Genomic DNA, 57,671 nt, shown 5'->3' on the forward strand with positions numbered 1-57,671 from the left:
TTAATCATATAGTATGATTATATAACTTAGTTTTAAAATATAAGCTTAAATGAAGAAATAATTTATATTTTATTTGCTTGAATTTTGCCGAGCAAGTAAGATACTCGCGGTATTAAAAATCGTTATTTAAAACAAGCTTTGATTTGAGATAATGTTTATGGCTGTATATATTTTGGAATTTACTAAGTAGTCGATTAAATTTAAAAGAAAGGACCCCGAGCAAAGGTCGCTCGGGGAATGGGGATAAAAACTATATCAACCGCCGAACTGAACGTCGTTGATAGTGATAGTTCCCTTTTCAGGATCTACGGTGTATTTTAGAGAGTCTAAGTTTACGCCCGCAAGTCTAACTATGGTGTCCTCTTGCCCTATAGAGTTTGCGACGCCTGCAGCAGTAGCCTTTTTATCATAGACTAGATACGTGTCGCCTCTCCATGAGAAAGCATACAGCCTATCATTGTGAGCGTCGTAATGTCCGTTATCGCCGCCGCCTCCGTTGATGTGTCTTACGTAGCCGCTTATCGTTTGGCCCCAAGTAGTAGCACCGTTTTGATCGCTATAGTACGTGGCACTAAATCTAAGACCGTCATCCGTAACCTGAGTGGTATCGTTCCATAGTCTATTGTGAGCTATGGCGTGATTTACTGCTTGGACTAGAGTATCTAGGCCGGCAACCGTACTTAGATCAGTAAGTTTTGAGTTTACGGTTAGTTTTACGATATTGTGCGCATCATATATAGACTTATCGCTACTGCTGATATTGTTTATATACTTATCGCTCGTGGTAGACGTCTCTATAACTACGGCTTTTCTTAGGTTTGTAACGGTAGGCGTCGTTGCGTTAGGTCCTATTTGTCCTGCTATGCCTGAGTTTTGTATTATCGCGCCGCTGCCGTGAGGATTTGCGATAGGAGTACCGGCCTTAATACCGACTGCGCCTGCAGCACCGTGGACGTCGTTGTATTCGTTAGAATATAGCACGTTGTTCACGATAGTGTGTTGGTTTTGTGCTGTGCCAGTCTCATAGAATTTACCGTCGGTATTTAAACGCCAGTTGCCGGTACCTTGCGTAGGAGCTGCCGCATGAGTACTTGAAGGAGCATAATACTCTATGGTACTACCGTCAACTTTTGTTGCGATCCAAGTTACCCATGTAACGCCCGGAGTAGGGTGAGGAGTTGTAGGGGTTGTTCCTTGAGTCCATCCAGCAGTAGATACCGTTACGCCAGTGCTCTTAGTAGTAGACAAGTCAGCCGTAATAGGAGCGGAGCCAGTCTCTACAAACGGTTTTGTATTGCCGTTTAAGAATGTTTCACTGATATACTGACCGTTAGCATCTTTACCACCCACGGAGATATTTTGGCTAGCGCCCGCTACGATAGTTTTGTTATTTGTAGCGGCACCTGTCTGCCATGCGAGGTCGCCGTATTTAGCAGTATATTCATATCTGTCACCGCCGGCGTGACCGTCTGTACCGGATTGAGCGACTACGCCTTTTTCTACGCCAGGAAGTATGGTAGGTTTAGTGTTTGTAGAGTAGTCATAACCGGTTACTTTACTGCTTGGAGGGGTTGTAGACGTATCGCGTTGTCCGTTTACGGTACTACCGGTGATATCTACAGGTTTGTTGTATACAGGAGTTACATTATGCACATCTGTAGCTAGTTTGTCATTAGCAACCTCGGTATGGAAATATCTACCGTTTGTAGCCGGGTTATTGTCGCCCGTAGTTCCAGGGTGGTTATTGTCGTAGAATTTTACCTTGATATCAGTGGCGTTTCTACTATGGAACTGCGAATTTGTATAAACCGCATCTTTGTTGTCGCCGGTAGGGTCTTTAGGATTATATCCGTGCGCAAACCAGTCGGCTAGCTTGATCTTATCGCCCGCTTCGATATTTTTGATAGTTACTATCTTGTTTACGGCAGCGTTAGTTTTAGCTCTACTTACGTCAAATAGATCCGCGCCTCTACCGCCGTCGATAACGATCTCGGTATTATTTGCTAGCGTACCTACGTGTATGACGTCGTCGCCGTCGCCTAGGTCTACGTTTAGGCGTTTGATGCCGTCAGGGTTTGCCGCTACGCCGGTGGCCATATCGTTAGCTAGCAATACGACGTCGTTACCCTGCGTGCCTTTGATATAGGATAGCTTAGTGTGTTGGTTAGCGCCTAGGTCGCTCTTTTCTCTTACTAGTTCGGTAGATGGTCTCGTTAGGCTCGTAGAGGTACCGTCGACATTTGTATGGCTCCATTTGGTGCCGCTAAATGTAGGTACGTCGTTACCGGTAACACCCGTCCTAGCACCAAAATCAGGCAGAGTTGAAGTAGCCTTAAAGTCATTCGCATGCGCAGTACCATAGTTATCTGAAAGAGGGTTTTTTAGATTTGAGTTGCCTGCATTACCGAAACCTTGATTTGCAGTACTATTGTGCCAGCTGCTATATCCTTGATTAGTAGATCCGCTATGGCTCGTCGTATCCGTAGAGAATGCAACATCAGATAAATTCAAGAAAGACGTAGAGCCTGTTTTTACGTCGCTTAGATCTATGGTTTCAAGCTTAGAGGTCGTACCCGTATTAAATTTACCGTTTACGACTAAATTTACATTTTCGCCGGTTGCCTTAAAGGTTTTTAGGTCATTAGGAGATGCAGTACCATCGTCAAATTTAACATAGACGTTAGTGTTGCCGTCGGAATTTGACTGAACGCCTTTCGCCTCTAAAGAGATAATGTCTTGGTTTGCTCTAGTGCCGCCGAAATTTGCTTTTATGGTATTCGTCGTAGCGTATGAGTTGTAGTTATTTTTGTCGCTCTTTAGACCGGTATCTATCTCTTCACTATAGTACGTAGGAGAGTTAAATACGGCTGCTTTAAATTTGATATTTTGACCAAAAAGCTCGCCTACATTATAGCTACCTGCTACCTGAGATAGGTCAATAGTATTGTTGATCGTCTTGTCGTTACCTATCTTACCTACCCCGTTAGCATGCGGGTTGGAGACAGTCGTATATTGCCCGCCGCTACTAGCTAGGCTGACGTTGCCCCTAGCATTGCCTGCGCTGATCTCTATATCTCTTGCGATGATATTGCCTATTAGGAGGTTGGTAATATTGTTCGCATTTACCCTAAACGTCCCCTCGGTAACTACGGATGCTTCCGTAGTGCTCGCGCCATATTGGAAGTTGTGCGTAACGTTGCTCCAGTTGTCAAAATGCGCTTGCATCGTATCGGTGCTAGTGGTGTTTATACCGTTAGCTATCTCCGCTTGACCTTGCATGTCGTTTAGGTTAACGTTTATGTTACCTTTTGTGAAGATACCTTTATTGGCCTTAAATGAATTTAAATGCTCAGCTTTGATACCAATAGACTGAGCGGTGTCGGTAGTGCCTGCACCCGCGCCGCTACCTTTGCCGATGACGTTATCGGTAAAGAAGACTTTGCCGGTTTTGATATTATTTGAAGCAAGACCGCTAGCGTTAATCTGCTGAATGTCATTAAACTCTCTAGTTCCGATAGCCTCGAAATTGGTATCGGTGTTGATATTAAACACTTTTAGCTTTTCAAGGAAAGTGGCGTCGACATTGCTTAGGATGTTTGACTTTGAGTTTATGGTTAGTTTATCAAAGGACGTTTGCGCCTGAGAAGGAGCTGCCGCTAGGTCATGCAACGGGATGTTTGTAAGGCTTATGCCGGTAGTGTTGGGTTGGGTGTTGCCTAGAGTGCCGGGAGAGTTGAAATTTACCGTTAGGTCTTTAGCTCTAGGAGCGATGATGCCTATGCCTTCAGCTGCATGCATTTTGTTAGTGTCTACCCAGTTACCCGCTATTTTTTGTGCATATACGTTTTTACCGATATTTACAGTTACTTTTTCGCTCTCGTCGGCGGATACGTATGCGGTTACCTTGCTTCTTAGGCCTGGAATGGTAGGGTTTATGATAGCTTCGCCCACAGGATTTCTAGGATCTATGGTGTTTTCTACATTGATGTTTTCTAGATAGCCGTTTGTAAACTGCGTAGTGCCGTAAGGACCGCTAGAAATAACAGGGTTGCCGCTCTCGTCAAGAGCCGGTTTATCCACGGTAACGCTTTTTATAGACGAATTTACTACTTTTAGATTGTCTTTAAATTTGCTTGTATATAGATGAGTGACGTCTGAGCCGGTAAAATCTGCTGTAGCGGTGCTGTTGGCTACGCCGGTATCCACTTTCTCGATGCCGACTTTTTCTACGTTTTTGATGTTAAATCTATTCTCGTTGGCTTTTAGGTGTTTTACGATCACTTCGTCGTTACCCGCTCCGCCGTCTATCTCGAAGTACGGTCTAGCATTTGCAGCGCTAACGTCCTTAAAGTCTAAATTTATGACGTCTTTGCTGCTACCGCCTTTGATGATGCTAGTAGCGCCGGAAGGAGTAGTAGCTAAAGCCTTGTAAGTATAATCAAGAGTGGCCGTAAAGGCTGATGCGTCGAATTTTTCTATGCGGTCGCTTTCGGCTTTTACCGTTAGGTCGGTGTTGCCTTTTACGGTTATATTTTTATAGTGATTTCCAGTACCTGCGCCGGATTTTATAGTTACGTTACTCTTCTCGCCCTTGGTAGAGATGTTTAGATTTTCGATATTAGGGATATTGATACCCGCATCATCGCTTCCTGTTACGCCAGTGATAGCGTATTTGTGTAAATTTACTTTATCTAGGGTTAAATTTTGAGTATCGTTAACGCCAGCGATAGTGCTTGAGTTGTAGTCTAGCTTAAAGCCGTCAGCGGCGTTGCTAGTTACGTTTTGAAGGCTGATATCCACGATATTTTGCGGATTTAGCAAATTTAAACCGTTTTGGCTATCTAGGGTCACTTTTTTAAGACCCTCTATGCCTCGCGCGTTAAAGGTCTTAGCCGTAGGCGCCGTAGAGGTTAAATTTAGGTTATCGATATGCTTGATATAGCCGGTAGTCATGCCGTTAAAGCTATCGTTTACTCTAACGTTTAGGGTATTTTCTCCGCCGCCGCCATCTATCTTATCGGTAGGTTTTAGAGTAGCGTTACTTACGACGCTGTCGGCTACGGCGTTAAATATATCCTGACCCACACTTCCTAGTATTTCGTTTGAATCCGTACTTAGGTTATGTACGGTAGAGGCTGCTAACGCGTCTATCCTAGCTTTTTGCTCATCTAGGTTGGTAGCCGTAGTGGTTTTTATAATCTCCTGAAACTCTCTGTAATCATAGTCTCCGGAGAGGTCTTGCCTGATATCGGCGATCTTTTGCGCCATATAAGCGGCTACCTCTGTTTTGTTGGCAAATACCGCCGCCGCTACCGGGTCTGCGGCTCTAGCCTCTGCAGAAGTGGCTACCTCAAATAGTTTAACTAGAGTATCTCCTCTGCTGTGACCTGCGTCTAGGTGTCTAACCCATGCATTGATACCGTCCGGGTCTCTTACATAGTCTTTACCTAGGATGTTTTTGTAGATAAGCTCTACATAGCCTCTGTTTGTGCTTATGTCTATACCTAGACTAGCATAATAAGGCGCCGTAGCCGGAGATGCCAGCATCTCGTTGGCTATCTGAGCCTGCGTTTTAGTCGCGCCTGCGGCTACCCACGCTCTAAAGCCGTCGCCTTCCGGGGCTCTGTTAAATAACGCAACGTAAAGCTGCGCTACTTGGGCTTGTGTTACTGCCATTAAGGACTCCTTTATAAAATTACTTGATGTTTTTAGTGTTCTATTTACAGAATACTGTCGCCAATTATACCATAATTTTTATAAAATGAAGGGAAGCGTTTTTTAATTTAGTTAAGCGATCGCTACAAAAAACAATAATGTTCAAGGTGTATAAATAAAATTTTTGTTTCATGTTGCGGCCGTAGCAGCGTTAAATTTACCAATAATTTTTTGGCAATGCTTAGCCTGATTTTTAGAAACTTGATGTATAGATTTGCCGCATTTAAATATTTTACGGAGCTTTTTAGCGGCTAATAAACAAAGATGTTGCTAGGCTGCCAGCTTGCTAAATTTACCATTTAAGCCGTATAAGCGCGGCAGTAAGCAAAATGCGCACCTATAGCTATCTTATGGATTTTTTAACCTATCTTGAGCCTAAAATTTAAGCCGTATATAATAAAAGACTAGAATTTTACCGTATTTGTCAGTTTTTAAAGAGCGTATCGGTTCTTAGGCCGATTTTGTTTAACATGGTTTATTTAAAAGCGAATAGTTTGGTCACGCTAGAAATCATACTAAGAAATTCTAAAATTTAGCCCTATTTAGTAGTATCAATAGCTCGCTTTTCCTTTTAAGCTAACCATAAATGAAATTACTACATAAATATGTTGTATACGTATTTTGAGGGCTTAAGGAAAGTCCATAAATTGGGGGTATATTTTAGGTGGAATGGTGTCCCCAGCGAGATTCGAACTCACGGCCTCAGAATTAGGAATTCTGCGCTCTATCCAGCTGAGCTATGAGGACATACAGGTAATAAATCAACTAAATTTAACAGCTTGTCAAATTTTATTATATAAGACACGACTCGCCCGGACTACGAGAAGTTGCTGGCAGTCGTTTAACTAAATTTAAGGCGAGGACTCGCATCCCCGCCAAATTCGGCTTAGCCGTTTCTTTTCTTGATAATCTCTTCGCTGACGTTCTTTGGAACTTCCTCATAGTGGTCAAATTCCATAGAATAAGTAGCGCGACCTTGCGTCATAGAGCGAAGGTCAGTAGAGTAACCAAACATCTGAGCTAGCGGGCAGAAAGCCGTGATGATCTTGCTTCCGTTTCGCTCATCCATAGAGTTTACTTGACCGCGACGTTTGTTTAAGTCGCCGATAACGTCACCCATATAGTCCTCAGGCGTCTCAACCTCAACCTTCATCATAGGCTCAAGGATAACCGCACCCGCTTTTCTAGCGCCCTCTTTGAAACCCATAGAAGCAGCTAGTTTAAACGCCATTTCAGACGAGTCGACTTCGTGGTAGCTACCGTCAAATAGGGTAACCTTAACGTCCTCGACCGGATAGCCGGCAAGCACGCCGCTTTGAAGCGCCTCTTTGCAGCCTTTTTCAACCGCTGGGATATACTCTTTAGGGACCACGCCACCTTTAATGTCGTTAACGAACTCAAATCCGCTAGCCGCAGGTAGCGGTTCAAGGCGTAAGAATACGTGTCCGTACTGACCGCGACCGCCTGATTGTTTAGCGTATTTATACTCTTGCTCGACTGTTTTGCGGATGGTCTCGCGGTATGCGACTTGCGGTTGACCTACTTCGGCATCGACTTTAAATTCGCGTAGCATTCTATCTACGATGATCTCAAGATGAAGCTCGCCCATACCGCTGATGATGGTTTGACCGCTCTCTTCGTCGGTACCCACTCTAAAGCTTGGGTCTTCTTGAGCTAGTTTTTGAAGCGCGATAGCCATTTTTTCTTGGTCGGCTTTAGTTTTTGGCTCGACGGCAACGCTGATAACCGGCTCAGGGAAGTCCATCTTCTCAAGGATAACCTTGTCTTTTTCGCTCGCGAGCGTATCGCCGGTTAGGGTATTTTTTAGACCTACGACCGCGCCGATCTCGCCCGCGTGAAGAACCGAAATTTCCTCGCGTTTGTTTGAGTGCATTTTTAGCAAACGACCGATTCTTTCTTTATTATCCTGAACAGTATTGTAAGCATAGCTACCACTCTCAAGGCTACCGCGATAAACACGGATAAATGTAAGCTGTCCGACAAACGGGTCGGTCATAATCTTAAACGCAAGAGCTGCAAATTCGCCGTTATCGGTGCTTTCTACCGTTACTTCGCTACCGTCTTCATAAACGCCCTTAATCGCCTCGATCTCATCCGGTGCAGGCAAATATGCTACGACCGCGTCAAGTAGGGGCTGGATGCCTTTATTTTTAAATGCCGTTCCGCAAAGCATAGGAGTTATCGTCATTCTTAAGCAACCCGCTTTGATACCTTTTTTGATCTCTTCTTCGCTTAGCTCCTCGCCTGAGAAAAATTTCTCCATCAAGCTATCATCGGTTTCAGAAACCGCTTCGATTAACTTAGTGCGGTACTCTTCTGCCTTTTCTTTTACTTCCGCCGGAATCTCTATCTCTTTATAGTCAGTCGGCTTTTTGTCGTCTTCCCAAACGTAAGCTTTCATTTTAACCAAATCGACTACGCCTCTAAAGTTATCCTCTGCGCCGATAGGAATTTGAATAGGCACCGGATTTGCTTTTAGGCGGTTTCTGATTTGAGACTCGACGTTGTAAAAATTTGCGCCGATTCTGTCCATTTTATTTACGAAAACGATTCTTGGAACGTGATATTTATTTGCTTGTCTCCAAACGGTCTCAGACTGAGGCTGTACGCCGCCGACTGAGCAGAACACCGAAACAGCACCGTCAAGAACGCGCATAGAACGCTCAACTTCGATAGTAAAGTCAACGTGGCCCGGAGTGTCGATCAAATTTATCTGGTGATCTTTCCAAAAGCAAGTGGTCGCCGCAGACGTAATCGTGATGCCGCGCTCTTTTTCTTGCTCCATCCAGTCCATAGTAGCAGCGCCATCGTGAACCTCGCCTATCTTGTGGCTCATACCCGTAAAGAACAAAATTCTTTCGCTGGTCGTAGTTTTACCGGCATCGATGTGAGCAGCGATACCGATGTTTCTAACCATATGTAAAGGGGTTTTTCTATCTGCCATACCAGCCTCCTCTTACCAGCGGTAGTGAGCAAACGCTTTGTTAGCTTCTGCCATTTTGTAGGTGTCTTCCTTCTTCTTGAAAGACGCGCCTTTTGAATTTGCAGCATCAAGTAGCTCGTTAGCTAGCTTGTCTATCATCGTTCTTTCGCTTCTTTTTCTAGCAAAACCGATGATCCAGCGGATAGCAAGGGCTTGTTGGCGAGCCGGGCGAACCTCTACCGGTACTTGGTAGGTAGCGCCGCCGACGCGACGAGATTTAACCTCCATAAGAGGCTTAATGTTTTCGATAGCATCGTTAAATACGTCTATACCTTTTGCGTCGCCGCTTTTTTTCTCGATAGCTTTGATAGCGCCGTACATGATCTCGGTAGCGACGCTTTTTTTGCCGTCGTACATAAGAGAGTTAATAAATTTAGTGATTACCTTATTGCCGTAAATTGGATCCGGCATTACTTCCCTGACGGGAGCTTTTCTTCTTCTCATTTGATTATTCCTTCAAATTTTATAAATTTTACTCAAACCTATGCCGCTAATGGCATGGTCTGTGAACCTAAATTTTTATTTCTTTTTACCTGCTGCGGCTGCCGCTTGACCAGGTTTTGGACGTTTAGCGCCGTATTTTGAGCGAGAAACCGTTCTTTTCGCAACGCCGGCTGTATCAAGAGCACCGCGTACGATATGGTATTTAACGCCCGGTAAGTCCTTAACACGACCGCCGCGCACTAGCACGATGCTGTGTTCTTGTAGGTTGTGGCCTTCACCACCGATATAGCTGATCACTTCAAATCCGCTAGTAAGCCTAACTTTGGCAACTTTTCTCAAAGCCGAGTTTGGTTTTTTAGGAGTCGTAGTATAGACCCTAGTGCAAACTCCTCTTCTTTGAGGACACTCTTTTAGCGCTGGAGATTTTGACTTAAAAGTCACTTTCTTGCGCTCTTTTCTGACCAATTGATTAATGGTTGGCACAGTAATTCCTTTCGACTAAATTTATTAAAAAGACTTGATTTTATTTAAATTTGGCTTAATATAAGGTAAATTTCATCTTTAACGCTGAATTTTATCGCGCTAGTCTTTTTTAAAAGCGTATTTTCCGCTTCCGCTAAAAATAATGCAAAGCGATAAAGCGATGTAAAGATATAAAATTTCGGCCTTAAAGCCGCCGACGTTTGTAAGCTCAAGTAAATTTCCAAGTCTGTGGTGGGCGCATATTATCGTTAGACTCGTGCCGATAACGAGCTGCTTCAATCCTTGAAAATATCCCTAAAATTATCATTATCGGCGCAACAACCTCGCCTATATAGGAGCCGTAAGCCACAATCTCAGGCAAGCCGGCTTTTGTTAAAATACTTTTTACGCCGCCTATGCCGTGTAAAATTTTCGCAAAGCCGTGCATAAAAAGGCAGACACCAAGCCCTAGTCTCGCAAACAAAATTCCCAAATCGAAATTTTTCTTTTTTACTCCAAATTTTCAAACTTAAAGGATTGATTTTATCCGGCTAGCTTTAAAACGAGGCAAATTTAAGCCCCGCCGAATTTGGCGAGGCTTGCGGGGTTAAATTTAGTTTTGTTTTAGCTTGATCTTTTGATCTTGATAAAGACCGGTTCCGACAGGAATCATGCGTCCTAAAATGACGTTTTCTTTTAGATCCTCAAGGTGGTCGATCTTAGCTGCGATCGAAGCCTCGGTTAGAACCTTAGTCGTCTCTTGGAACGATGCGGCCGAGATCACGCTATCGCTTCCGATAGCAGCGCGCGTAACGCCTAGCAAAATAGGCTCGGCGATCGCAGGATTACCGCCCATTCGCATTATGCGCTCGTTTTCTTCTTTAAATCTCGTTCGAGAAATCATATCGCCTGTGATGAAATTCGTATCGCCGCTATCTACTATCTTAACCTGACGAAGCATCTGAGAAACGATGATCTCGATGTGCTTATCGGCGATCGCAACGCCTTGGGAGCGGTAAACTTGCTGAATTTCGCTGATCAAATAATAGTGCAGTGCCTTCTCGCCCAAAATTCTCAAAACATCATGGCTTGATATTAGCCCGTCGGTTAGCTTCTCGCCGGCGTGGATAAATTCGCCGTCACGAACCTGAATTTGGCGAGTTTTATCTATCAGATACTCCGACGTAGCGCCGTCGTCGGCATGGATAACGATACGCTCTTTAGATCGAAGCGGCTTTTCGAATCTTACGGTGCCGTCGATTTCAGCGATAATAGCCGTATTTTTCGGGCGTCTGGCCTCAAACAGCTCGGAGACTCGCGGTAGACCGCCCGTGATGTCTTTTGACTTAGCCACGGCCTTAGGCGTCTTAGCTAGGATGTCAGCTTGCGCTACCGTAGCGCCGTCCGTTACGAATATCGCTGTTTTAGGCTCTAGTTGATAGCGGATCATCTTGCCCTCGTCCGTGCTGATCACGATCGTAGGCTTGATGCCGGAAGGCAGATACTCGTTTATAACCAAACGGCTCTGACCGGTCGCCTCGTCATACTGCTCGGCGGCGCTGTATCCAGGCTCTATGTCCTCGTACGATACTCTGCCCGCGGCCTCGGCGATGATCGGCGTAGAGTACGGATCCCACTCGGCTATGACGATTTTTTCTTGGTTTTCAGGCTCAGAGATAACCGCTTTGCTATCTACGGTGTCGCTATCGTTTGCTTTGATGATAGAGTTTCGCGGGATATAGTAGCGAACCGCCTCTCTATCGTCCTCGTCGGCAACCACTACAAATAGCCCTTTTTCGGTTACTACGTGACCTTTTTTGATATTTCTTAAGCGCTCTAAATAATCGCCTTTTAGGATATAAAATTTAAGCACGCCGTTTGCGCCCGCAACGACTTTCTTAGCGATCGGCTCTCCGTCTTCGACCTTTATCTCGCTAGCAAACGGGATACGGTTAGGTACATTCCAACCCTCTTTTATGACCTCGGCGATACTTTCGTTTTCTTTGACTGCGTCGCCGTTAGCATAAGGGATATAAATTTTACCCTCAACCTTACCGCTAACGCCGGCTAGCTCGTTAGGTTTCGCTAGGTCGCCTCTTCTTAGAGTGTACTTAACCTCTTCTTTTTTGCCTTTTACGATGATATTTACGTCCTCGTGAGCGATCTCGATCTCGATCTTTCCGTCAAACGGGGCTTTGATCTTAGGCTCGACGAGTAAGACGGCCGAGTTTCTGCGATTTGCCACGATTCTCTTGCCGCCGTTTTCGTAAACGTTTAGATTGTAGTACCTTATAAAGCCCTCTTTTTGCGCGACGACTTGGTAGTCTTGTTGCTCGGTCGATGCCGTACCGCCGATGTGGAAAGTTCTTAGCGTTAGCTGAGTTCCCGGCTCGCCGATAGACTGGGCCGAGATGATACCGACGGCTTCGCCCGGTTTTACCAGCTTTCCTTCGCCCAAATTTACGCCGTAGCATTTAGCGCAAACGCCTTTTGCGGCTTTGCAAGTTATCGGCGTTCTGATACTTACCGATTTTATACCTGCTTCGGTTATCGCTTTGGCTTTTTCTTCGTCTATTAGCGTGCCTTCGCTAAATAGCACTTCGTTTGCTATCGGATCGATCACGTCATCGGCTAGCACGCGGCCTAAAATTCTCTCTTCCAAACTCTCGATAAGCTCGCCGTTGTCGGTGATCTCGGTGATCTCGACGCCCTCGTGAGTACCGCAGTCGTGCATAGTGACTTTCACGTTTTGCGCGACGTCGATTAGCTTTCTGGTTAGGTATCCGGCATTCGCCGTTTTTAGCGCGGTATCTGCTAGACCTTTTCTGGCACCGTGGGTTGAGTTAAAGTACTCAAGAACGTTTAGACCTTCGCGGAAGTTTGATATAATCGGCGTCTCGATGATTGAGCCGTCAGGCTTCGCCATAAGACCGCGCATACCGGCTAGCTGACGAATTTGCGCCGCAGAGCCTCTCGCGCCGCTGTCGGCCATCATATAAATCGAGTTAAATCCGCCCTTATCTCCCTGGATGAGCTTCATCATCTCGCCCGCGACGACGTTGTTCGTATCCGTCCAGATGTCGATGATTTTATTGTATCTCTCTGAGTCCGTTAGTAAGCCCGCGCCGTATTGATTTTGTATCTCGCGGACCTTTTTCTTGGCTTCGTTGATATATTTTTGTTTGCTGTCAGGCACGATGATATCTGCGATAGAGATCGAGATACCGGCCTTGGTCGCATAACGGAAGCCCAAATTTTTAAGCTTATCCAAAAATCCCGCCGTTACCTCAAGGCCGCCGTTTTTATAGACGTAATCAACCAAATTTGCGATATCTTTTTTCTTCATAACCCTGTTCCACATATTTTCAGGAACGAAATCAGGCAGAATCGAGCGGATGATAAGGCGGCCGGCAGTCGTAAATAGAGTCTTGCCGCCAATCATCGTTTTAATTTTCGAGTGTACCTCTAGGCAGTGCGCTTCCTCGGCGATCATTACTTCGTCTACCGATGCGAAAATTTTATTTGCGCCCTTGCTGTCGGTCTTTTCTAGGCTTAGATAGTAAATTCCCAAAACCATGTCCTGGCTAGGAACGGTGATAGCCTTGCCGCTTGCAGGAAGCAAGATATTCATCGAGCTAAGCATCAAAATTTTGCACTCTGCGATAGCTTCCTGAGATAGCGGCACGTGAACAGCCATCTGGTCACCGTCGAAGTCCGCGTTAAATGCGGCGCAAACTAACGGATGTAGCTGGATAGCCTTACCCTCGACGAGCACCGGGTGAAACGCCTGGATAGATAATTTGTGAAGCGTCGGAGCGCGGTTTAGCATGACCGGATGATCTTTAACGACCTCCTCCAGGCACTCCCAAACCTCGTTAGTCTTATCCTCTATCATCTTTTTAGCTTGTTTTACGGTCGTGGCGTAGCCCTTCTCCTCAAGGCGAGCTAGCAAATGCGGCTTAAACAGCTCAAGGGCCATTCTTTTCGGTAGTCCGCACTGATCCATACGTAGTTTTGGTCCGACGACGATAACCGAACGACCGGAGAAGTCGACGCGCTTACCGAGCAAATTTTGGCGGAAGCGACCTTGCTTACCTTTAATGATCTCAGAAAGCGATTTTAGAGGGCGTTTGTTTGCGCCTTTTACGGCATTTGCGCGTCGTCCGTTGTCAAATAACGCATCGACGGACTCCTGAAGCATACGCTTTTCGTTTCTGATAATAATCTCAGGCGCGTCAAGCTCCATAAGGCGTTTTAAACGCGCGTTTCTGTTTATAACGCGGCGATACAAATCATTTACGTCGGAAACCGCAAATTTACCGCCGTCAAGGCTGACAAGCGGGCGAAGATCCGGCGGAAGGACCGGTAAATTCGTAATCATCATCCACTCAGGACGGTTACCGGAATTTAAAAAGCTCTCGACGACTTTTAGTCTTTTTACTATGGTTTTTTTCTTGGCTTCCGAATTTGTCGCACTGATCTCATCTTTTAGGGTATTTAAAAGCTCGACCAAATCGATATTTGCTAGTAAATCGCGGATAACTTCGCCGCCCATCCTAGCTCTAAATCCGCTCTCTTCAAAGCGAGAAGCTAAAGAGACATACTGTTCTTCGTTTAAAACGTCGAAAATTTCTACTTTTTTGCTATTTTCGGTATCGTAAAATGCGTCGCCCACGCTCTCGACGATATACGCCTCATAATAAAGCACGCGCTCAAGGTCTTTCATTTTTATACCAAGCAGCGTTCCTATGCGGCTTGGGAGCGAATTTACGTACCAGATATGCGCTACAGGAGTTACGAGCTCGATGTGGCCCATTCTAGAGCGGCGCACCTTTGAGCTGGTTACCTCGACGCCGCATTTTTCGCACTTGATGCCTTTGTAACGCATTTTTTTATACTTACCGCAAAGGCACTCGTAGTCGCGAATCGGACCGAAAATTTTAGCGCAAAATAGACCGTCGCGCTCAGGTTTTAGCGTGCGGTAGTTTATGGTTTCGGGTTTTTTAACCTCACCGTGGCTCCATGACTTTATCCTCTCGGGGCTAGCCAAACGAAGCTGAAACGCTTCAAAATCGCGCGGTCTGCGTTCTTCTTTTATCTCAATAGGTTTTAACTCACTCATTATTTTCATCCTCATCGTATATCTCGACATCAAGCGCCAATGATTTTAGCTCGTTTGTTAGAACGAAAAATGTCTCAGGAATGCCGGTTTCAGGCACATTTTCGCCTCTTGTTAGGGCTTTATACGCAGACAAGCGTCCTTCGACGTCGTCTGATTTGACCGTTAGCATCTCGCGAAGCGTATGAGCCGCACCGTATGCCTCAAGCGCCCAAACCTCCATCTCTCCAAATCTTTGTCCGCCAAATAGCGCCTTACCGCCGACTGGCTGCTGAGTAACAAGGCTGTATGGACCCGTGCTTCTAGCGTGGACTTTTTCGTCGACTAGGTGGTGAAGCTTTAGCATATACATGCATCCGACGTTTACGCGCTCTTTGATTTTTGAACCCGTGCGTCCGTCGTAAAGCTCGGTCTTGCCGTCCATATCGATCTTAGCTAGTTCAAATAGTTTCATCAGCTCATCGACCCTAACGCCCTCAAATATAGGCGTGGCAAATTTGACACCGTTAGCCCAGTCTCTAGCGTAGTCTAAAAGCAACTCGTCGCTCATTTTACCTAGAGTCTTTTTGGCATCCATAAATTTAGACGCTGAAGCTATTTCTATCATCTTGGCTCGCAGTTCTTTTACCCACTCGCCTTTTTTCTCTTGGAAAATTTGATTTATCTGCTCGCCCAAGCGGTAGCCAACAAGTCCCAAGTGGCTTTCTAAAATTTGACCGATATTCATACGGCTAGGAACGCCCAGCGGATTTAACACGATATCGACTGGCTGACCGCTCGGAAGATACGGCATATCGACCTCTGGGACGATATTTGAGACGATACCTTTGTTTCCGTGGCGGCCCGCCATCTTATCGCCCACTTTTAGCTTGCGCTTGGTCGCGATATAGACTTTAACGAGCTTAACTACGCCGCTTGGCAAGATATCGTCTTTTTCCAAAATTTCCATCTTTGCGTCATGCTCTTCTTTGAGCTTTTTCTTCTCGTTTTGGAAATGATTTTTTATGTCGTCGTATGATTTTTGCACGTCTTTTGAAAAGCCCTTAACGATCGCGCTTAGAGTAAAGCGGTTGATGTTTTCAAACTCCTCTTTATCAATCTTCTCGCCCTTTTTATAGGTTTTTTTACCGATAGTTTGAGCCGAGCTCAAAGGCGTTTTGCAAAGCAGAGCGCCCACTTTTAGCATCTCTTCGCGGTCTAGCATCAAGAGTCTATCGTGGTGTTCTTTTTCAAAAGCCGCTTTTTCTTCTTCATAAACTTTATTTGAGCGATTATCTTTTTCGTGACCTTTTTTAGTAAAAATTTTCACGTCTACGACGACGCCTTCCATAGAAGCCGTCGCGTAAAGGGACTTATTTACCACGTGACCGGCTTTTTCTCCGAAAATCGCGCGAAGCAAGCGTTCCTCAGGCGTTGGCTTAACCTCGCCTTTTGGTGAAACCTTGCCGACTAGGATCATGCCGGGTTTTACCTGCGTGCCGATTTTTATTATACCGCTATCATCTAGGTGAAGCAGATCTTCTTCTTTGATATTTGGGATATCTTTAGTAATCTCCTCAACGCCGTCTTTTAGCTCGCGCGCCTCGATCTCTTTTTCGTAAATATGCACGCTCGTAAACGCATCCTCTCGGATCATTTTTTCGCTGATTACGATCGCGTCCTCGTAGTTATATCCGTTCCACGGCATGAAAGCTATAAGGGCGTTTTTACCGATAGCCAGCTCACCGCGCTCCATAGACGGACCGTCGGCGATGATCTGCCCGGCCGCTACGCTTTCGCCTTTTTTAACGATAGGGTGTTGGGAGAATGTCGTATTTTGGTTGGTTCTTAAATTTTTCTCCATAGAATAGTGATCGATATATGGACCCGCCTCGTCTTCGCCGAGGATAAAGATATTCTTATTGTCCACCTTTTCAACTATGCCAGCGCGTCTAGCCTTGATAGCTTCCCATGCGTCACGAGCCACGGTACTCTCCATGCCCGTACCTACGATAGGAGCGGATGAGCGAAGTAGCGGTACCGCTTGGCGTTGCATGTTTGATCCCATTAGGGCGCGGTTGGCGTCGTCGTGCTCCAAAAACGGAATAAGCGATGCCGCAACGCCGGCTATCATGCCAGAACAAAGGTCGATAAGCTTAACGTCCTCGCGTTTAGCTAGTATCATCTCGCCGTCTTGTCTAGCTTCGATCAAATCCTCTACTATATAGCCGCTTTCATCAAGCGTAGTAGATGCCGGAGCGATAACCAAATTTTCCTCCTGGGTCGCTGTTAGATAAACGATCTCATCAGTTACCTTACCATCTACGACCTTTTTATACGGCGCTTCGACGAAACCTAGATTATTTACCTTTGCGTAAGTCGAAAGGGTGTTGATAAGACCGATGTTTTGACCCTCAGGAGTCTCTACCGGACAAATTCTGCCGTAGTGAGTCGGGTGAACGTCGCGCACCTCAAAGCCGGCTCTATCTTTTACGAGACCGCCTTCGCCAAGTGCTGAAAGTCTGCGTTTATGCGTAACTTCGCTAAGCGGGTTGGTTTGGTCCATGAATTGGCTCAGCTGGCCGCCGGTGAAAAATTCCATTATCGTCGTGGTTATCATTTTTGGATTAACCAAATCGTAAGGCATAATTTCTTCGATGTTGCTTAGCGTCGTAAATTTATCCCTGATGGCTTTTTGCATTTTTACAAAGCCCAGATGAAGCTCGTTTGCCAAAAGCTCTCCGATAGAACGAATACGGCGGTTGCCTAGGTGGTCGCGGTCATCGATATGCCCTTGTCCGTTTTTGACCTTTATCAAATATTTTGCCGTTTTTATAATGTCTTCATTGGTCAAAACCGTTACGTACTCAGGCACTTCAAGCGCTAGCTTGTGGTTCATTTTCATACGACCCACACCCGTCAAGTCGTATCTTTCAGGATTAAAGAACAGATCATTTACGAAAGCGCGAGCGGCATCTTTAACTACCGGCTCGCCCGGGCGCATGACTTTATAAATTCTAATTGCGGCAAGGTCGTTTTCGTCATCGACGTTTTCGGTTTGGCGTAGCAGTTTTAGCGTCTCGTTATCGGCGATAAACGAATTTATAATCGCATCATCAACGCCTGCAGCTAAGTCGTTTGCTATCTCGATGCTCTCTTGATCGGCTAAAATTTTAACCAATTTATTTTCGTCAAGCTGCGCAAGAGTATCGTAAAGCACCTCGCCGCTATTTTTGTCGATAACCGGGTGAGCCAAAAATCTATTTACCAATATTTCAGTAGGATACTCGACAAATTTGACACCGTCGGCAATAATCTTGTCGGCCTTTTTCTTGGTTAGTCTTTTGCCAGCCTCGTGTAAAACGTTGCCCTCTTCGTCTTTGATATCGTATTCGACCCTGCCTTGATAGTCGTCAGGATTAAATGGGGTCAAAAATTTATTATTTTTTATCGTTAAAGTTTGAATCGGATAAAATAGTTTAATGATATCTTGCTTTTTATATCCAAGCGCTCTAAATAATATGGTTACCGGCACTTTTCTACGCTTATTTATGCGAACATATAGTACGTCTTTAGTATCATACTCGAAATATAGCCAACTACCGCGATCCGGGATAATCTGGGCGGTATAAATTAGCTTGTTTACGACAGTCGGACTTTCTTCTTCTTTAAAAATAACGCCCGGGCTTCTGTGAAGTTGATTAACCACGACGCGTTCGACGCCGTTAATAATAAATGAAATTCTATCCGTCATTAAAGGAATTTCGCGAACGAAAATTTCTTGCTCTTTTATATCTTTTATACCGATCTTCTCGCCTGTTTTTTCATCTCTCTCATGAACGATCAGCCTTACTTTCATTTTTAAGTTTACAGAATAAGTAAGCCCTCGCTCCATGCACTCTCTGATCGTATATTTTGGTTTTCCGATTTCAGAGCTCACGTATTCCAGGCTTAAGCGGTTTTGAGGATCATGTATAGGAAATATCGATTTGAAAACTTTTTCTATACCGCTTTCGCCTTGATTTTTATCTACGTTTAAAAACTGGTCAAAACTCTTTTTTTGTAATTGTAGCAGGTTAGGAACATCGATCTCTTTGGCGACATTTGAAAAATCAACCCTAAGACGATTTCCTGAGTATAAACTATTTAGCATATTCTACCTCATTGGTATAAGTTTGAAAGAAAGTAAATAACCGCACGTCTGCGGCATCTTTATAAAAATTAAATAAGGAGGCGTTGCCTCCTCTGTAAAAATAAGTGAAATTATTTAAGTTCGACTTTAGCGCCGGCTTCCTCAAGCTCTTTTTTAGCTGCTTCAGCCTCATCCTTGCTAATGCCTTCTTTAATAACGGAAGGAGTTTGCTCGACTGCATCTTTAGCCTCTTTAAGACCAAGGCCGGTAAGAGCGCGAACGACTTTAATAACGTTGATTTTCTTGTCGCCGCCGTCAACTAGAACAACGTTAAATTCTGTTTTCTCCTCAGCTGCATCTGCTGCGCCGCCTGCTGCTGCGCCGCCTGCTACCATTACCGGAGCAGCGCTTACGCCGAATTTCTCTTCAAATTCTTTTACTAATTCGCTTAGCTCTAATACTGAAAGATTAGAGATAAATTCTAATACGTCCTCTTTAGTAATTGCCATTTCTTATCCTTTTATGCTGATTTTTCTTTTTTCTCTTTAAGCGCATTTAGTCCAATAGTGAAATTTTGGATAGGCGCATTCCAAACTTGCAAAAGCATCGCAAGCAACTCATCACGGCTAGGCATCTTAGATAGAGCCTTGACTTTCTCGACGCTTGCAACTTCGCCATCAATATGAGCGGTCTTGATTTTGAATAGTTCGCTATTTGTTTCTTCAAATTTAGCCGCAACTTTAGTAGCTGAAAGCTGATCGCCCCAGATAAAGATATTGGTATCTTTCAAAATCATACCGGATTTTCCGATATTATTAAGAGCAATATTTGCAAGAGTGTTTTTTACGATTTGAACTTTTACGTTTAAAACTCTAGCCGCATCTCTCAAGGCCTCTAGCTTTTTAGTGCTAAGACCACGATAATCGCAAACTATAATTGCTTCATTTTCTTTAAATTCCGCTTCAAGTTTACTGATTATTTCAGATTTTTCATTTCTCGTCATCTAGTTTTTCTCCTTTCCGACTAGCGATTTCAAGCAGAGCAGCATAAAAGCGCGATTAAGCAAAAGCCTCTGCTATCTCCAATCTAAGATAAAAATTTATTAGCTAAAAATTAGCGTAGATCCATAAGCTCTTGAGTCTCGAGTAGAACAGAAGGGCTCATAGTTAACGATAAAGCAGCACTCTTAATGTATCTACCTTTTGCTGCTGCAGGTTTTTGTCTATTTACCGCTTTAATAAGGGTTGAAATATTGTCGTTTAGTTGCTCTTTTGAAAAGCTAACTTTACCGAGACCGGCATGTATGTTTCCTTGCTTATCTACGCGGAAATTAACTTGACCGCTTTTTGCATTATTAACCGCTTGGGCTACATCCATAGTAACAGTGCCCGTTTTTGGGTTTGGCATAAGACCTTTTGGTCCCAAAATTCGTCCTACTTTACCGACTAGTCCCATTAAATTTGGAGTAGCAATAAGAACATCAAAATTCATAATTCCCTTTTGGATATCTTCAACAAGTTCATCGCTACCGACTATATCGGCGCCGGCAGCTTTTGCTTCGTCAGCTTTTGCATCTTTTGCTATAACAGCTACGCGAACGGTTTTGCCGGTTCCTGCAGGAAGTACAACCGAGCCTCTAACCATTTGATCTGCGTGTCTTGGGTCAACATTAAGTTTCAAAGCAATTTCAACGGTTTCGTCAAATTTTGCACTTTTTAGTTGTTTTATGGTATCAATAGCCTCAGCTAAAGAATAATTTTTAGTAGCATCAACTTTTTCAAGCAGCTTACTAAATCTTTTTGTAGTTTTTTTTGACATTTATTTCTCCGCATTTATAATTTTTATGCTTCCACATTGCTAAATTTAAAATACACGCGCTAAATATAGATATTAACGCGTGCCATAAATTTAACTTTAATAAAAATCCTTATGTGGTAAAAGGATTAATCTACTACCGTAATACCTATTGAACGAGCTGAACCAGCAATAATTTTAGCTGCTTGCTCTCTATCTTTAGTATTTAAGTCGGCAATTTTTTTCTCAACAATTTCAAGTACCTGAGCTTTTGTAAGCTTAGCCACTTTATTTTTTAACGGATTATCCGAACCTTTTTCTATACCTGCGGCTTTTTTAATCAGATCCGTAGCAGGCGGCTGTTTTGTGATAAAAGTAAAACTTTTGTCTGCATATACTGTAATAACGACCGGTACTCTAAATCCGGCCATATCCTTAGTTCTTTCATTAAAAGCTTTGCAAAATTCCATAATATTTACACCCTGCTGACCAAGAGCCGGACCTACCGGAGGACTCGGATTTGCTTTTGCAGCAGCAATATGTAATTTAATTTCGCCTACAACCTTTTTAGCCATAAACCTCTCCTTATACTATCTTCTCAACTTGTGAATATAAAATTTCAACTGGAGTACTTCTACCAAATATTGAAACATTTAACTTTAACTTGCCGTGTATCATATCGTACTCTTCTACTATTCCGGTAAAATTTGCGAAAGGTCCTTCGGTAATACGAACGTTTTCTCCATTATCAAAGAAAATCTTTGGCTTAGGAGCAGCACGTTTTTGAACCTTTTCCAAAATTAAATTAATGTCTTTTTCGCTCAAAGGCGTAGGCTTTTTAGCCTCACCTATAAATCTACCTACTTTAGGAAGAGATTGTATCTTATGCCAAAGAGCAGTATCTAAATCAAGATATGCAAAAGCATATCCAGGATAAAGACTTCTCTCATTTATTTTTTTCTTACCATTTTTTATTTCTATTACGTCTTCAGTAGGAACTATAATTTCTTTTAATTGTTCTTCAATGTGATTATCTCTAACCAAATTTTCAATAGCTCTTTTTACACTCATTTCACTGCCGGCATAAGTTTGAATTGCATACCATTTATGTGCCATACATTCAACCTTAAATAAGCTTTGAAACAGAAAAAGACATAATGACGTCAACAAGAGCTAAAAAAAGTGAGACAATAGCTACTACAGCAAAAACCGTTATAAAAGCATTCCTGATTTGCTCTTTGAGTGGAAAAATTACCTTTTCAATCTCCGCACGAGAAAGCTTAATATAACTTATTATTTTTTCCATTTTCAACCTTTTGATGGCAGGGCAAGAGGGATTCGAACCCCCAACCATTGGATTTGGAATCCAGCGCTCTACCGTTGGAGCTATTGCCCTAAAAGCCTTAGCTCTTTAATTTTACTTCTTTATGAATAGTATGTTTTTTTAGTCTTGGACAATATTTTTTTAGTTCCAATTTTTCGGTTGTTGTTTTGCTATTTTTTACCGTAGTATAATTTATATCACCTGATTCAGAACATTTAAGACCAACTTTTATTCTGTTACCTTTTGCCATAAATTCCCTTCAAAAAAGCGGAGAAAAACTCCGCCAAAATATAAAATTAAATTATGCTAGAATCTTAGAAACAACGCCTGAGCCGACTGTTCTACCGCCTTCACGGATCGCAAAGCGAGTTCCCTCTTCAAGAGCAACTGGCGCAATAAGCTCAACAGTTATCTTTAGGTTGTCACCAGGCATAACCATTTCTGTTCCTTCTGGAAGAGTGATAGAACCTGTAACATCAGTCGTTCTTACATAGAACTGCGGTCTATAGTTGTTAAAGAATGGAGTGTGGCGTCCGCCTTCTTCTTTTGTTAAAATATAAACTTCGCCCTCAAATTTAGTGTGAGGAGTAATTGATTTAGGTTTGCAAAGAACCATACCGCGCTCAACATCTTCCTTTTTTGTGCCTCTTAGAAGAACGCCTACGTTATCGCCTGCTTCACCTTGATCCATTTCTTTTCTAAACATCTCGACGCCGGTAACTGTAGTAGTTTGAGTTGGTCTAATACCTACGATTTCGATGGTATCGCCGACTTTTACCACACCTTTTTCAATTCTACCGGTAACAACCGTACCGCGACCAGAAATAGAGAAAACGTCCTCAATAGGCATCAAGAAATCTTTATCTGTTGCGCGAACCGGAGTTGGAATATACTCATCAACTCTAGCCATAAGCTCAAGAACCTTTGCAGACCATTCGCCGTCTGTTCCAGCCTTAGCCTCATTAAGAGCTTGTAGAGCCGAGCCTGCTACGATCGGGGTATCGTCACCAGGGAAGTCGTACTCGTTTAGAAGTTCACGAATTTCCATCTCGACTAGCTCAAGAAGCTCCGCATCGTCAACCATATCAGCCTTATTCATAAATACAACGATATAAGGAACGCCTACTTGACGAGATAGTAGAATATGCTCTCTAGTTTGAGGCATCGGGCCGTCAGCAGCAGATACGACTAGAATCGCACCGTCCATTTGCGCTGCACCTGTAATCATATTTTTAACATAGTCGGCGTGACCCGGGCAGTCAACATGCGCATAGTGGCGATTTTCGGTTTCGTACTCGATATGAGAAGTAGCAATGGTAATGCCGCGCTCTTTTTCTTCAGGAGCGTTATCGATATTATCATAGTCTTTTAGCTCTGCAAGACCTTTTCTTGAAAGAACAGCGGAAATCGCAGCTGTCAATGTTGTTTTACCATGGTCAACGTGACCGATAGTACCAATGTTTACGTGTGGCTTGTTACGTGAAAATTTTTCTTTTGCCATCTCTTCCTCCGTAATGATTTGTTTTTAACTCAAATTTATGTCTAATTTCTCTAAAACCATGGAGCTCATAGCGGGACTTGAACCCGCGACCTCTTCCTTACCAAGGAAGTGCTCTACCTCTGAGCCATATGAGCGTAATATCGCTTGGCATGAGAGATGATATAAAAACATAAACAACTAAAAGGAAATTAAAAATAGAGCTACAGCAAATGTATAAAAATTTATAGAGACTTTTATCATTTTACAGCTCCCAGTTTCATTTCCAAAATTCTGGAGCGGGAAACGGGGCTCGAACCCGCGACCCTCAGCTTGGAAGGCTGATGCTCTAGCCAACTGAGCTACTCCCGCATATAGCATGGTGGTGAGACGTGGATTCGAACCACGGAAGACATAGTCAGCAGATTTACAGTCTGCCCTCGTTGGCCGCTTGAGTATCTCACCCTAATTAATTTTAAATTATAAATGCTTAATGGTATTTCTGGTCAAACACTGTTATGAAATGGAGCTGGTGAACGGACTTGAACCGCCGACCCACTGCTTACAAGGCAGTAGCTCTACCAACTGAGCTACACCAGCATCCTGATTTGTGAAAGTTGGATTATAGCCCAATTTCTTCTCAAAGTCAAGACTTTTGCAAAAAATAGTCGCGTTTTACATTATTTTTATAAAAACATGCCTGTAGTTCGAATTTTTCTTTAGCCCATAGGCTCCGGGGCTTCTTTAAATTTTAAATCTTTTCTAAGTTTTGAACGCGGTTTAGCAAGCGGTTTTTCATCGCTTGATTTTTGCTCTACGATGCCGGTTTGAGCTTCGTCTTCTTTAGCTACTAGCGCATAAGCCTCTTTAAATCCAGCCGCCTTAATCTTTTGCGTCAGAACCTTAATATCGTTTTTATTCATAGCCCGCGTTTTGACCGCTATAGAGCGGTACCTACCGAATCTACCGCTAACTACGGCTTTTACGCCGTCTATCTTAGCGACTTTACGCTCTATATTGGCTCGCTCGCGTTCTATGGATTCTTGCGTTACGTCGTCGCCAAATGCGCTTACGAAGATATTATATTCGCTATTTGCGAGTAAAACGCTGCAAAGCAATAAAAAAACAACGACGATTTTTTTCATGCTTCTCCTTTTTGCTTGCAGCAAATTTAACTGTTTGGATTATATACGACAATGAATAAAATTGCGATAAATTTGACCGAACGCCTACCCAAGCACCCTTGCGATTAACTCTATCGGGTTCTCGCATTTCACGTCTGAGCCGCCGATATGCAGCGCATTTGAAATTTGCATTTTACAGGCGCTACACTCCGCGCTTACGATCTTTGCGCCAGAGTTTTTTATCATCTCTGATTTTCTTTGTCCGGCCGCGCGGCTTAGGTGATATTTTTCAGACTGCATCGTCACTCCGCCAAAACCGCAGCACTCGTTTGGATCGCTCATTTCTGTTATTTCGTAGTTTTGAGCGAGCAGCTTGCGAGGCTCTTTAAAGACGCCTTGCATTTTTCTAGCGTGGCAAGGGTCGTGATAGGTTACGGAGGCTAATTTTTTGCCTTTTTTTGCCAAAATTTCAGCCAAATTCGTAAATTTTTCAAAATACTCCGTCGCTAAAAATATCTTCTTACTCACCGCTTTTGCGCGATCTCGCCACTGCTCGTCATCATGAAAAAAGTGCTCGTAGTCGATCTTTATCATCGCCGAACAGGTCGCCTCCGGCACGATGATAGCGTCTAAATTTAAGAAAAGCCGTTCGAAATACTCGATATTTCGCTTTGCCAAAACCTCGACCGTCGCAAAATCTCCCGTAAAATACGCCGGCGCGCCGCAACAGGCCTGCTTTTTCATTAAATTTAAATTTAGCCCTAGCTCGCGCGCGATCTTAACCAAAGCCTCGCCGATGCCCGTATATGCGTAGTTTCCCATACAGCCGATAAAAACTCCGATAGTTTTATCGCCGCCGTTATCGATAAACTCGGCATGCGAGTTTAAAAAGCTCTTTTTGCTAGCAGTCGGCAAAAGACGCTCTTTTTTCACCATCGGCAGGCTAAATCTCGGACTCATCGCGCCTTCCCTGATCTTAAACGCGCAGCTTTGAAACACGTAGCCAAGCTTTGCCGCCAAATCCATTACCGCGCGATGGCGCAGTAGCCAAAAAAACGCCTTTTTGTACCACGCGATGCCAAATTTATCGGCGATATCGCGGCGGACGTTTTCTATCGCCGTATCCACGCGCAAGGAGTTTGGGCAGACCTCGACGCAGCTCGTGCATAAAAAACAGCTCTCAAAGATACTTTTCGCGCTTTTATCGAGTTTTAGCTCGCCGCGCTCGTAAGCGCCTACTAGGTCTAAAAAGCCGCGCGGAGAGGTCGTCTCGTCGGAGTTTATCTTGTGGATCGTGCAGACCTGGATGCATTTGCCGCATTTTACGCATTTATCTGAAATTTCGCTAAATTTAAACATATCCGCCCATCAAACCGTTTTAGAAAATCGGCGTAAATTTTCCGGTATTTTTTTCAAATACGCGTCAAAACACATCGCGATATTGCGGATGATCAGCGTGCCCGTCTCGTTTACGCTGATTTTTTCAGGCGTTACGGTTACGAATTCGCTCAAATTTTCAAGCTCGACCAAATCATCCTTAAAATACTCGAAAAATTTGATGTCAAATTTATCCTCGACCGCCTTGATATCAAGCGCAAAGTTGCTCATCAGGCTCATTATCACGGCTTTTCTGATTAGATCGTCATCGTTTAGATATATGCCCTTGCAATACGGCAAAACGCCGCTATCTAGGGCCTTTTCGTATTCGTCCATGTCTTTGAAATTTTGCGCGTAGTATCTTTGCCCTTCGCCGATGCTAGTTAGTCCGATGCCGATGAGATCGGCTCCGCCCTTGGTCGTGTAGCCCTGGAAGTTGCGGTGTAGCGTGCCGTTAGCAAGCGCGCCGAAAAGCTCGTCGCACGGCTTTGCAAAGTGATCCATGCCGATCATTTTGTAGCCGTTTTTTATAAAAAACTCGGCCGTGTATTTTAAAATTTCAAGCTTGGTTTTAGGGCTAGGCAGCGTAGCTTCGTCAAATTTGCGCATAGATTTTTTTATCCACGGCACGTGCGCGTAGTTAAACACCGCCAGGCGGTCGGGAGATAGCGTCAGAGCCTTATCCAGCGTTGCTTTAAAGCTATCTAGCGTCTGATACGGCAGGCCGTAGATCAGGTCCATATTTATCGAGTTTATGCCCTTAGCACGCGCCATATCTACGGCGTTTTTGGTGATCTCGTAGGGCTGGATGCGGTGGATCTCTTTTTGCACGCGCTCGTCAAAGTCCTGCACACCGTAGCTAACGCGGTTAAAGCCGTGCGAAATCAGCACGTCAAGCTGCTCGGGCGTTAAAAATCTCGGATCAATTTCGCAGCTGATTTCAGCCTCTGGCGAGAAGTTTTTAAATTTAGCCTTTATCATCTTGATGATTTCATCTAGCTGATCCGCGCCGTAAAACGTCGGAGTGCCGCCGCCAAAGTGCATTTGCAGCACAGGCGCGCTCGTATCAAGGTTTGCCGCTAGCAGATCGAGCTCTTTTTGTAGATACTGCATGTACCGCGTTTTGCGATCCTCTTTGCTCGTATAGATTACGTTGCAACCGCAAAAATAACAGGCGCTGCGGCAAAACGGCAGGTGCAAATAAAGCGAAAGCGGGCGCGAGGCGTCGCGGTTTTTTAGCTCCCGCAGGTAGTCCTCGTAGCTAAATTTATCGCTAAACTCGGGCGCGGTCGGATAGCTCGTGTAGCGCGGTCCCGGGCGCGAATACTTCACGTAAGCGTCAAAATCTATCATAGCGTTTTATTCCTCGCGTTTTTCATTAAATTCTGCATATCGACGAATAAATTCGGATACTGCTTTTTGATACCTTTTACCAGTTTTTCCAAATTTACGTCGATGCTTTTTTTGTTTTTATTTTTTGCGGCAATCTTGCGTATCTCGTCCATCGCCACGACCCAAACGTCGGCGAAGTCTATCGGCACGTTCTGCCAGATCGTCTTTTCAAGCCTTAGCTCGAAATTTTCCTTTTGGACGTTGCGGTAGGCTTCGATGAGCTGCGAGAGCGATTTTAACGAAACCATCGTGTGTAAATTTTGATTTTCGTCAATGCCAAACCAAGGCTCCACTCCGTCCCACGAGCCGCTTTTTAGGCTGAGGCTCATTTGACTCGGATCGCTTGTCGGCACGATCTCAAATATCGTTTTATCGCCCTCTTTTATCCCGAGCTCGCCCGAAATTTCGTCTATTTTTTCGTATGTTTTTTGTAGATTTTTTTCTTTCATTTACTTCCTTAACTTACCCGTTTTGGTGCCTATCAAGCCACACCATCACGCCTTTTTGCGCGTGCAAGCGATTTTCCGCCTCGGCAAAAATCTCGTCCGCATGCGCTTCAAACACCGCCTCGCTTACCTCGTATCCGCGGTAGGCCGGCAAGCAGTGCAAAAATATAGCGCCGGGCGCGGCTAATTTCATCAAATTTTCATCCACGCAAAATCCGGCAAAGTCCCTCAGGCGCTTTTCTTTTTCCGTTTCTTGCCCCATCGAGACCCAGGTGTCGGTAGTGACAAGGTTAGCGCCCGATACGGCTTCTTTTACGTCCTGAGTTAGATAAATTTTAGCTCCCGAAATTTGAGCGTTTTTCATCGCTAAATTTGCGATTTCGCCGTCCGGCTCGTAGCCCGCGGGCGTTGCGATCCTTAGCTCAAAGCCTAGTTTGCTAGCTAGCATCAGCCACGAGTGAGCCATGTTGTTGCCGTCACCCACGAACGCCGCTTTTATCTCGTCTATTTTTAGCCCGCATTCGATAGCCGTCATGAGATCAGCCATCAGCTGTGCGGGGTGAAATTTATCGCTAAGGCCGTTTATTACGGGTACGCGGCTAAATTTGGCAAGCTCCTCTAACGTCTCGTGGCGATTAACGCGAGCCATTATAAGATCGCACATTCGCGAGATCACGCGCGCGGTGTCTTTTATCGGTTCGCCGCGCCCGATCTGGATATCGCTCGAGCTAAGAAATAGCGCGTGTCCGCCAAGCTCGTTCATCCCTACATCAAAGCTTACGCGCGTTCTAGTTGAACTTTTCTCAAATATCATCGCCAATTTTTGATCTTTTAGATACGGCTTAAAATCTCGCACCTTAGCCTCTTTTTTTATCTGCAAACCCAAATTTAAAATTTCTATGATTTCGTCTTTGCTAAAATCGTTTAACGTCAAAAAGTGCCGCATTTTGCCCCCTTTAAATTCCCAAATTTGCCCACAAATTTTTAAGGCGAAGTATTGTGAGATGGATTTAAATGTTGTGCAGAAATTTTAAGTCAAGGCTAGACAAGTAGTCTGCCACAGACTTAAAATTTCCTCTGCTCGCAGTTGCGAGTACAACGAAGCAAAAATCTCTCTCAAAAGCGCTCAAAAAGACAAGCCGCTATTTTCTTAGTAAAGCGGCGGCTTCTTTGGCATGATAGCTTATTATTAGATCCGCCCCCGCTCTCTTAAACCCTACCAGCGTCTCCATCATCACGCGCTCGTAGTCAATGACGCCCGCTTTTTCCGCAGCTTTTAGCAGAGCGTATTCGCCGCTCACGTTATACGCGCAGATCGGCAGTCTCGTCGCTTCGCGCAGATCACGGATGATGTCTAAATACGCAAGGGCGGGTTTTACCATCAAGATATCGGCCCCCTGCGCCTCGTCTTCTAGGCTCTCGCTCACGGCTTCTAGACGGTTTGCGCTATCCATCTGATAGCTCTTTCTATCGCCAAAACTTGGCGCGCTCTCCGCTACGTCGCGAAACGGACCGTAGTACGCCGAAGCAAATTTGGTCGAATACGCCATAATCGGCAAATTTTCGTATCCGCTCGAATCCAGCGCCCCGCGCAAGGTAGCGATGATGCCGTCCATCATGCCGCTTGGGGCGATCATATCGGCGCCGTTTCTAGCATGGATCAGCGCTTGTTTAGCGGAGATCTCTAGCGTCGCGTCGTTATCGACGGTCTGGTGGACGTGATCTAGGATGCCGCAGTGACCGTGATCGGTGTACTCGCAAAAGCAAAGATCGGTTATCACGACAAGACCCGCAAATTTATCCTTTATCGCTCGAAGAGCGGTCGCGATGATGCCTTCGTCGCTTAGAGCGTCGCTGCCTACGCTATCTTTTAGGCTAGGGATTCCAAACAATATAACCGCTTTTATGCCTAAATTTCGCACGATTTCGCACTCTTTTAAAATTTCGTCCAAACTCATCTGAAAGACGCCCGGCATCGAGCTTATCTCTTTTTTCACGCCCTTGCCTTCGACGACGAAAAGCGGATAGATAAAATCGCTCGCGCTAACGCTAGTTTCGCGCACCATCTCTCTGATCGCGGGATTTATCCTGAGTCTTCTAAAACGTTTAAACATAATTTTCCTTTTACTTCGCTACAATTTACGCTTAGTGTAACATAATAGGAGTTAAAATTTTATGAATATCGAGCTTTCAAATACGGCGAATTTACCCTCTCGTTTCGGGACGTTTGAGATACAGGCGTTTAAGGAGGGGCAAAAGGAGCATTTAGCGATATTTAAAAAACCTTTCGGCGAGGTCGTAAACGTCCGCATCCACTCCGAGTGCCTAACGGGCGATGCGATCGGTAGCCTAAAATGCGACTGCCGCGACCAGCTGGAAGCCAGCCTAAAATACATCGAAGAGCACGGCGGTATGGTGATCTATCTGCGCCAAGAGGGGCGAAATATCGGCCTGCTAAACAAAGTAAACGCCTACCACCTGCAAGATGAGGGCCTTGACACCATCGAGGCAAATCACCAGCTAGGCTTTAAGGCCGACGAGCGCACGTATGAGATCGTGGATTTTATCTTGAAGCACTTTGGCATCGAAAAGATAAATTTGCTAACCAATAATCCAAAAAAATTATCCGGGCTAAAATGCGTACAGATCGTCTCTCGTGTGCCGATCGTCATACACGCGAACAAATTTAACGAAAACTACCTACGCGTGAAAAAAGAGCAGATGGGGCATATGCTAGATGAAAATTGACCTGCCGAGGGACTTTGATGCGCAAACGGCGAAATTTAGCGATATTTTGGCTAAATTTAACCGCGTGCACAGCCTAACTAGCTACAAAAATTTAAACGAGCAGATCGCCGACAGCATAGCTCCGCTTGAAATTTTCCCGCAAATTTGGGGCGCCAAAACGGCGATTGATGTGGGTAGCGGAGCGGGCTTTCCAGCGATATTTCTCGCGATGATTTTAAGGGAGTGCGAGTGGCATCTCTTTGAACCCGGCCCGAAAAAATCGGCGTTTCTAAGCTACGTCAAGGCCGAGCTAAATTTAACCAACGTCCGCGTAAAATCTTGTAAGATCGAGGACGGCGAGCCCTTTACGGCGCAGCTCATCACTAGCCGCGCGCTAATGAAAACGAAAGATTTGCTTGGGATTTGCGACGGGTTTTTTGACGCGCAAACTCAAATTTTACTTTACAAAGGAAGCAGCGTACAAAGCGAGCTAGACGGGCTCAAAGCTCAAATTTACGGGCGCGGGAACCGAAATTACGTATTTATAAAGGGCGGCGATGTTATTTAAAATTTTGGCTTTTTTTGCGGTTTTAATCGCGATTTATATGATATTTTTTAAAACCCGCGTCAAAAGAGGCGTAAAAGGCGGCGCAAAAAAAGAGGACAAAGAGGCCCAAAATTTCGTCGAATGCAAAAAATGCGGCACCTTTATAGAGGCCAAAGACGCCGTAATAAGCGGCAGCGGGTATATCTGCGAGGACTGCATAAAGGATAAAAAATGAAACTAATCGGCCACGAGCTAGTGCCGTACGAGCCGCTATTTTGGCGCGAGAATGCCCGGCAGATCGAAGCAGGCAAGCAAAATTTATTTAAATTTGACGCAGCCTCGATAAAGCGTGCGCAGGAGTTCGGCGCCCAGTTTAGCGTCGAAGCTGAAAATCTAAACGAGATCATCGTCGCAAACGCAGCCGGAGCGAAATTTATCATCGTGCCCCGCGAGCTTGCCGGCAAAGCGGCAAAGTTAGCGCAAGATTATCTATTTGACGCTCAAATTTGCGCCTTTGTAGAAAGCGAAAACGAGCTAGCCGTGCTTAGCGAGACTGGCGCGGACGTCGCGATATTTAAAACCGCCGTAATAGGCAAGGATAAACGATGATAAAATTTCCGCCGCTATATCTAAAATTTTTAGAGGATCTCGGCGACGAAGAGTGCATAGACGTTTTTAACGAAGCGGGAGCGGGCACTTATCTATACGGGCGCGCGGCTCTAGCTGAGCGAAACGAAACATACGAAGTAGCGCTTTACGAGCCAAATTTTTATATGATAGGCCAAGACGGCGACCTTGGATTTTTCATAAAGTTAAACTCGGACGATACTATTTATTTTAACGATCTAGGCGCGCTAAGCTCGGCTCCGATGCGCCTAGCGGAGCGAGATATTTTTGCCTTTATCAAAAAGATAAAAGACGGCGACGAGATATTTTCATAAAATTTTACGAGCAAAGGAAACAAATGGAGCTTTTTAAAACTGCATTTTTGATGACGGCGCTAATGCTGCTTTTCGTAGCCGTGGGCGGCGCGATAGGCGGCACTAGCGGCATGCTGGTGGCATTTTTGATTGCGCTTGGGATGAATTTCTTTTCGTATTTTTTCTCGGACACCCTCGTGCTAAAGCACTACCAAGCCGTGCCCGTGGACGAGGCGCACGCGACGGGACTTTATCAGATCGTGCGCGAGCTTTGCGAGAAGGCAAATTTGCCGATGCCAAAGATCTACATCATCCCGGAAGCCGTACCAAACGCATTTGCCACAGGTCGTAACCCCAGCCACGCCGCGGTAGCCGTGACTGAAGGACTGCTAAATCTGCTAAACAAAGACGAGATCGAGGGCGTACTAGCTCACGAGCTAAGCCACGTGCGCCACTACGACATCCTAACGGGCTCTATCGCGGCGGTTTTTGCGGGCGCGATCGCGATACTGGCAAATTTCGCGCAGTTTGGCGCGGCAAACCGTCAGGGCAAGCAAAATCCGCTAATGCTAATCGCTCTAGCCGTCATCATGCCGCTGGCCGCCACGATCATACGCATGGCGATCTCGCGGGCGCGGGAGTTTGAGGCAGATAGGGGCGCAGCGATGATAACCGGCAAGCCCCAGCACCTAGCAGGCGCCCTGCGCAAGCTCGAGGACTACGCGCGCGGACGCGTGATGGCAAACGCCGACGAACAAAGCGCGCATATGTTTATCATAAATCCATTTAGCGGCGTAAAAAGCGCTCTGGGCTCGCTGTTTCGCACGCATCCAAGTACCCAAGACCGCATCGCCGCGCTAGAAAATTTACGCTCGCAATCAGGTGGCGAAAACGGCGTGAAAGGGTATTTTAGAAAGTAAATTTGACGGGCAATTTAAGCCCTCGTCTTAACGTCAAATTTAAGCAAAACGGCTTGGCTTCAGGTTTTAAGTTAAAGCCGAATTTAACTCCGCGCCGCGTCAAATTTGACCGTCCGCGTCAAAGTAAATTTATCAAAAAGGCAAAACATGAAAATAGCCGTAAACGGCGCGAGCGGATTTATCGGCGGCGAACTGTGCCGCTTTTTTAGAGCCCAGGGGTACGAGGTCGTAGCTATCCCGAAAGCAGCTTATGCCGACAAAGACGCGCTCAAAAACCTCATCGGCGGCTGCGACGCGGTTATAAATTTAGCAGGCGCTTCTATCGCGGCCAGATGGAGCGAGGACTATAAAAAGCGTCTTCGCGCAAGCAGGATAGAGACGACGCGCACGCTAGTTTGCGCTATAAACGAGCTAGAAAATCCGCCATTTTTCATCAGTGCTTCAGCCGTGGGCCTCTACGAAAACGGGCTTGGTCACGACGAGAGCTCGGTCAAATTTGACCGCGGATTTTTGGGCGAGCTAGCATACGAGTGGGAGAGCGAGGCCGCTAAAGCGCGGACGCAAACGGCGATATTTCGCCTAGGCGTGGTGCTAGGGCGAGGCGGCGCGCTGGCTAAGATGTTGCCGGCGTTTAGGCTCGGTCTTGGCGGCAAGATCGGTAGCGGCGAGCAGGCGTTTTGCTGGATTCACATCGCTGATTTACTAGAGGTATTTAAATTTACCTTACAAAACCGTCAAAGCGGCGTTTTTAATCTCGTTTCGCCGACTCCTAGCACCAACGGCGAATTTACTAAAATTTTAGGCGAGGTTTTGGGGCGACCGACGTTTTTTAAAGTGCCTAAATTTGCGTTAAATTTGATGTTTGGCGAGTGGTCCGGCGTGCTGCTTGAAGGCGCGAAAGTCTATCCCAAAACCTTAATAGAGAGCGGATTTAGCTTTAAATTTGGCGATCTAAAAGCAGCGCTTCGGGATATTTTGAAGTAAATTTAAATAATTTTGCCTGCTTAGCCAAATGTTCCGCTTCAGTTTTTGCAAAATGCGGCTCGTGCCAATCCAGCGTAAATTTGATACCGCTACGAAAATTTAGCCGCGGCTAGAATCTCGCCTGATTTTACCACAAATCCAAATTTTAAAAACGCAGGCGTAGAAACATAAAAGCAAATACGATAACGCCCTAAAACATAAAATGCTTTGCCCGCTGATATGGCAGGCTATAAATCGGTAAACAAAATTTAGCAAACCTGACGCTTAGGCAAAATTAGCACGATCCGCCCAAGAAAAAAGCGATAAATTTTTACGACTGCCGAACGATGTCTTAAATTTACAAAACCGCGGGCTGGTATAGGCAAGATTCGGCGTAAATTTTGAATCAGATGGCAAATTTACGTTTTTGAAGATATCAGACTAAGCTCATAAATTTGGAAAGCTAGCTTTTGGCGTTAGTTCTACGCGCAGAGCTTGCTGTCTGCGCGCTCAAGCGGACCTGCGAGAAGTTTTACTCAAACCGCCTCGAGATGCTAGGCGAAAGTTTGGTCAAGACGTCATAACTAATCGTGCCAAAAAAATCCGCCCAAACGCGCGCGTCGTCAAATACGCAAATTTTATCGCCCGCGTCTTCGCAGCAAAAGCTATCCATCGACATTTTGCCGAGCAACCTCTGTCCGCCCGCTGTCCGTAGCTCGCCCTCGCCCGCATAGCGCAGCAGTCCGTCGCCGTAGCCCAGGTCGTAAATGGCGATTTGCATATCCTCGCTCGCGCAAAATTTAGCGCCATAGCCCGCACATTGTCCTTTTTTTAGCACCCTGCCGCTAACCTTATGCGCCCAAAGCGACGCCACGCGCTTTAGCCCTAAACTCTCATCAAACTGCGCGTAGCCGTAGGCGGCGATACCCACGCGCACAAACTCGTCCGCTAGCTCGCAGAAGCGCTCTGTCGCAGCAGAGTTGTGAGAGTGAAAGACCAAACCCTCGCCGCAAATTTCGCGCACCACGGCTTTTGCTGCGGCGAAATTTTGCCTCTGTACGAAATAATCGCTACTAAGCTCTTCAGCGCTTCTAAAGTGCGTAAATGCTCCGCAAATTTGCAGTCCGTGCGCCAAGGCCGCCTCGCACGCCGCGCGCACTTCGCCCACCGCCACGCCGTTTCGGTGCATGAGCGTATCGACGGCGATATGCACGCGCGCGCCTTGTTTAAATTTAGCAATCAGCGAAATGTCGTTTACCGCGTAGATAAATCTCTCGCTCTCGCCGCCCGTAGGGATGTGCGAAAGGATAAGAATATGCTCGAAAAAGGGCTCTAGCTCGTGCGCCTCGGCTTCGTTTTTGACCGCGCAAAATTTGATACCGTAGCTTGCCGCCTCACGCCCCACAAGCGCCGCTCCGTGCCCATAGGCATTGTCTTTTAGCACCAAAATCACGCGATCTTTGCCGCCGGCTTTGGCGCAAATTTTAGTTAGATTATGGATATAGGCGGATCTGTTTAAAACGAGTTCAGACATTGAAATTTACGCCAAACGCCTCATAAACGTTAGGAAGCAGCTTCCTAATACTATAATCGTAAGAGTAAAATTTAGCGTAAAGCGCCTTTAGATCGGCCTCCTTAACCGCCGCGAAATCAAACACGTCAGTACCCGCAACCTTTGGCACTTGGCGGTCTAGCTCGGCGAAAAACTCGCTCCTAGCCTTTAAAATTTCCTCGATCTGATTTTTTACTATTTCTTTTTTTTCTTGCATTTACTTCTCCGTTAAGATTTTAAATTTATCTTTATCTAGTCGCACGTAGAGCTCTTTTTGCCCCTTAAATTCGTGACTAGGCGCTGCATAATCCTCGTCAAAAACCACTCTAAAAAGATTTTGCCCTTTAGTGTTCGGGTACGGCGTCACGCTAAAATTTGACGCTTTTATGCTCTTTTTTTCGTTTAGCGCGAAAATTCTTTTTTTATTTTCGGCAAATTTAGCTCTCGTTAGCGCGTTTTTACCGTCTATTTTTACAAATTCGTCCGCGTAAAAGCCGAGGTAAATTTTAGTCTCATTATCTCTCCACGCTTGCAGCCACTCGTGCAGATGCGCCAGTACGCGCGCGATGTCGTCTTTGCTAGCGTCTACCTTCTGGCTTTCGCTGATTATCACGACGCCCTCGCTGCCGATCAGTTTTCCGAATTTCACCAGCGCATTGTTGTTAAACGCCACGCAGCCGCGCGTTTTTACTTCATCCTCGCGCTTGCCTTTCATCGGCAGACCGTGTATCCATATGCCTCCGCCGGTTTTTTGTGCGGCCTTGTCGTGAGCGTTTGGGTACGATAGCGACATCGCAAGCGGCCCGTAAAAAGGATCGGGCGGCGTAAATTTATCCGTGACGTCGTAAACCCCGACCGGCGTTTTTAGGTCGCCTTCTTTAAATTTATCCCCGCTTTTGCCCGTTATCACGCTTTGTGAGAAAATTTGCTCCAGCGCGCCGCCTGAGTAGTCGAAGCTTTGCAGGGTTTTTTGCGCTTTATTTATGACGATGATTTTGGTCTTAGCCTCGTAGTAGCCGTATCTGACGTCAGCCGTGCCTAGCTTTTCCAGCCAGTATTTAGCATCCCTCAAATTTTCGTCCGCTAGAGTCTTGGCGGCTAAAATTTGAGAAAAAAAGATAGAAAAAATAAGTAAGCCGAGTAGTTTTTTCAAAATTTTCCTAACGTTGCGTAATTTCGTAATAAGGGTCGCAATTATATTACATTTTCTCTTAATTTTAAAAAAAATGCTCGTTTTTGTGTTACAATATCCGCTATCAAAATCTAATTAAGAAGGATGCAAAAATGAAAAGCAAATTTTTAGCTTTATCGCTGTTAGTCGCCTCTTTGGGCTTTGCAAACGCCGCAGATATCGAGATCTCAGATATCTACGCTAAAGCTACGCCTCCCGGCGCAAAAAATACGGCCCTGTTTTTTAACGTAAAAAACAACACCGATAAACCGGTAAAACTAATCGGCGCTAGCTCTCCCGCAGCCGCTACGGGCGAGATACATACGCATAAAGACGTAGACGGCATGAAAAAAATGGTGCAAATAGAAAACATCGAAGTGCCTGCGATGGGAGAGGCGAATTTAAAACCGGGCGGTCTGCACGTGATGCTGATGAACGTAAAAGCCCCGATCAAAGAGGGCGACAAACTAGACGCTACGCTAGAGTTTGACAACGGACAAAAACTCGAAGTAAAAGACATCGTCGCAAAAGCGGTCGTTAAAAAAGACGGCGAACACGGACACGATCACGGCGCGCACGATCACGGCGGACATCATAAGCATTAATGAAAAAATTTCTCATCGTTTTGGTCGCGTTAGTCGGGGTTTTTGCGACCTCGGCGTATCTGTTTTTTAAACCGCAAGCGCAAGAGGACTTTTTGAGCGCAGAGGACGTGGGGGCAAATTTAACCCCGCTTCCTTGCGATATGAACGCCGAGCACTCCTGCGGCGTAGAGTTTCGCGGTAAGACGGTTAAATTTAGCCTCTCGCCAAAGCCAGTTTACACGATGCAACCCACGATCGTGCGCATCGAGGGGCTAGAAGGGTTTAAAGACCCGAGCCTTGAGATCCACGGCGTAAATATGGATATGGGCGTCATCAAGGCCGAAGTCGAAAAGCGCGACAACGCCTACGTATCAAACGTCGTGCTAAGCGCATGCCTGATAAACATCATGAGATACCGTTTCGAGGTGCTGGAAAACGGCAAAAAAAGCGGGCTTTATATAGACTTCGACTTGCATCAATAGACGCAAATTTTACTTAAAAGGGCGGATAATGAAAAAGCTTATTATCGCAGTTATACTGATTTTAACGGTTCTTGGCGCAGGCTATCTCGCACTCTACTCAAACAAATACGCCCCTAACGGCCAAGGCGCAAACGTCGCCGAGGGTCAAAAAAATTATGATTTTACCGGTAAGGGTGCAAACGGCGCGGTGAGTCTAAAGAGCTTTGAAGGTAAAAATAAGATCATATACTTTGGCTATACCTCGTGTCCGGATGTCTGCCCCGCAACTTTAGGTATCCTTTCAGGCGTGTTAAACGAGCTTAAAAGAGACGATATCGTCGTGGTTTTCGTTACTCTCGACCCGGAGCGCGACGAGCCAAAAAACGTGGACGAATACGCAAAATACTTTTATCCGGACTCATACGGCGTCGTAGTAAACGACCTACCGGGAGTCGCTAAAAACTACGGCGTAAAATACCAAAAAGTCCTACTGGAAAAGTCTGCCATGGAGTACTCCGTCGCACACAGCTCCTCGCTCTACGTACTAGACAAAAACGGTAAATTCGTAGCAGAAATATCAAATTTAACCCCGCAAAATATCAAAAAAACATTGGAAAATTTAGAGAAATAACGGCTCGCGATTTTATAAATCCCGTGTTACGTTATAACGCAGATTCATTTTTATATATCAAATTATTACGAAAGTTGATTTAAGTCAATATTTTTTTAAGCTCGCCCGCTGTATAGTTTCATTAAATTTCGAAGAAGGAACGATTTGAACCCACGCACGCTAGCGAGCATTTTTTATCTACTATTTTTAATCTCGGCAAGCTACGGTTTCGAGCCTAGCGCCGACGTAAAAAGCTATGCCTTTAGCGAACTTAACGGCGGAAAAATAGCCCTATACGACGCGGCAAACGAGCTAAAAATCATCGATGCGGCAAATCTGCGACCAAGTGCGCAGACAACCTTGGCCGCGGACGAGATAACCTCGCTTGCTTTTGGCACGGGCGAGCTATATGCCGGGCTTTCTAGCGGAATAATCGTTAAATTTAGCAAGGATTTAAACTCCAGGGAAGTGGCGCTGGACGTCTCAAGCCTCGGTCTTGATGCGCACATAACGCATCTAAGCATATCAGGCGGTAAATTTTACGCCGTGGCGAGAGAAAATATCTTCCTCGTCTACGACCCGTCCGTCAAGAAGCTCTCCGCCGCACGCCTTAGCGGCGTATACCGCGTAGCAACCTGCAAAATCATAAATGACGTCGCCGTAATAACCGGCTGGGATAGGTCGGTTTTTAGGTTAAATTTGACCTCGATGGAGGTAAAAAATCAAGGCAAACTAAATGCGGTGGCCTTAAGCGCGGCGCAGACGGGCCAAGATATGCTTTTAGGGCTAGCTAGCGGAGAGATAGCAAGCGTAAAATTTGAATCTGAGGAAAATTTAGCCCCTAGCGAGCGTATAAACCCAAAAACTACGCAAACAAGCGCGGTAAATTCGCTAAGCAAACAGTCGTTAAGCGCAGCTAAAGACAAAGCCGCCAAGGATGGCTTTAAAGCAAATGCGGCGGATAAGACGGACGTAAATTTAAGCCAAAACGCGGTTTTGCCGCAAGCATACGGCGATAAACTCGGGGCAAATTTAGCAGATAAAACCGCAAAAAACGAAGCAGACGTAAATTTGTCGCGCAAAAAAACAAGCGTAAATTTTTTAGATACGAAACCCTCGGCAAATACGCGCGAAATCGCCCCAAAAAGCCTAAACGCAAAAATTTATAAAATCTCGAATCTACGGATAAAAAGCCTGCTATCCGTGCGGGATAAAATTTATATCGGCCTTGATAACGGCGAGATTTGGCGCGCGAACGCAAATTTTACGGATATAGAGCGGCTCGGGAAAAATTCGGATGCGATAATAAGCGTTTTTAATAATAATGAAGATATAATAACCGTAAGCATAAACGGCGAAATTAAAATTTATAAATAAAATCTTAAGAAAGGAGATTTTTAATGAACAAAATTTTTGGTTCAGGCATCGTTGCGGCGGCGTGTATAGCGTTTGCCGTTAGCAATGCGTGCGCGGCAGATAGCGACTTGCAAGCTATCATGAAAGCGCGCGGGCTAACGGAAAAAGACGTCCTAGCGGCTGCTAAAACGTATCAACCAAGCGGTAAAAAAGACGACTATATCGTCTTTTCCTCAGGAGGCCAAAGCGGACAGGTGATGGTTTACGGCGTACCTTCGATGAGGATTTACAAATTTATCGGCGTCTTTACGCCCGAGCCTTGGCAGGGATACGGCTTTGACGAGGAGTCTAAGGCTATCCTAAAAAGCGGTGCGATTAGGGGCAAGGAGCTTTCGTGGGGCGACACTCACCACCCTGCTCTAACCGAGAAAAACGGCGAATACGTCGGCGATTATCTTTTCATCAACGACAAGGCTAACCCTCGTATCGCGGTGATAAATTTGCACGATTTTGAAACTACGCAAATCGTCGTTAATCCAATCGTAAAAAGCGAACACGGCGGCAGCTTCATCACCCCAAATAGCGAGTACGTCATCGAAGCGGCGCAGTACGCGGCTCCGCTAGATAACGGCTACCACTCGATAGACGAGTACGAAAGCGCATACCGCGGCGCGGTAACGTTTTGGAAATTCGACTATCCAAAAGGCAAGATAGACGAGAAAGCTTCCTTCTCGCTTGAGCTTCCTCCGTATTGGCAGGATTTAAGCGACGCGGGTAAGGGCGAGAGCTTCGGCTGGGCGTTTTCTAACTCCATAAACTCAGAGATGTACACCGGAGGTATCGAAAAAGGCTTGCCTCCGTTTGAAGCGGGCGCAAGCAGAAACGATACTGACTATTTGCACGTTTATAACTGGCAAATTTTAGAAAAACTAGCTCAAGACAAGAAAAACTACAGAGAGATAAACGGCCACAGAGTAGTTACGATAGAGGCTGCCGTTAAAGCCGGCGCGCTATTTTTGATCCCAGAGCCAAAGAGCCCGCACGGCGTAGACGTTAGCCCGGACGGCCGATATATCGTTATCGGCGGTAAGCTAGATACGCACGCTACGGTTTTTGACTTTAGAAAGATCAAAAATTTAATCGATAAAAAAGAATTTGCCGGCACCGACTCTTACGGCATACCGATTCTTGATTTGCAAAAGACCCTACACGGACAAGTGGAACTCGGCCTTGGACCTTTACATACGGCATTTGACGCGCAAGACGGCGTACTTTATACCTCGCTTTACGTCGATAGCCAGATCGTAAAATGGGACTATAAAAATTTAAAAGTCCTAGATAGGATCAACGTCCACTACAACATCGGACACCTAGACGCGATGGAGGGAAAATCGGCCAAACCTAAGGGCAAATACGTAATCGCTCTTGATAAGCTATCAATCGACCGCTTTAACCCGGTAGGCCCTCTTCATCCGCAAAACCACCAGCTAATCGACACTACGGGCGCAAAGATGGAGCTTTTATACGATATGCCGATACCTCTTGGCGAGCCTCACGACGTTATATCTATCGAGGCTAGCAAGCTAAAACCGGCTACCACCTACGCCATGGGAACAAACTCTCGCACCGGTAAAGAAAGTCCGTTCGCAACTCTTGCGGGACAAGAAAGAGTCGAGCGCAACGGCAAAAACGTAACCGTCTACGCTACGATGATCAGAAGCCACATCAATCCTGAGCATATCGAGGTAAATAAAGGCGACAACGTAACCATCCACCTAACAAACCTAGAGCGCGCCCAGGACGAGACTCACGGCTTTACGGTCGATCTTTACAACATCCACGCCTCTTTAGAGCCGGGTAAAACCGCAACCGTAAATTTCGTAGCGGACGAAGAGGGCGTATTCCCTTACTACTGCACCGAGTTTTGCTCTGCATTGCACCTTGAGATGATGGGCTATTTGCTAGTTAAAGATCCGAACAAAAAATACGAATCGGCAAAAGCAAATAGGCTAAAAACCCTAAGTCCCGAAGCCCTAAAAGCCGAATACGATAAAGTAATCGCTACGAATAAAGCTACCGACGAAGTTATCCAAAGCGTAGTGGCTTACTTAAAAGAAAAGCATTACGAAAAATATCCTAAGGTAAAAGAGCTGGTTACCGACGCGCTGGATCAATACGGCAAAATCCCCGAGGCTAAAGCAAAAGCCGACGAAGCCTATAAAAAAGGCGACGTAAACGGCGCGATACTTTGGGAGTACCAAGTGTGGCAGTATATGGTTAAAACCGCAGACGTCGGCCTAAGAGCTAAAAATAATCTCGCTAAAGAGATCGCTACGCCTATGAGTCCGGCTGCGGCTAAAGGCGAGGCCGCATATCTAAAAGGCGGCTGCAACGCTTGCCACGTCATCGGTCAGGTTAGCTCGGGCCCGGATCTAACGGGCGTTCTTTTACGCCACGAAAACGGCGAGAAGTGGGTATTTGACTTTGTCAAAGATCCATCAAAATTTTACGGCGACGAGTATATCAAGTCTATGATCGATTACTTTAATCTAAGAATGCCTAATCAGCACATGAGCGATCAAGAGGTCAAAGATATCATCGAATACCTAAAATGGATCGACGAAAACGCGGGAATGTAGTCTAAATTTGAGCTTAGCGACTCGAATTTAACCGCTAAATTTAAGGCTCGGAGCGCGTAATCCGAGCCTTTTTCGTTAAATTTAAAAAGCCTTTTGCGAAAAATTTTTTAAATTTAATAAAGGAGAAACGATGAAGAAGTATCAAATTTACACTATTATCGCGTTAGTCTTGATGACCGTTTGTTTTACGATCCCGGTTCTTGGATGGTTCGGCGCGAAGGCTAAAATCGCCGCAGGCGAGCCGCTTGCCGGATATTCGTATAAAATTTACGACCTTTACACCTCGTTTCAGTACAAAAATCACTTGATGCCAGACGACGTAAAAGCCAGCCTGCAAAAAGCGATCGAGCAAAAAGCCGAGATCGGCACGCCCTCTTTTCCTATCTGGTACGTCGCGCTTGAAGCGCCAAACTACCCAAAAGACGCCTTCCCTGACGGTATCCCGGTTTATTTTCACGTTGACGGATACGGCGGCGACGTGCACGAGATGAACACCATAAACCACTACATCGGCATGTATCCGATGGAGCACGGCGGCAACGTCGAGCGCGCTATCGCGCCTTATTATCTGCTTATTTCGACGCTTTGCATGCTAGCCTTTTTATACTACGACGGCAAATTTAACTCCCTGCTCATGGCGCTTCCCGCTATCGCTCCGCTGCTTTTTATGGGCGCGTTTGCGGGCTGGCTTTATTGGTACGGGCACAATATGCAAGAGTGGGGCGCGTTTAAGATAAAACCGTTTATGCCGACCGTGCTTGGCGACGGCAAGGTCGCGCAGTTTACAACGCACTCGTATCCTAGCATAGGATTTTGGGTGATGATGGCTATGAGCGCGCTTTGTATCCTGGCCGTATTTTCAAAGAAAAAAGAGCTCAAAGAAGCCAAATGAAATTTAAGCTTTTGCTCTTTTGCGCACTAAATTTGACGGCCTTCGCCGGTCCGCTGCAAGACGCTATAAACGCCGCCGAACCGGGCGACACGCTGCGCCTAAACGACGGACTTTACGAGGGAAATATAATCGTCGATAAGCCGCTAACGATAATAGGCAAAAGCAAGAACGCCGTGATACGAGGCGACCGCAAATCAAGCGTGATAAAAGTAACGGCAAAAAACGTAAAGCTCGTAAATTTAAACATCGAAGGCAGCGGCACGAGTCAGATGAACCTAGATGCAGGCATCAGCTGCGCAAAGGGCAATAATATTTTAGTCGAGAAAAACCGCTTTAAAGACGTGCTTTTCGGTATCGAGCTATCAGAGTGCAACCAAGCCGTCATCAGAGATAACAACATCACCTCAAAAGAGGGCTTTGACGTGCCTAGACGCGGAGACGCCGTGCGCGCGTGGTATTCGCACGAAAACTTAATCGAGCGAAACTACGTCTATAACAGCCGCGACATCGTGGCGTGGTTTTCCAGCAACAACATAATCCGCAAAAACTACGGACAAAACAATCGCTACGCCGTGCATACGATGTACTCGGCGGGCAACCTCATCGAGGATAACGAATTTAGCGGGGGTGCCGTGGGGATGTATTTTATGTTTTCAACAAATTCTCTCGTGCGCCGAAACGTGATAATCAACTCAAACGGAGCCTTTGGCGTGGGTATCGCGCTAAAAGATACCTCGGGCTTTACCGTGAGCGAAAATACCTTTTTGTATAACTCGCGCGGCATCTACTCCGACCGCTCGCCGCTAAATCCGGGCACCGTAAATACCCTCGAAAACAATCAAATTTTATACAACGTTATCGGGCTACAAATGCACGCGACGCAGGAAAAAAGCGTGTTTAAGGGTAATGATTTTATCGGCAACATGGAAACGGCTATCAACGACACGCCCGGCTCAAAGATCGAGCTAAACGAGTGGAGCGGTAATTATTTCGACGAATACGAAGGCCTGGATCTAAACCGCGACGGCATCGGCGACACGCCGTACTCGCACTTCGTTTACGCCGATAAGCTTTGGCAGTACTATCCGACTCTGCGCTTTTTCTACGGTTCGACCGTGATTAGCGGGCTAAATTTTCTAGCTAAGCTTGCGCCCTTTTCCGAGCCGCTTAAGCTTTTAGAGGACGGCTCTCCTAAAATGCGCCCCAATAACGCCCAAAAGGCAACGCTATGAATAGACGAAATTTTATCGCACTAACGGCAGGCGCGGCGGCCGCAGGCTACGGCATCGGATATTTTTTACCCAAAACGCACGCGGACGAGCTTTTTTTACGGCCTCCCGGAGCGGTTAAAAATTTCGAATCGCTCTGCATAAAATGCGGCCAGTGCGTGCAGGTCTGTCCGTATCACAGCATTGGGCTGCTAGACATCGCGCAGGGCTACTCAAACGGCACGTCCTACATAAACCCGCACGAGCGAGGCTGCTATCTGTGCGACCTTTTTCCTTGCGTTTTAGCCTGTCCCAGCGGCGCGCTAGATCACGCCACGACGCAGATCAGCGACGTGAAGATGGGCGTGGGCGTGCTAAGGGAGCATGAAGCCTGTCTTGCTTATAAAAACGAAAACGTAAATTTAAGCGGCGTTACGAGAATGCTTGAACGTAAAATTTACAACGACCGCGAGCAAGCCGTAAAAGACGCCGTCCAAAATAGCGTGGATAAGCCCTGCGATCTGTGCGTTAGCCTCTGCCCGGTCGGAGACGCCGCCATATCGATGGCTAAAAGCGACGGGCGAAATTTGCCCGAATTTAAACAGGGCTGCGTCGGATGCGGAGTGTGCGCCGAAGTTTGCCCGGCACAGATCATCGATATAGCGCCAAATCGCGGCTATGACGAAATTTACAAAGGATAAAAATGAGAAATAAAATTTTAGGCTGTCTTGCGGCTCTCGCCGCCGCCGCGCTGATAACGGGCTGCGAGAGCAAGGATGATAAAAAAAGCATGGCGCAAGCGGCAAAAACGCAAGCGACGCCCACCGCCGCAGGCATGATAGAGACGCAAAAAGCGGACGCTAACGCAACCGCGCAAAAAGACTACGATCAGTTTATGAGCTACGATATAAACGGTAAAAAGAGAGTCAAATTCGGTCTAGATGACGAAGAGAGCGAGACTAGCCGCTCAGTCGGCGCGCTAGCGATGGTGCGAAACCCGCTGCAAAGCATAAATTTAAAACTCGTAAAAGGGCGCCTTAGCAAGGACTTTATCGTAAAATGCTCCGCCTGCCACGACGACTACGCCAACGGCATCATCGGCCCGTCGCTGCTAAATAAAACCTCGGATCAAATTTACGACATGATATTTGCGTATAAAAACAAGCAAAAGGCAAATCCGCTGATGAAAGATCTAGTCCAAACCCTAGACGAGGCGCAAATCCGCGCTCTAGCAAACGAAATCAGCGAATTTAACGAGCAGTTTAGAAAAAAATAGGAGGCTAAAATGGGAAAGAAAATAGCGATAATCTTTGGAGCTTTGGTCTTGGTTCTTATGATTTTTATGCTGACTAGCCAGCCCTCAGCGCCCATAAAAGATGCCAGCAGACCCGAAATAAAACCTCAAGACTTCGCTCCTAAGCAAGAGCGAAACGAGGAGCTAAATCTGCAAGACGCCGAGGAAATAAAAAAGATAAAACAGCTACAAAACAGCGTCGCAAATCAGCCCAGCGAGGGCGTTAGCAAACGATACCTCACATCCTGCGCGCCTTGCCACGGAGCAAACGGCAAGGGCGTGATGGCGCCTAAAATTTCGGGCAAAAGCAAGGACGAAATTTTAGCTAGGCTAAAAGACTACAAAGAAAATAAAGTACCAAACAGCCTAATGAAAGGACTTTTAAACAACGTATCAGACGAGGATTTAGGCTTGTTAGCTGATGAAATTTCAAAATTTAAAGAGTAGCGGATGGATAAATATAGCACGCGTTGCACGGTCTCAAAGGTCGATTTTTTCGATACGCTGACGATAAAAAACGGCGAGGGCAAAAAAAGCCTCAGCTGGCGAGGACGCCGCCTCGTCGTGATCGCGCTAGTGCATATTTTGTTCGTGCTCTCTTACCGCGCGGATATTCAAATTTTAGAAGGCGACATCAGCGGATCAAGGATTTTGGGCTTTCATTTGACCGACGCTTTTATGAGCTTTCAGGTATTTGCCGCGACGCACGAGTTTCCGATAAATCTCATCATCGGCACGGCTACGATTTTGCTTTTTTACGCGCTCGTGGGCGGGCGGGCATTTTGCGGCTGGGTGTGTCCTTATACCTTTTTAGGCGAGATCGGCGAGAAAATCCACGAAAATTTAGCCGCCAAAAAGATAATCAAACGCCGCGAGTTCGACCCCAAATGGCGCTATGTCTTTACCGCGCTTTTTATCGCGATGAGCTTTGCTAGCTCGCAGCTCGTGTTTGAGATATTTAGCGTGACGGGCATAGTGTCTAGGTTCGTCATTTACGGCTATTTTCACGCGATTTGGTTTGCCCTTTTCGTACTTTTAGTCGAGATTTTCTACTCCCGCAGGGGCTGGTGCCGCTACGTCTGCCCCATCGGCGCGACGTATTCGCTGCTAACACGCACCAACGCCGTAAAAGTCAGCTGGAACAAGGACCGCTGCGACCACTGTTTAGTATGCATCGATACCTGCCTCGTGCCGCACGTGCTAGAAATCACGAAGAAAAACGCCAAACTAGACGGCGACGAAAATAAAAAAGAATTTCGTCTCGTAGGCGGCGACTGCACGCTTTGCGGGCGCTGTATCGACGTGTGTCACCACGACGCGCTGAAATTCGACAACGGCTTTAAAAAGCTCATCTAAAAGGATAAATTTGATAATCTTAAAAGACATCACTAAGGCTTTTGGCTCGCAGAAGATACTGCAAAACGTAAATTTAAACATAAAAAAGGGGCAAAAAACGGTCGTGCTCGGGCAAAACGGCGCCGGCAAAAGCTCGCTGATGCGCATAATCCTGGGCGAATTTAAGCCAAACAGCGGCGAGGTGCGAGTAAACGGCTTTGATCCTTTTACCGCGCGCAAAGAAGCCCTTAGCGTGATATCTTTCGTCCCGCAAACTCCGCCGCCGCTTAAATTTAACCTAAAAGAGCTTTGCGAGTTCGTCTGCAAAAGCTCGGGCGCCCCGCAGGAAAACATAGAAAAATTTTGCGAAAAAATGGAGCTTGATCTAAAAGGAAATTTTCACAAGCCCTTTTACAAACTCTCAGGCGGTATGAAGCAAAAAATGTTAATCGCAATCGCCTTTGCTAAAGATACCGAGGCCATGATGTTTGACGAACCTACTGCAAATTTAGACCCCAAAGCCAGGCGAAATTTTATGGATCTGCTAGGCGAGTTTGCGCGCGAAAAGACGCTGGTTTTCATCTCGCACAGGCTTGATGAGGTGCAGGGCATATCAAACCGCTACGTCGAGATGGACCTGGGGCAGATCATAAAAGACGAGCCGATCTATCAAGGAGGCGCGCATGCGTAACTTGCTACTCATCGCCAAACTAGATGTCGCCGAGTCGCTGCGCTCGCGCTGGTTTCTCATCTATATGCTAGTTTTTATGGGGCTTATCGTTACTTTTATCTTTAGCGGCGTGACGGACTCGCGGGTGCTGGGTTTTAGCGGACTTACGCGGCTTTTGCTGCTTTTTATCCAAATTTGCATCGTTATCGTGCCCATTTTTATCCTCATCTCGACCGTGCGCAGTATCAGCGCCGACCGCGATACGAACCTGCTTGAGTATATGCTTAGCTTTCCCGTTAGCCTGGGCGAATACTATTTCGGCAAGGCTTTGGGGCGTATTTTCGTTATTTTCGTGCCGCTTTTGCTATCTTTTGTTTTAGCAGTAGTTGCCGGTTTAGTTAAAAAAATCGAGATCCCGTGGGATATCCTAAGCCTCTACACCGCCCTACTTTTCGCGCTTAGCTTCGTATTTTTGTCGTTTGGATTTCTTATCTCCTCGGCTATCAAAAATCAAGAAATGGGTCAAGGCGTCGCGTTTTTACTCTGGCTTATCTTGTTAGCGTTTTTGGATCTTGCGCTGATGGGCTTTTTGATGAAAACTAACGTACGCGAGGACATCATCTTTTTTATCGCGCTCATTAATCCGATCGAGGTCTTTAGGATCGCGGCGATTAGCCTGTTTGATCCAAATTTAGCCGTGATCGGAGTGGCGTCGAATTTCGTATTAAACAACTTTAGCGCGTTTGGATTTGTGATTTACTCGATTTTTTATCCGCTGATTTTAGGCGCGATTATGCTTGTTAGCGGATATTTTATCTTTAGCAGCAGGGATTTGGTGTAAATTTAGCTAGTCTGCGGTAGCCGAATTTGGCGTTTAGGCAGGCTAGCTAGTCGTTTTATCAAGCAAATTTGACCGCCCGCGTGGCTAAACTGCGATGAAACGACGCCATTTTCTACGCTACCCATAACCGCTAAAACCCAAAATTTATCATCGCAGTGAGGCGTATTAGATTTAAGTTCAAAATTCGCCTTTTATTTTATCGCGGCGATATATTTACCGGACGCTACTTTACCGACCGGCGGCTGGGTATCTTGACCCCATATATAGTAGCCTAGTACCTGTTTAAATAGTCGCCGTTTAAATTTAGATTAAATACAGCCATTGTTTATCCTTTGTATGAAATTTTTTATTTCAAAATCTTTAACGAAATTTATATAAAACTTTTAGCGCCTCTCTATATCTCTACCGCCCAAATAATTTTCTTCCAGCGGATAATTTATATTGCCGCAGTTATCAAATTTAAACCCTTTTCCGATACCGACTACGGCATTTTTTCTCTCTTTATAGTATTTCTTCACGATAATAAAATTTTCTCTCGTATCGTACAGATACTCCGAATGGTTAAATTGCATATAATTACCGTTAAATATAGCGAATTTATCAAGGAGCAAAGTGCCAGTAACATCATTCTCACTACCATCTATTCCAACTATCGGTCTATCAAATCCAACGCTCATATCGTTCAAATTTATTTTTAGATATTTCTTTGGATCGGTTTTTTTAGCCTTTAGCTCTTTCATCAGTATCTCCTCGGTCGTTTTTCCCTCTTGATAATATTTTTCTAATACTTCAAAACAATTCGATAAGTTTATATTTTCTAGTTCATAGTATGCAACCTCGTATCTACTATGCCAAAAACTACCGAAGGTTTTAAATTTATAATCGTCAATCATCCAATCTAGTTTTATATCATAATCTAAATACGCTCCTGCTACTTTTTTATACAGCTCCTCTTTGGGTAAAATTCTATCCTCTTTAAGACAATAGCCCTGCTTGTATTTGTTGTAGTCGGAAAGGGAAACTATCACAAAGCCTCGCGAGGTGGAAAAATCTGGCACGATGCGGATAAATGCGGTGCCTAGTATCGCCGTAAAAAGCACGACCGACCAAACTATCTTTTTAAGTTTGCTACCGAAGAGTTTTTGTTTTAAATTTAAGTTCAAAATTTGCCTTGTTGTTTTATTTTCATTATGATTATATTGTGATCAAACTTAGGCGTTTATAAGCGGGTATCGCTGTTTTAAAATTTAATTTTGCAGGGGTCTTTTGCCAGAGCTTAGACAATAGGCAAATTTGACGACCCAGCCGCCAAATTTGCCTATCATAGCGTAATTTAAGCCTCTTCCTCTGCGCCCAAATTTCCCTCGCCGGCAACCAGCTGGGCCGCTAGCTTTTTGCTTGATTTAAAGTCCACCTTACCCGTTCCTAGCACCGGTACGGCATCTACTTTATAAATCTTTGAAGGCTGCATGATGGACGGTATCGCAGAAGCCCTGATGCGCGCGGCCACGTCATCCTCGCTTATCTCGCCGCTAAAGAGCATTACGACTTGCTCGCCCTTTTTCTCGTCGGCGACGTTGGTGCAGACAAAGGTAACCTCATCGCCCAGCACGCCTGAAATTTGAGCCTCGAGCGCGCCTAGGCTTATCATCTCGCCGCCGATTTTAGCAAAGCGAGATAGCCTATCCGTGATGGTTAAAAAGCCCGCCTCGTCTAAAAAGCCGATGTCGCCGCTGTTATAGTAGCGCACGCCGTCTAGCTCGACGATCGCCTCTTTCGTGCGCTCCTCATCTAGATAGTAGCCCTTCATCACCTGATGGCCGCCGATTAGGATTAGGCCGGCCTGCCCGTTTTCTAGCTTTTCTAGGCTTGTAGGGTCGCAGATTCTTATTATCGTGCCTGCAGTCGGTAGACCCACGCTGCCCTCTTTTGAGAAAACAAGCTCTTTAAAAAACTCGGGCTCTAGCACGTTTGCGGTATTTACGCTAACGACGGGCGAGGTCTCGGTCGTGCCGTAGCCTTCGTAAATTTCGACGCCGAATTTCATCTTAAACTCGCACTTAACGGCCGCGTTTAGCTTCTCCGCGCCGGCTATCGCGTAGCGGATCGTAGAAAACATCAGCGGATTTAGCTTTTTGTTTTTGGTATAGAGCCTAAAAAACGTAGAAGTGCCAAACATTATCGTCGCGTGGTATTTAGCAACCATCTTACCCACGGCAAAGGCGTCCGTGGGATCAGGCACGTGAGCAGAGGCGATACCCTCGCTAAGCGGGAAAAAGGTCGCCGCGGTAAGCCCAAACGAGTGAAATATCGGTAGCGACGCTAAGATAACGTCGTTGCCGTCCGTATTTACGATCTCTGAAATTTGCTTGATGTTAGCCATTATGTTTTTATGCGTTAGCACGATGCCCTTTGGCGTGCCTTCGCTGCCGCTGCTAAAGAGTATCGTAGCATCGTCGTCGATGCGAACGTCGCGAAAATAAATAAGCTCAAGCAGCCAGCGCGGCATCAAAATCGCCTTTAGCATCGCGCAAATTTTATCAGCCTTGCTTATGCCTTGCGCGACGTCTTCGAGATAGATGAGCCTGCCTTTTAGAGATTCTTCCAGCTCAAAGCCGCGAGCCTTTAGCTTGGCGATAAACTGGCGCGACGTAATTATGCTTCTTAACCCAGCCTTGTCCGCGCAGCCGATCAAATTTTGCTCGCTAAGCGTGTAGTTTAGATTTACGCTTATCTTGCCTCTGATAAATAGCATCAAATTTATAATGCTACCCATCACCGAGGAAGGCAGTATCACGCCGACGTTTCGCTCTTTTAAAAACGAGAATTTAAATTTAGACAAAAACACAAGCACCGTCGCGATAACCTTGAGATTGTTTAGATCAGCGCCCGTGCTATCTACCATCGAGCGTTTAAACAGATTTGCTTTAGCGTGTTTTAGCCAGCTAAACTGCATAGGCTCGAGAGTTTTTAGATACTCCGCCCAGCTAAAAAACGACAGCTCGACGACCTTTTCGCGTACCTGCGGGGCTTTGGTTTCAGGTGCCAAAGGCGCGCCGAAGCTCACCCTGATAGCGCGCTTGCCGTCTATTTTGCGGCTGATTTTTTGGTAGTATTTTTGAGCGCGCGAGAAGCTAGAACCCCAAAGACCGCGCAGATAAAACGGCACGATGACGGAGTTCGTATCGCTTGCGGCTATCTCGTAACCGTGCGCAAACTCGTCTATCTGGCCGTTATAGCTGATATGACCCTCAGGAAACAGCGCCACCACGTCGCCCGCGTCTAGGCACTCGCGGATCTTTTCTAGCGCGCTTTTGCTAGCGCCCGCGCCTATCGGGATCACGTCAAATAAATTTAACAGCCATTTTAGGTACCAAATTTCATAAAAGCTCTTATGCATCGCAAATCTGATCGGGCGCGGAGAGGCCATCTGCAGCACCGCCCAGTCTATCCAGCTCATGTGGTTGCCAAGTAGCAGCACGCCGCCTTTTTGCGGGATATTTTCGACGCCGTCGACGTTGATGGTGTATCCGATCCTAAAAAACGGCATGATAAGCAAGCGAGCAAAAAGATGCGGCAGGTACTTTATCGCTACCAGCGCGCAGATAAGCACGCTAAAAGAAGTAATGACGAAAATTTCGGGCGTACTAACGGCAAATATGCTAAACGCCATCGCAAGCAGTAAAAACGCCGCCATGAAGATGTTTTGGATAAAGTTGCTGCCCGCTAGCGTGCGGCCCATCTGCTCTTCAGAGGTAAAAAACTGGATATTTGCGTTTAGCGGCACGATGAAAATGCCGCCGCTAAAACCGAACAAAAAGGACGCCAGCGTCATAAACGCAGCACTTGAACCCTGCGCAAACATAAGTAGCGAAACAAAAAGCCCAAGCGCGCCAAAAGGCACGATGCCCATCTCGATGTGGTTTTTCGAGTAGCTGCCCGCTAGCGCTGAGCCCACGACTAGACCGATGGTGCTAACGGCTAAAATCGCCTGCACGATCATGACGTTGTTATCCGCGCTCATAGCCTTGTAGTGAGCGGGGAAAACGGCGATAACCAGCTGCGCTACCGCCCAGAAAACCGAAAGTCCCAGCGTGCATAAAAAGGCGTTTTTGTTGTTAAAGATGTGCTTGGTGTTTTCTTTTAGGTAGCCTAGTTTAAAGTACTTTTTCGCGTCAAATTTAAGCCCGGCGTCAGTCGCCTCGAAAAACGGAATCTTAAACGTAAAAATCGTCTCTGCTACCGAGCAAACAAAAAGTATCGCGCCGATAAACCAGACCGATTTTATCATCTCTCCGGCATCCGTGCTAGTAGCGGCGTAGCTCTCGAAAATAGCCGAGAAAACAAACGAGCCAAGCAAAATCGCCACGATAGTAAAGGCCTGCACGATACCGTTTGCAGCGCCAAGCTTTTCTGCGCCCACGATTTTTTTGATTAGTCCGTATTTAGCGGGGCTATACACCGCGCTTTGTACCGCTAGCAGCAGCGTCGTACCGAACGCCACGTAAAACCAGCCGCAAAGGTAGCTCACGGTTATAAAAAGCGTGAGTAAAATTTCGCTCGCCGCCGCGTATCTCGTGATGCGGGTGCGCGAAAATTTGTCGTTTAAAAAGCCAGAAACGCTAAAAAGCATGATGTAGGGCAGCAAGATTAGCAAATTTACGAGCGAGGTCAGGATGATCTGTAAATTTTCATCCTCGATGCTCTTAAAAAGTATGTTTTGGATCGTGATCTTGTGGCCAAGATCGACGACCGCGTTGATAAACATAACGATCAAAAAGGGCAAAAAGCCCCTAACCGAAAAAACGCCTTTCATTTGTTCTCCTTTTTGTAGGCATCAAAGGTGTGGAAATTTAATATGTATGGTTTTAGGATCAAGATATTATCGAAAACGAGCTTTAAGGCCGCATTTTTATCCTTTGCTTTAGCGTAAATTTCGCGCGCGCACTCGGCTTCGATTTTGGCCGTTTGCTTGGCTAAATTTATATAGGTCCGTAAAATTTCTCGCCCGCGCTCGCTCTTTTGGGTCTCTAGCACGATTTGCAGGATCTCGACCTCTTTTTCGGTTAGCTTGCCGCCGCGCATAAAGATAAATCCGTCTTTTATAAATTTATCCAGCTCGGCCTCCGTGATACCCAGCCTCTCGCACGCCTGCTCGGCGCTTAGCGTCTGGGCGAAATTTGACCCCATAAAGGTATCGAGCGAATCAAAAAGCGCCTCGTAGCAGCGCTTAAAGCTAAAGCCCTTTTGCTGCGTGAGCGCCTTGACCTCTTTTAGGCTTAGGTGGAAGTTGCTTTGGACGTATTTGATGAAATTTAGCATCAAAAGCGTATCCTCGCCGTACTGATGGACGTTATCTTTTACCTTCACGGGCTCTGGCAAAAGCCCTTCCTTGACGTAAAAGAGTATCGTTGATTTGGGTGTTTGCGATAGTTCGCAAAGCTCGCTCATCTTGTAGCTCATCTCTTTCCTTTCGTTAATTTTGACGAAATCTTACGCAAATTTAGCTTAGAAAATCATAAAGCGTAAAGCACCACTTGACACTTTTTAAAATTTAGGCTATGATTTCGTCAAATTTTAAAAAGGAGAAACGATGTTTCGAGATGGTTTTTACCGCACAGGCGAGGGTTTGGAGGCTTTTAGTTTTGGCGTAAATTTGAGAGGCAGAAAAACGGCGGCAAATTCTCGCGCAAATTTAGGCAGTCTCGCTGAGCCGTCAAAACAGAACGCGCGGGTAAATTTAAGCTCAAATCTAAGAGCGAGCAAGACGGCTACGTCAGAAACGCTCGGGTTTTGCCAAAACGCGGCGGATAAAATTTACGCCAAAGATAAATTTGATAAAACGAGCGTAAATTTAACCGCAAACGAAGCAAATTCGAGCGGGTTTTCGCGGGGTAAATTTAACGAAATCGCCGTGCGGGAGAGCGAACTTAGCAGCTTGCAAAACGCAAATTTAATGCAGATAAAAACCGTCGATATCCACTCGCACTTGCTTAGCGCGGATGTAAAATTCGACCGATTTTACGACAAACTAGCGCTTGCGTTTTTTGCCAAAAAATTCGACATAAACAGGAGCGAGCTTATAAAAAACGGTTTTGAAGGCTACAAAAGCAACTTCGCGCGTCTGATAAAAAGCTCAAATTTCGTCCAAAAGTCCGTGGTTTTCGGCGTCGATGCGAAATTTGACGAGAGCGGAAATCTCGTACACAAGGACAAAACCGTCTGCGCCTCAAACGAGGATGTTTTTGCCTTTTACGAGCAAAATCCAAACGAGGTCGTGCCGTTTTTTAGCGTAAATCCAAACCGCAAAGACGCGCTAAATTTGATCGAAAAGTACCACAAAATGGGCTTTAAGGGCGGCAAGCTGCTACACTCGTACTGGGAGACGGATCTAAACGACAAGCGTTATGAGCCCTATTTTAGGCTGCTTAGCGAGCTTGGGCTGCCGCTGGTGATCCACGTGGGCGACGAAAACTCGCTGGCGTCAAACAAGGCGCTTGAGAGCATCGAGCAGCTAAAATCCCCGCTAAATCTTGGTTGCCGCATCGTCTGCGCTCACATGGGCGCCTCAAGCGACGGCGTTTTGTCCATGTTTTCGCGCGATCCGGAGAAACTGGGCGCCAACTACTTCACTCTACTTCGTTGGCTGCGCGAGTTTGACGGGCTTTATGCCGACGTTTCGGCGCTGCTTTGCATAAACAAGGCCCGCATACTGCCGCATCTAAAAACCCAAACGCAAATCCACGACAAAATCCTTTTTGGCACCGATTTTCCCGTGCCTTTTAGCGTGATTTTAAGCAGCTACGACCTGCCGTTTCGCGAACGACTGGCGCTAAATCGCATCCAAAATCCGCTCGATCGCTACGTGTGCGCGATGAGTTTGTATTTTGGCGAGGACTCGCCGATTTTTAGTAACTATAAAAAGATTTTGGGGGAGATTTAGAGCAAATTTGACGATCGGCGTGCGAAATTTGACCCACAAATTTAAAGGCGAAGAATTTGCAAATTTTAGGATAGCGGCTAAAATTTAAAGCCAAAATCCTAAATTTTAAAAGCGACTTCTACGGCAACGTTAAATTTGCGCGCTTCAAGCAAAGCAAACCTGCGCAAAAACAAACTAGCTCCGTCTTTTGCGCCTTGCTTTTTTCGTCCGTTTGGGATACGGCTCGTCGTCCCTGTCAAAATCCTTATCCTTAAGCATCCAATAAATCGCCGCAAAGATTACGCCAAACAACAAAAACTCCGTAAGATAGTGCGACCCGCTACCTCGCAGTATGAGAAAGCATGCGATAAGGCCGCCAAGATACGAATACGATACCTTGCCCAAAAAGTTTCCAAACTTAGCAAAGCCCAAATTTAAAGCCGCCGAAGCTAGCACAAATACTATAATCCCGTAAAACAATCCCATTATAAAAATATAGCCCGGATCGGGAACGTAGGCTTCGTCGCTTTGCTCTATATCAAATTCTATCATCTTACGCCTAAAGGCCGTGCTCTGCACGGACTCATCGTCAAAACTAGGGTCGCTGCTAAGTATTTTACCTGCTAGATCTATGCTTTGCTCGGGCGTCCTTCCCGAAAATTCGTAAAACGCGGCTATCAGCTTGCCCTTCGTACTTTCATTGACGTTTAAGTCTTCTTTTATAAATTTTAGCAAAGCCTCCCGCGCTTTTAGCCCTTCGTAACCTCTCTCGTATAAAATAGCCTCGGCAATCTTTTGTACGCCTGCCTTTATGCCGCCGGCTACATCGCCTTTAGCGAGTTTTGGGATTATGTCCCTGCTTATAATATCTTTACTTACCTCGTCTTTTAGTACGCCGATATATCCGCTTCCAGCCTCGATATATGCTTTTTTATCGTCCGTAACTACTATCAGCAAGGCTTTTTTGCCAAATATCCCCCACTTTCCGGCTAACTGCGCACCGTACCACTCTAGCCCGTCTTTAGGGATGCTGCTTATCGTGGCTACGATGATTTCAACCTTATCAAACCTCTCCTGAAAATATAAAATTTCCTTCAACTCCTCTTTTTGGGCAGGACTTAACGCCCCGGCGCCGTCTGCTATTTTGCCGGTTAAAATCGGAAACTCCAAATGCCCATCTACCCCGGTCTTAGCGGCAAGAAGCGAAGCCGTAGTAAAAGCGTAAAACAAAATAATCAAAATGCGCTTCATATCTTTCCTTGATTTTTACGGATTTTAGTTAAATTTATATTTGCGTATTTTTGGGATATTGGCGTAATTTAGCGGATTTAAAGCCGTTTGCTTGCTTGATTTTGGTTAAATCAGTCCCCTGCCGCCCGCTTTTTCTTTTGCGAATTTGCAAAAAAGGCTAAAAGCCAAAACATTAGTTAGCCTCAAATTTATCGCAAACGGCAGCGCCGATACGACTAGGCTAGAACCAGCAAAATTTAGCAAGCGTTCTAGCAAAATTTGACGCCAATTTTAAGCCTCACGACGCTACCACCTGCCGCTAGCTCCGCCGCCGCCGTAACCTCCGCCTCCTCCGCTAAATCCGCCTCCCGAGCTTCTGCCTCCGCCAGAACCGCCGCCGTAGCCGCCAGAGTAGCCCGAACCTCCCGAATTTGCGCCGGAGCCGGGTTTTATATTTTTGGTCAAATAAAAAAATAGCATAAAAAGCGCAAACATAACCACGCCTCTAAGGGCAAAATCTTCTATACTAAACGCTCCGGCGACGACGGCTGAGGTAAAGCCCGATAAAACCGCGCAAACCCCGATACGCACGAGCGCCGCGCCCAAAATCCCAGACGCGAACAGCAGCGCCATGCCGGCTATTATCCCGTAAGCTTCTACGGGCGTTTCGTCCTCTTTGTCTAGCTGCCGTTTTACGCTCTCGTCGCCCTCAAGCACGGCTAAAATCTTTTGTGCGCCGATCTTTACGCCGCCTTCTATATCGCCTTTTTTAAATTCGGGGATGACGTAGCGGTTTATGATAACGCCGCAAAGAGCGTCCGTTAGCACGCCTTCTAGGCCGTAGCCGACCTCGATACGCACCTGCTTGTCGTTTGGCGCAACTACTAGCAGCGCGCCGTTATCTTTGCCTTTTTGCCCGATACCCCAGCGTCTGCCAAGCTCTAGCGAATACTCCTCTATCGCCTTGCCGCCCAGCGACCGGGTCGTTACGATAACTAGCTGATTAGTCGTATTGTTTTCGTGAGCGGCGAGCGCGGTTT

The 57,671-nt window shown here is 45.9% G+C and carries 49 protein-coding genes, 6 tRNA genes and 1 pseudogene (1 of these 56 running past the window's edge); 21 read left to right on the forward strand and 35 right to left on the reverse strand.

Going from position 1 to position 57,671, the window contains the following annotated elements; genetic code table 11:
- Positions 1 to 255 precede the first annotated feature (255 nt).
- The 27 genes and pseudogenes from QZ157_RS05170 to hemB form a co-directional block, all read right to left on the reverse strand.
- Entirely contained in the window at positions 256 to 5,676 is a 5,421-nt protein-coding gene (locus QZ157_RS05170; protein WP_295142729.1) for a surface layer protein SapB11, read from the reverse strand.
- Positions 5,677 to 6,385: 709 nt separating this feature from the next.
- Positions 6,386 to 6,462: transfer RNA gene (locus QZ157_RS05175), tRNA-Arg, on the reverse strand.
- A 139-nt stretch (positions 6,463 to 6,601) separates the two neighbouring features.
- Positions 6,602 to 8,680 carry an elongation factor G gene (gene fusA, locus QZ157_RS05180; RefSeq protein WP_295142732.1) on the reverse strand — a complete coding sequence of 693 codons (2,079 nt, stop codon included), beginning with the start codon at positions 8,678 to 8,680 and terminating at the stop codon, positions 6,602 to 6,604.
- Positions 8,681 to 8,692: 12 nt separating this feature from the next.
- Positions 8,693 to 9,163 (reverse strand): 30S ribosomal protein S7, encoded by a 471-nt coding sequence (rpsG, locus tag QZ157_RS05185; RefSeq protein WP_295142735.1) that lies wholly within the window; start codon positions 9,161 to 9,163, stop codon positions 8,693 to 8,695.
- Between the two features lie 75 nt (positions 9,164 to 9,238).
- On the reverse strand, positions 9,239 to 9,646 hold the full coding sequence (gene rpsL / locus QZ157_RS05190) for a 30S ribosomal protein S12 (RefSeq protein ID WP_004322129.1): 408 nt from the start codon (positions 9,644 to 9,646) through the stop codon (positions 9,239 to 9,241).
- 99 nt (positions 9,647 to 9,745) lie between these two features.
- Positions 9,746 to 10,073, reverse strand: a pseudogene (locus QZ157_RS05195) (DoxX family protein).
- Positions 10,074 to 10,238: 165 nt separating this feature from the next.
- Positions 10,239 to 14,747, reverse strand: coding sequence for a DNA-directed RNA polymerase subunit beta' (gene rpoC, locus QZ157_RS05200; protein WP_295142740.1), 4,509 nt, complete (start codon positions 14,745 to 14,747; stop codon positions 10,239 to 10,241).
- Positions 14,740 to 18,876: a DNA-directed RNA polymerase subunit beta gene (gene rpoB / locus QZ157_RS05205; protein ID WP_295142743.1), complete on the reverse strand. Its 4,137-nt coding sequence runs from the start codon at positions 18,874 to 18,876 to the stop codon at positions 14,740 to 14,742. Before rpoB ends, rpoC begins: the two co-directional genes overlap by 8 nt.
- 110 nt (positions 18,877 to 18,986) lie before the next feature.
- Positions 18,987 to 19,364, reverse strand: coding sequence for a 50S ribosomal protein L7/L12 (rplL, locus tag QZ157_RS05210; RefSeq protein ID WP_295142746.1), 378 nt, complete (start codon positions 19,362 to 19,364; stop codon positions 18,987 to 18,989).
- 11 nt (positions 19,365 to 19,375) lie between these two features.
- Positions 19,376 to 19,858: a 50S ribosomal protein L10 gene (gene rplJ / locus QZ157_RS05215; RefSeq protein WP_295142749.1), complete on the reverse strand. Its 483-nt coding sequence runs from the start codon at positions 19,856 to 19,858 to the stop codon at positions 19,376 to 19,378.
- A gap of 110 nt (positions 19,859 to 19,968) precedes the next feature.
- Positions 19,969 to 20,673, reverse strand: a complete 705-nt coding sequence (gene rplA / locus QZ157_RS05220) for a 50S ribosomal protein L1 (protein ID WP_295142751.1) — start codon at positions 20,671 to 20,673, stop codon at positions 19,969 to 19,971.
- Positions 20,674 to 20,798: 125 nt separating this feature from the next.
- Positions 20,799 to 21,224 (reverse strand): 50S ribosomal protein L11, encoded by a 426-nt coding sequence (gene rplK, locus QZ157_RS05225; RefSeq protein WP_295142754.1) that lies wholly within the window; start codon positions 21,222 to 21,224, stop codon positions 20,799 to 20,801.
- A 10-nt stretch (positions 21,225 to 21,234) separates the two neighbouring features.
- Positions 21,235 to 21,765 carry a transcription termination/antitermination protein NusG gene (gene nusG, locus QZ157_RS05230; RefSeq protein ID WP_295142756.1) on the reverse strand — a complete coding sequence of 177 codons (531 nt, stop codon included), beginning with the start codon at positions 21,763 to 21,765 and terminating at the stop codon, positions 21,235 to 21,237.
- 10 nt (positions 21,766 to 21,775) lie between these two features.
- On the reverse strand, positions 21,776 to 21,955 hold the full coding sequence (secE, locus tag QZ157_RS05235) for a preprotein translocase subunit SecE (RefSeq protein ID WP_295142758.1): 180 nt from the start codon (positions 21,953 to 21,955) through the stop codon (positions 21,776 to 21,778).
- A gap of 14 nt (positions 21,956 to 21,969) precedes the next feature.
- Positions 21,970 to 22,045: transfer RNA gene (locus QZ157_RS05240), tRNA-Trp, on the reverse strand.
- Positions 22,046 to 22,052: 7 nt separating this feature from the next.
- The gene (gene rpmG, locus QZ157_RS05245) at positions 22,053 to 22,223 is read right to left on the reverse strand and encodes a 50S ribosomal protein L33 (protein WP_034964152.1); all 171 of its coding nucleotides are present in this window, start codon (positions 22,221 to 22,223) and stop codon (positions 22,053 to 22,055) included.
- A 51-nt stretch (positions 22,224 to 22,274) separates the two neighbouring features.
- Positions 22,275 to 23,474: an elongation factor Tu gene (gene tuf / locus QZ157_RS05250; RefSeq protein WP_002947618.1), complete on the reverse strand. Its 1,200-nt coding sequence runs from the start codon at positions 23,472 to 23,474 to the stop codon at positions 22,275 to 22,277.
- Between the two features lie 59 nt (positions 23,475 to 23,533).
- Positions 23,534 to 23,608: transfer RNA gene (locus QZ157_RS05255), tRNA-Thr, on the reverse strand.
- A 137-nt stretch (positions 23,609 to 23,745) separates the two neighbouring features.
- A tRNA-Gly gene (locus QZ157_RS05260) sits at positions 23,746 to 23,822 on the reverse strand.
- 8 nt (positions 23,823 to 23,830) lie between these two features.
- Positions 23,831 to 23,915, reverse strand: a tRNA-Tyr gene (locus QZ157_RS05265).
- Positions 23,916 to 23,974: 59 nt separating this feature from the next.
- Positions 23,975 to 24,050: transfer RNA gene (locus QZ157_RS05270), tRNA-Thr, on the reverse strand.
- 119 nt (positions 24,051 to 24,169) lie between these two features.
- Entirely contained in the window at positions 24,170 to 24,595 is a 426-nt protein-coding gene (locus tag QZ157_RS05275) for a hypothetical protein (RefSeq protein ID WP_295142761.1), read from the reverse strand.
- Between the two features lie 84 nt (positions 24,596 to 24,679).
- A complete protein-coding gene (locus QZ157_RS05280; protein WP_295142763.1) occupies positions 24,680 to 25,933 on the reverse strand; it encodes a (Fe-S)-binding protein in 1,254 nt (417 codons plus the stop codon).
- 9 nt (positions 25,934 to 25,942) lie between these two features.
- Complete coding sequence (gene hemN / locus QZ157_RS05285) at positions 25,943 to 27,304, reverse strand: oxygen-independent coproporphyrinogen III oxidase (RefSeq protein ID WP_295142766.1); 1,362 nt, start codon at positions 27,302 to 27,304, stop codon at positions 25,943 to 25,945.
- The gene (locus QZ157_RS05290; protein WP_295142769.1) at positions 27,301 to 27,792 is read right to left on the reverse strand and encodes a DUF2603 domain-containing protein; all 492 of its coding nucleotides are present in this window, start codon (positions 27,790 to 27,792) and stop codon (positions 27,301 to 27,303) included. The genes hemN and QZ157_RS05290 overlap by 4 nt, the downstream gene beginning before the upstream one ends.
- A 13-nt stretch (positions 27,793 to 27,805) precedes the next feature.
- Positions 27,806 to 28,735 (reverse strand): ornithine carbamoyltransferase, encoded by a 930-nt coding sequence (gene argF, locus QZ157_RS05295; RefSeq protein ID WP_295142771.1) that lies wholly within the window; start codon positions 28,733 to 28,735, stop codon positions 27,806 to 27,808.
- Positions 28,736 to 28,931: 196 nt separating this feature from the next.
- Positions 28,932 to 29,903: a porphobilinogen synthase gene (gene hemB / locus QZ157_RS05300; RefSeq protein WP_295142774.1), complete on the reverse strand. Its 972-nt coding sequence runs from the start codon at positions 29,901 to 29,903 to the stop codon at positions 28,932 to 28,934.
- Between the two features lie 61 nt (positions 29,904 to 29,964).
- Between hemB and ribA the strand changes: the two genes are divergently transcribed.
- The 7 genes from ribA (at position 29,965) to QZ157_RS05335 (ending at position 33,887) form a co-directional block, all read left to right on the forward strand.
- Positions 29,965 to 30,537: a GTP cyclohydrolase II gene (gene ribA, locus QZ157_RS05305; protein WP_295142777.1), complete on the forward strand. Its 573-nt coding sequence runs from the start codon at positions 29,965 to 29,967 to the stop codon at positions 30,535 to 30,537.
- Positions 30,527 to 31,084 (forward strand): 16S rRNA (guanine(527)-N(7))-methyltransferase RsmG, encoded by a 558-nt coding sequence (rsmG, locus tag QZ157_RS05310; RefSeq protein ID WP_295142780.1) that lies wholly within the window; start codon positions 30,527 to 30,529, stop codon positions 31,082 to 31,084. Before ribA ends, rsmG begins: the two co-directional genes overlap by 11 nt.
- On the forward strand, positions 31,074 to 31,298 hold the full coding sequence (locus QZ157_RS05315; RefSeq protein WP_295142783.1) for a PP0621 family protein: 225 nt from the start codon (positions 31,074 to 31,076) through the stop codon (positions 31,296 to 31,298). The genes rsmG and QZ157_RS05315 overlap by 11 nt, the downstream gene beginning before the upstream one ends.
- The gene (locus QZ157_RS05320) at positions 31,295 to 31,672 is read left to right on the forward strand and encodes a hypothetical protein (RefSeq protein WP_295142785.1); all 378 of its coding nucleotides are present in this window, start codon (positions 31,295 to 31,297) and stop codon (positions 31,670 to 31,672) included. The genes QZ157_RS05315 and QZ157_RS05320 overlap by 4 nt, the downstream gene beginning before the upstream one ends.
- Positions 31,669 to 32,004, forward strand: coding sequence for a hypothetical protein (locus QZ157_RS05325; protein WP_295142788.1), 336 nt, complete (start codon positions 31,669 to 31,671; stop codon positions 32,002 to 32,004). The genes QZ157_RS05320 and QZ157_RS05325 overlap by 4 nt, the downstream gene beginning before the upstream one ends.
- 23 nt (positions 32,005 to 32,027) lie before the next feature.
- Positions 32,028 to 32,903, forward strand: a complete 876-nt coding sequence (gene htpX, locus QZ157_RS05330; protein ID WP_295142791.1) for a zinc metalloprotease HtpX — start codon at positions 32,028 to 32,030, stop codon at positions 32,901 to 32,903.
- Positions 32,904 to 33,050: 147 nt separating this feature from the next.
- Complete coding sequence (locus tag QZ157_RS05335) at positions 33,051 to 33,887, forward strand: TIGR01777 family oxidoreductase (protein ID WP_295142794.1); 837 nt, start codon at positions 33,051 to 33,053, stop codon at positions 33,885 to 33,887.
- Between the two features lie 511 nt (positions 33,888 to 34,398).
- Here QZ157_RS05335 and QZ157_RS05340 read toward each other — a convergent pair.
- The 3 genes from QZ157_RS05340 to QZ157_RS05350 are packed head-to-tail and all read right to left on the reverse strand — an operon-like array spanning position 34,399 to position 36,571.
- The gene (locus QZ157_RS05340) at positions 34,399 to 35,400 is read right to left on the reverse strand and encodes an alanine racemase (protein WP_295142796.1); all 1,002 of its coding nucleotides are present in this window, start codon (positions 35,398 to 35,400) and stop codon (positions 34,399 to 34,401) included.
- Entirely contained in the window at positions 35,393 to 35,635 is a 243-nt protein-coding gene (gene cmeU, locus QZ157_RS05345; RefSeq protein WP_295142801.1) for a CmeU family protein, read from the reverse strand. The genes QZ157_RS05340 and cmeU overlap by 8 nt, the downstream gene beginning before the upstream one ends.
- Positions 35,636 to 36,571 carry a L,D-transpeptidase family protein gene (locus QZ157_RS05350; RefSeq protein WP_295142804.1) on the reverse strand — a complete coding sequence of 312 codons (936 nt, stop codon included), beginning with the start codon at positions 36,569 to 36,571 and terminating at the stop codon, positions 35,636 to 35,638.
- Positions 36,572 to 36,702: 131 nt separating this feature from the next.
- Between QZ157_RS05350 and QZ157_RS05355 the strand changes: the two genes are divergently transcribed.
- The 13 genes from QZ157_RS05355 (at position 36,703) to QZ157_RS05415 (ending at position 48,479) form a co-directional block, all read left to right on the forward strand.
- Positions 36,703 to 37,194, forward strand: a complete 492-nt coding sequence (locus QZ157_RS05355; RefSeq protein ID WP_295142806.1) for a copper chaperone PCu(A)C — start codon at positions 36,703 to 36,705, stop codon at positions 37,192 to 37,194.
- Positions 37,194 to 37,655, forward strand: a complete 462-nt coding sequence (locus QZ157_RS05360) for a hypothetical protein (RefSeq protein WP_295142809.1) — start codon at positions 37,194 to 37,196, stop codon at positions 37,653 to 37,655. Before QZ157_RS05355 ends, QZ157_RS05360 begins: the two co-directional genes overlap by 1 nt.
- 28 nt (positions 37,656 to 37,683) lie before the next feature.
- Positions 37,684 to 38,265 (forward strand): SCO family protein, encoded by a 582-nt coding sequence (locus tag QZ157_RS05365; protein ID WP_295142812.1) that lies wholly within the window; start codon positions 37,684 to 37,686, stop codon positions 38,263 to 38,265.
- A 144-nt stretch (positions 38,266 to 38,409) separates the two neighbouring features.
- Entirely contained in the window at positions 38,410 to 39,621 is a 1,212-nt protein-coding gene (locus tag QZ157_RS05370) for a hypothetical protein (RefSeq protein WP_295142814.1), read from the forward strand.
- A 23-nt stretch (positions 39,622 to 39,644) separates the two neighbouring features.
- Positions 39,645 to 42,239, forward strand: coding sequence for a Sec-dependent nitrous-oxide reductase (nosZ, locus tag QZ157_RS05375; protein ID WP_295142816.1), 2,595 nt, complete (start codon positions 39,645 to 39,647; stop codon positions 42,237 to 42,239).
- Positions 42,240 to 42,369: 130 nt separating this feature from the next.
- Positions 42,370 to 43,131: a cytochrome C gene (locus QZ157_RS05380; protein WP_295142818.1), complete on the forward strand. Its 762-nt coding sequence runs from the start codon at positions 42,370 to 42,372 to the stop codon at positions 43,129 to 43,131.
- Positions 43,128 to 44,363, forward strand: a complete 1,236-nt coding sequence (locus QZ157_RS05385; protein ID WP_295142821.1) for a nitrous oxide reductase family maturation protein NosD — start codon at positions 43,128 to 43,130, stop codon at positions 44,361 to 44,363. Before QZ157_RS05380 ends, QZ157_RS05385 begins: the two co-directional genes overlap by 4 nt.
- Positions 44,360 to 45,040: a 4Fe-4S dicluster domain-containing protein gene (locus tag QZ157_RS05390; protein WP_295142824.1), complete on the forward strand. Its 681-nt coding sequence runs from the start codon at positions 44,360 to 44,362 to the stop codon at positions 45,038 to 45,040. The genes QZ157_RS05385 and QZ157_RS05390 overlap by 4 nt, the downstream gene beginning before the upstream one ends.
- A gap of 2 nt (positions 45,041 to 45,042) precedes the next feature.
- On the forward strand, positions 45,043 to 45,615 hold the full coding sequence (locus QZ157_RS05395; RefSeq protein WP_295142827.1) for a hypothetical protein: 573 nt from the start codon (positions 45,043 to 45,045) through the stop codon (positions 45,613 to 45,615).
- 9 nt (positions 45,616 to 45,624) lie between these two features.
- Positions 45,625 to 46,080 carry a c-type cytochrome gene (locus QZ157_RS05400; RefSeq protein WP_295142830.1) on the forward strand — a complete coding sequence of 152 codons (456 nt, stop codon included), beginning with the start codon at positions 45,625 to 45,627 and terminating at the stop codon, positions 46,078 to 46,080.
- Positions 46,081 to 46,083: 3 nt separating this feature from the next.
- Positions 46,084 to 46,989: a NapH/MauN family ferredoxin-type protein gene (locus QZ157_RS05405; RefSeq protein ID WP_295142833.1), complete on the forward strand. Its 906-nt coding sequence runs from the start codon at positions 46,084 to 46,086 to the stop codon at positions 46,987 to 46,989.
- A gap of 10 nt (positions 46,990 to 46,999) precedes the next feature.
- Positions 47,000 to 47,659 carry an ABC transporter ATP-binding protein gene (locus tag QZ157_RS05410; protein WP_295142836.1) on the forward strand — a complete coding sequence of 220 codons (660 nt, stop codon included), beginning with the start codon at positions 47,000 to 47,002 and terminating at the stop codon, positions 47,657 to 47,659.
- Complete coding sequence (locus QZ157_RS05415) at positions 47,652 to 48,479, forward strand: ABC transporter permease subunit (protein ID WP_295142838.1); 828 nt, start codon at positions 47,652 to 47,654, stop codon at positions 48,477 to 48,479. The genes QZ157_RS05410 and QZ157_RS05415 overlap by 8 nt, the downstream gene beginning before the upstream one ends.
- A gap of 383 nt (positions 48,480 to 48,862) precedes the next feature.
- On the opposite strand, the gene QZ157_RS05420 is transcribed toward QZ157_RS05415, so the two are convergent.
- The 3 genes from QZ157_RS05420 to QZ157_RS05430 form a co-directional block, all read right to left on the reverse strand.
- Positions 48,863 to 49,642 carry a hypothetical protein gene (locus QZ157_RS05420; RefSeq protein ID WP_295142840.1) on the reverse strand — a complete coding sequence of 260 codons (780 nt, stop codon included), beginning with the start codon at positions 49,640 to 49,642 and terminating at the stop codon, positions 48,863 to 48,865.
- A gap of 170 nt (positions 49,643 to 49,812) precedes the next feature.
- Positions 49,813 to 53,295, reverse strand: a complete 3,483-nt coding sequence (locus QZ157_RS05425) for an acyl-[ACP]--phospholipid O-acyltransferase (RefSeq protein WP_295142842.1) — start codon at positions 53,293 to 53,295, stop codon at positions 49,813 to 49,815.
- The gene (locus tag QZ157_RS05430; protein WP_295142844.1) at positions 53,292 to 53,942 is read right to left on the reverse strand and encodes a MerR family transcriptional regulator; all 651 of its coding nucleotides are present in this window, start codon (positions 53,940 to 53,942) and stop codon (positions 53,292 to 53,294) included. The genes QZ157_RS05425 and QZ157_RS05430 overlap by 4 nt, the downstream gene beginning before the upstream one ends.
- Positions 53,943 to 54,072: 130 nt before the next feature.
- On the opposite strand from QZ157_RS05430, the gene QZ157_RS05435 reads away from it, so the two are divergent.
- Entirely contained in the window at positions 54,073 to 55,422 is a 1,350-nt protein-coding gene (locus QZ157_RS05435) for an amidohydrolase family protein (RefSeq protein ID WP_295142847.1), read from the forward strand.
- Positions 55,423 to 55,596: 174 nt separating this feature from the next.
- Here QZ157_RS05435 and QZ157_RS05440 read toward each other — a convergent pair whose 3' ends face one another.
- Positions 55,597 to 56,652 (reverse strand): TPM domain-containing protein, encoded by a 1,056-nt coding sequence (locus tag QZ157_RS05440; protein ID WP_295142850.1) that lies wholly within the window; start codon positions 56,650 to 56,652, stop codon positions 55,597 to 55,599.
- 285 nt (positions 56,653 to 56,937) lie between these two features.
- A protein-coding gene (locus tag QZ157_RS05445) for a TPM domain-containing protein (RefSeq protein WP_295142852.1) crosses the window boundary here: on the reverse strand, positions 56,938 to 57,671 show its 3' portion. It continues 199 nt past the right edge of the window; the window shows 734 of its 933 coding nt (coding positions 200–933); the start codon falls outside the window, past its right edge — the gene reads right to left on this strand; its stop codon occupies positions 56,938 to 56,940.

It is taken from the genome of uncultured Campylobacter sp. (genome assembly GCF_905372745.1).
In the GTDB taxonomy this organism is placed as follows: domain Bacteria; phylum Campylobacterota; class Campylobacteria; order Campylobacterales; family Campylobacteraceae; genus Campylobacter_A.

Excerpts from the sequence above, each read along its gene's own strand:
- QZ157_RS05170 (WP_295142729.1), bottom strand. The coding sequence starts at position 5,676 with ATGGCAGTAACACAAGCCCAAGTAGCGCAGCTTTACGTTGCGTTATTT.
- fusA (WP_295142732.1), bottom strand. The coding sequence starts at position 8,680 with ATGGCAGATAGAAAAACCCCTTTACATATGGTTAGAAACATCGGTATC.
- rpsG (WP_295142735.1), bottom strand. The coding sequence starts at position 9,163 with ATGAGAAGAAGAAAAGCTCCCGTCAGGGAAGTAATGCCGGATCCAATT.
- rpoC (WP_295142740.1), bottom strand. The coding sequence starts at position 14,747 with ATGAGTGAGTTAAAACCTATTGAGATAAAAGAAGAACGCAGACCGCGC.
- rpoB (WP_295142743.1), bottom strand. The coding sequence starts at position 18,876 with ATGCTAAATAGTTTATACTCAGGAAATCGTCTTAGGGTTGATTTTTCA.
- rplL (WP_295142746.1), bottom strand. The coding sequence starts at position 19,364 with ATGGCAATTACTAAAGAGGACGTATTAGAATTTATCTCTAATCTTTCA.
- rplJ (WP_295142749.1), bottom strand. The coding sequence starts at position 19,858 with ATGACGAGAAATGAAAAATCTGAAATAATCAGTAAACTTGAAGCGGAA.
- rplA (WP_295142751.1), bottom strand. The coding sequence starts at position 20,673 with ATGTCAAAAAAAACTACAAAAAGATTTAGTAAGCTGCTTGAAAAAGTT.
- rplK (WP_295142754.1), bottom strand. The coding sequence starts at position 21,224 with ATGGCTAAAAAGGTTGTAGGCGAAATTAAATTACATATTGCTGCTGCA.
- nusG (WP_295142756.1), bottom strand. The coding sequence starts at position 21,765 with ATGGCACATAAATGGTATGCAATTCAAACTTATGCCGGCAGTGAAATG.
- secE (WP_295142758.1), bottom strand. The coding sequence starts at position 21,955 with ATGGAAAAAATAATAAGTTATATTAAGCTTTCTCGTGCGGAGATTGAA.
- rpmG (WP_034964152.1), bottom strand. The coding sequence starts at position 22,223 with ATGGCAAAAGGTAACAGAATAAAAGTTGGTCTTAAATGTTCTGAATCA.
- tuf (WP_002947618.1), bottom strand. The coding sequence starts at position 23,474 with ATGGCAAAAGAAAAATTTTCACGTAACAAGCCACACGTAAACATTGGT.
- QZ157_RS05275 (WP_295142761.1), bottom strand. The coding sequence starts at position 24,595 with ATGAAAAAAATCGTCGTTGTTTTTTTATTGCTTTGCAGCGTTTTACTC.
- QZ157_RS05280 (WP_295142763.1), bottom strand. The coding sequence starts at position 25,933 with ATGTTTAAATTTAGCGAAATTTCAGATAAATGCGTAAAATGCGGCAAA.
- hemN (WP_295142766.1), bottom strand. The coding sequence starts at position 27,304 with ATGATAGATTTTGACGCTTACGTGAAGTATTCGCGCCCGGGACCGCGC.
- QZ157_RS05290 (WP_295142769.1), bottom strand. The coding sequence starts at position 27,792 with ATGAAAGAAAAAAATCTACAAAAAACATACGAAAAAATAGACGAAATT.
- argF (WP_295142771.1), bottom strand. The coding sequence starts at position 28,735 with ATGCGGCACTTTTTGACGTTAAACGATTTTAGCAAAGACGAAATCATA.
- hemB (WP_295142774.1), bottom strand. The coding sequence starts at position 29,903 with ATGTTTAAACGTTTTAGAAGACTCAGGATAAATCCCGCGATCAGAGAG.
- ribA (WP_295142777.1), top strand. The coding sequence starts at position 29,965 with ATGAATATCGAGCTTTCAAATACGGCGAATTTACCCTCTCGTTTCGGG.
- rsmG (WP_295142780.1), top strand. The coding sequence starts at position 30,527 with ATGAAAATTGACCTGCCGAGGGACTTTGATGCGCAAACGGCGAAATTT.
- QZ157_RS05315 (WP_295142783.1), top strand. The coding sequence starts at position 31,074 with ATGTTATTTAAAATTTTGGCTTTTTTTGCGGTTTTAATCGCGATTTAT.
- QZ157_RS05320 (WP_295142785.1), top strand. The coding sequence starts at position 31,295 with ATGAAACTAATCGGCCACGAGCTAGTGCCGTACGAGCCGCTATTTTGG.
- QZ157_RS05325 (WP_295142788.1), top strand. The coding sequence starts at position 31,669 with ATGATAAAATTTCCGCCGCTATATCTAAAATTTTTAGAGGATCTCGGC.
- htpX (WP_295142791.1), top strand. The coding sequence starts at position 32,028 with ATGGAGCTTTTTAAAACTGCATTTTTGATGACGGCGCTAATGCTGCTT.
- QZ157_RS05335 (WP_295142794.1), top strand. The coding sequence starts at position 33,051 with ATGAAAATAGCCGTAAACGGCGCGAGCGGATTTATCGGCGGCGAACTG.
- QZ157_RS05340 (WP_295142796.1), bottom strand. The coding sequence starts at position 35,400 with ATGTCTGAACTCGTTTTAAACAGATCCGCCTATATCCATAATCTAACT.
- cmeU (WP_295142801.1), bottom strand. The coding sequence starts at position 35,635 with ATGCAAGAAAAAAAAGAAATAGTAAAAAATCAGATCGAGGAAATTTTA.
- QZ157_RS05355 (WP_295142806.1), top strand. The coding sequence starts at position 36,703 with ATGAAAAGCAAATTTTTAGCTTTATCGCTGTTAGTCGCCTCTTTGGGC.
- QZ157_RS05360 (WP_295142809.1), top strand. The coding sequence starts at position 37,194 with ATGAAAAAATTTCTCATCGTTTTGGTCGCGTTAGTCGGGGTTTTTGCG.
- QZ157_RS05365 (WP_295142812.1), top strand. The coding sequence starts at position 37,684 with ATGAAAAAGCTTATTATCGCAGTTATACTGATTTTAACGGTTCTTGGC.
- nosZ (WP_295142816.1), top strand. The coding sequence starts at position 39,645 with ATGAACAAAATTTTTGGTTCAGGCATCGTTGCGGCGGCGTGTATAGCG.
- QZ157_RS05380 (WP_295142818.1), top strand. The coding sequence starts at position 42,370 with ATGAAGAAGTATCAAATTTACACTATTATCGCGTTAGTCTTGATGACC.
- QZ157_RS05385 (WP_295142821.1), top strand. The coding sequence starts at position 43,128 with ATGAAATTTAAGCTTTTGCTCTTTTGCGCACTAAATTTGACGGCCTTC.
- QZ157_RS05390 (WP_295142824.1), top strand. The coding sequence starts at position 44,360 with ATGAATAGACGAAATTTTATCGCACTAACGGCAGGCGCGGCGGCCGCA.
- QZ157_RS05395 (WP_295142827.1), top strand. The coding sequence starts at position 45,043 with ATGAGAAATAAAATTTTAGGCTGTCTTGCGGCTCTCGCCGCCGCCGCG.
- QZ157_RS05400 (WP_295142830.1), top strand. The coding sequence starts at position 45,625 with ATGGGAAAGAAAATAGCGATAATCTTTGGAGCTTTGGTCTTGGTTCTT.
- QZ157_RS05405 (WP_295142833.1), top strand. The coding sequence starts at position 46,084 with ATGGATAAATATAGCACGCGTTGCACGGTCTCAAAGGTCGATTTTTTC.
- QZ157_RS05415 (WP_295142838.1), top strand. The coding sequence starts at position 47,652 with ATGCGTAACTTGCTACTCATCGCCAAACTAGATGTCGCCGAGTCGCTG.
- QZ157_RS05425 (WP_295142842.1), bottom strand. The coding sequence starts at position 53,295 with ATGAAAGGCGTTTTTTCGGTTAGGGGCTTTTTGCCCTTTTTGATCGTT.
- QZ157_RS05430 (WP_295142844.1), bottom strand. The coding sequence starts at position 53,942 with ATGAGCTACAAGATGAGCGAGCTTTGCGAACTATCGCAAACACCCAAA.
- QZ157_RS05435 (WP_295142847.1), top strand. The coding sequence starts at position 54,073 with ATGTTTCGAGATGGTTTTTACCGCACAGGCGAGGGTTTGGAGGCTTTT.
- QZ157_RS05440 (WP_295142850.1), bottom strand. The coding sequence starts at position 56,652 with ATGAAGCGCATTTTGATTATTTTGTTTTACGCTTTTACTACGGCTTCG.